Source organism: Aminobacter sp. J44 (assembly GCF_007829415.1).
Classification (GTDB): Bacteria; Pseudomonadota; Alphaproteobacteria; order Rhizobiales; family Rhizobiaceae; genus Aerobium.
In genome coordinates, this window is record NZ_VLJG01000021.1 from 1 (window position 1) to 54,309 (window position 54,309).

Genomic DNA, 54,309 nt, shown 5'->3' on the forward strand with positions numbered 1-54,309 from the left:
CCGTGGCATCCAGGCCGGAACGCGGCGGCCATCTGCGGCGAGGGAATGAAGGTGATGGGTAAGGCAGCAGCGCCCGAGGCACGATACGCCATGTGGGGACGCACGCGACCCGTGAAGAACCTGCCACACTACGCCGTGGCGAGGGCTCTTCACTGTCCGGCAACGAAAAACCCCGCCACGGCGTGACGGGGTTTTTCAGGTTCAACGCTTCGGGCAGCTCGGTGCGCGCGGGTTGCGGCGCCGGAGGCGCCGCGTGGTCCCCGCACCGGCGGAGGGCGTCTCCGCCGGTGGCCCGGCAAAAAATCAGCCGCGCAGGAACTCGAGGCTGAGCTTGTTGAAGGTCTCCGGGTCTTCCCACTGCGGCCAGTGGCCGACGCCTTCCATCTCGACATAGCGCGCGTTCGGCATCAGCTTCGAGACGACCTGGGCGGTGCGCAGGTACTCGTCGGCGTCGGCGAGCGAGCCGACCACGAGGGCCTCTGCGCTGATCGCGCGCCAGTCCTCGTCCTTGAGAAGGTTGCGCTCGCGGATGTCCGGATCCTGCAGGGCGAGGATGTTGAGCATTCCCTGCTTCATCTCCGGCATGCGGTAGATCGCCTGGCGGTGCGCGACGAGATCGTCGATGCGGCTCTTTTCCTCGGCGAGCAGCTTGTTGAAGATCGCCTTGATGTTCTCCCAGGACGGATCGTCGACCGCCTTGGTGCGCTGGGAGATGATGCGGCCGCGGTTCTCGGCGCTCGAGAAGTAGCCCGAGGCCGACAGCAGGACGAGCTTCAGCACGCGCTCGGGATGGTTGCGCGCGATCGCCGCCGAAATCCAGGCGCCGAGGGAGCAGCCCATGAAGTTCGCCTTTTCGATGCCCATGACATCACAGAAGGCGAGCACATGGCCCATATACTCCTTGATCTCGAGCGGATGGTTCGGCTTGTCGGTGAAGCCGCAGCCGATCATGTCGAGCGCGAAGATGTCGAAGTCGGCGCTGTGCGCCTTGAAGTTCGACGAGAACGCTTCCCAGTGGCCGGCGGTGCCGTGCAGCATCACCAGCGCCGGCTTGCCGCGGGTGCCCGAGCGGGCATAGCGCGTGTTGAGGCCGTTGACGCTGACGAAGCCCTGCTCGAACGTGGTGTCGCGCAGGCCAGTCCAGATCGAACGGTAGTCGTGGGTCTGTTCGCTCATTGAAGCCGGTCCCTTTTCTCAGTTGTCCTGCGGCACGCAGATGCCGCCGCCGACGACGCCCATGCCGGTGATCCAGGTCGGGACCGGCTCSYMGCCGACGACCTTGATGTCGCGGCCCCAGGCGGCGGCGGCCGCAACCCAGCTGCGCAGCTCATGCGCGCCGTTGCCGGCGGCAGCCTCGATCTCGGCGTCGGTGCACTTGTGCAGCGGCTCGAGATTGTTGGTGGTGAGCATGTTCAGGAACCACTGGTCCCATTCCTCGGAGATCTTGCCGGTGCGGCCTTCCTTGCGGCGCTCCTTGGAGACGCGCTCCTTCTCGGCGTTGAACTCGCGCGAGCGCTCGCGGCCGTTGATGATGTAGTCGCGGGTCTCTTCCGGGGTTGCCTCGTCGTCGGCCGACATCTTCGGCAGGAAGTGCGACAGGCCGCCCGAGCCCATGACGATGACGTTGATGTCAGCCGGGAAGGCGCGGATCGCATCGCCGACGGCACGGCCGAAATCGGCCACGCGGCGGTAGCTCGGGCGCGGGCCGCCCTGGCAGTTGATCATGATCGGCACGACCGGGATGTCGAGCTCCGGGTTCACCGCGGCGTAAGGCTGGGTGTGGCCGTGGTCGAGGCACATGTTGAGCGAGACGGCCGGATCAAAGCCGTTGTCCATCAGGTTGCCGAGGATGTGGCGGCCGAGCTCCTGCTGGACCGGCATCTGGCCCTTCGGGCTGTCGTAGTCGCCATAGCCCTCGAGCTTCTCGATGCCGATGCAGAACTGCGGCATCTGGTCATAGAAGAAGTTGCGGTAGTGGTCGGGCCCGAACAGGACGATGGCGTCCACCTTCTGGCCGTTGAACTTGCGCAGGCGCTCGATCGCCGCGACGAACTCCTGGCCCGGACCCACCAGATCGCGGGACAGGTCCCAGGACGGAGAGTGGGACATTGCAGCGAGGCCGACGAGATTGGCCATGACAGATCCTCCAGTGTGTTGGGGTGGATAAGATGTGAAGCGGTTTGCGCGGCTATTCCTCGAACGCCTTCTCGCGCGACTTGCGAAGACCCGGCAGGGCCATCACCAGCAGCAGCAGGACCGCGGCGCCCAGCAGCGTTGCCGAGATCGGACGGTGGATGAACACCGAGTAGTCGCCGCCTGAGACGGTGAGCGCACGGCGCAGGTTGTCTTCCATCATCGGGCCGAGGATGAAGCCGAGGATCATCGGCGCCGGCTCGCAGCCGCAGCGCATCAGCAGGTATCCGAGCAGGGTGAAGCCCGCGAGCAGGAACACCTGGAACGCGCTGCCGCCTTCCGAATAGACGCCGATCAGGCAGAACATCATGATCGCCGGGAAGAGCATGCGGTAGGAGATCGTGAGCAGGCGCACCCACAGGCCCACCAGCGGCAGGTTGAGCACGACGAGCAGAAGGTTGCCGATCCACATCGAGGCGATCAGGCCCCAGAACAGGTCAGGACGCTCGGAGATGACGGCCGTGCCCGGCGCAATGCCGTGGATCATCATCGCGCCCATCAGGAGCGCCATGATCGGGTTCGACGGCAGGCCGAGGGTGAGGAGCGGAATGAAGCTAGTCTGCGCGCCGGCATTGTTGGCGGCCTCAGGCGCGGCGACGCCCGCAGGCGCACCGTTGCCGAAGGCCTGCGGCGTCTTCGACAGCTTCTTTTCAAGCGTGTAGCTCGCAAACGACGCCAGCACCGCGCCGCCGCCCGGCAGGATGCCGAGCACCGAGCCGATCAGCGTGCCGCGCACGGCGGCAGGCGCCGCGTCTCGGGCCTCTTCCCTCGTCGGGTAGAGGTCTCGCATGCGCATCTTCGGGTTTTCGCCGCGCTCTTCCGGATGCTCGAGGTTGCGCACCACCTCGACGAGGCCGAACAGGCCGATCGAGATGGCAAGGAAGCTCACGCCCTCGTAGAGGTCGGGAATTTTGAAGGTGAAGCGCTGTGCGCCCGAATTGAGGTCGAGGCCGCAAAGGCCGAACAGGAAGCCGATCAGCATCACGGTGATCGCCTTGAAGATCGAGCCCTGTGCGAGAACGATCGACATGGTAAGGCCCAGCACCATCAGCGAGAAATAGTCGGCCGAGTGGAACTGCATGGCAACGTCGGCGAGCGACGAGCCGAAGGCGGCGATCAGCAGCGTGGCGACCGTGCCGGCAAAGAACGAGGCGAGCGCGGCGATCGACAGGGCTGCGCCGCCGCGGCCCTTGCGGGCCATTTCGTAGCCGTCGAGCGCGGTGACGATCGAGCCTGCCTCGCCCGGCATGCGCACGAGGATCGCGGCGGTCGAGCCGCCATACTGCGCGCCGTAATAGATGCCGGCGAGCATGATCAGGCCCGACAGCGGGTCGATGCCGAAGGTCAACGGCAGGAGCATCGCCACGGTCGGGACGACGCCGATGCCCGGCAGCACGCCGACCAGCGTGCCGAGCAGGCAGCCGACGAAGGCGTAGCCGATGTTCTGGATGGTTGCGGCGCCCGAGAAGCCGAGCACGAGGTTGTCGATCAGCAGATCCATGTTCAGAACCACCACAGATCAAACGGCAGGCCGAGGCCGACGATGAACACAAGCGCGAGCGCCGCCGGCAGGACGACGATCATGCCGATGACGTAGAGGAGCGAGGCGCCCGGCATTGCAAACAGCGCAATGAGGATCGCGGCGGCGCTGGCGACGATGAAGCCGGCCCAGTCGACGAGGTAGGCGAAGGCGGCGCAGGCGGCGAGAACGAGGATGATCGGGCGCAGCGCGATGGTACCCACCTTCGGGCTCTTCAGCCACAGCGCCCGCAGGCAGGTGAAGACGCCCATGGCGCCGATGATCCAGGCGAGCGCGCGCGGCATGTAGCCGGGGCCCATCTCTGCGGATGTCCCGGCATCGAGGTCGGCGCCGAACCAGAGGGCCACCGCCGCGATTGCCATGAAAATGACGCCTGCGAGCATATCTTGTGACATGCGGATACTGAGCACAGTTTCCTCCTGCACACGTTGAGGTCAGGCGGGGGGCCGGGCCCGTCACGCACGGCGTCTGACGACGAAAGTGGCACTCCCCCTCCAGGGTGGGGGACGCTCTAACGCGCCGTCTGATCATTATCAATATTAAAAAATGGCCGTACCGAAATTCGACAACAGGTTATCCAAAGCTGCCGCAGCGGCAGAAAATTGCCGAAAGACGGGCACCTTTTCCAAGGGAGAAAGCGGAATCAGGGGGTTAGGTGCCTAGGGGGTTAAGGGAGTAGGTGATTACGTGATTTTGGCCGCCGCGCCCCCCTGCGGCATTAAGACGTTAAGCGATTTAGGGGCGGGGAGGGGCAGCGGGTGCCGAAAAGGGGGCGCCGCGAGGGTCCCCCGCCGGCAAGCGGAATCCCTACTTGCCTATTCACCTACTCCCCTACTCCCCTACCCGCTTACCCCCACTTGACACTACGTCACCCGTGCATAGTCTCGGTGCTGCGGTTGAGATGAAGTTGCGATGCGCCGTGTGCGCTCCGGCTATCCGTCAGCAGACCTTCGTTCCGAAGCCGTATTCCCGTTCATCCGTCATCGGGAGATGACATGCATTGCTTCGACGAAGCAGATCGGCCGGATCTGCCCGCATCTCGTTTCCATTTCGTCTTCGCGCGCGCCGGGCGGGGGAGTGCCGCTTTTTCAGGCAACAAACGAAGTGTCGCGCACGTCGCCGGAGGGCGCGCATGAGCTCGCCCGCGCCTGCCCCGTCCAGCCATGCCCGGTTCTATGCGCTGCGGCTCAAGCCCGGCGAGGACATCGTGCTCGAACTGCGCAAATTCGTGCGCATGCACGAACTACAGGCCGTTTCGATCGTCACCTGTGTCGGCAGCCTGACCGAAGCGCAGCTACGCTACGCCAATGTCAGCGAATGGGCGAAGGTTACCGGTCATTTCGAGATCGTCTCGCTGGTCGGCACCATTGATGCGGAGGGGGAGCATCTGCACATTTCGCTCTCGGACGGGACCGGGCGCATGATCGGCGCGCATTTCGGCCCGGGCTCGGCGGTCTACACGACGGCGGAGATCGTTCTCGCCGAGCTGACCGATCTCATTTTCACGCGTGAGCCCTGCCAGCTTTCGGGCTGGGACGAGCTCACGATCCGCAGGAGGACATGAGGCCGGCCCGCGTCCGGCTCATGAAACAGGAGGGGGAAACATCATGGCAAGCAGCACGACCAGGCTTTTTGAAACGCGCGTTCTTTCGCTGATCGCGGTGGCGATCGTCATCAACATCGTCGGCAACCAGATCAACGATCTTGTCCGGCTGCCGATCTTCCTCGACTCGATCGGCACGGTGCTTGTCGGCGTGCTGGCGGGCCCGCTCGCCGGCGGCGTGACGGGGCTGCTCACCAACCTGATCCTCGGGCTGATCGTGTCGCCGGTGGCGGCCGCATTCGCCCCGGTCGCCATCGTCATCGGCGTGGTCGCCGGCCTGATGGCCCGCGCCGGCTGGTTCCGCACCTGGTGGCAGGCGGCGGTTACCGGCGTCGTGATCGCCGCGGCGCTGACGCTGGTTGCCGTGCCGATCCGCATCTACATGTTCGGCGGCGTGACCGGCTCAGGCGCCGACTTCATTGTCGGCTACCTGTCGAGCGTCGGCCAGACGCTGTTCAGCTCGGTCGCGCTCACCGTGTTTGGGACGAACGTCGCCGACAAGGTGATTACCGCGCTCATCGTCTGGGCGCTGGTGCGGCAGCTGCCTGAACGGCTCACCTCGGGCTACGGGCACCTGCAGCACAGCCGGGCGTAGATGAGGTCCTGGTCGATCCACCGGCCCGGCACGAGCGCGCTGCACCGCGCCAATCCGCTGACGAAGCTCGCCGCATTGCTTCTGCTTGCGGCGCTGCTTTTCGTGCTGCCGTGGCCGGGTGCGTGGGCCGGCAGCCTGCTTCTGCTGGCGGCGGCCTTCGGCTTGCGCATCGGGGGCGTGGTGCTGCGGCGCTACCTCGTGCTCGCGACACCGTTCCTCATCGCCGTCTTCATCTTCCACGGCCTGATCGTCGACCGGCCGGACCGCATGCCGCTCGCGGCCTTCCTGTCGTACAGCCAGGAGGGCCTGACCTATGCCGCGGTGCTGGGCGGCCGCATCTCGCTGATGCTGGCGGGGTCGCTCCTGTTCGTTGCCACGACGCATCCGGCGGCGCTGCTGCGCTCACTCGACGTCGCCGGCATGCCGCCGGGGCTTTCCTTCCTGCTGGCGAGCCCGCTGCTGCTGATCGACGAGTTCACCAAGCGTGCCGGCGCGATCCGCGACGCGCAGCAGGCGCGCGGCATGCGCGTCGACACGTTATCCGACCGGCTGCGTGCGCTCAGGCTGCTCGCCGTGCCGCTGGTCACGCTCGCACTGGCCGATGCGCAGGAACGGTCCGGCGTGCTCAACGGGCGCGCGTTCCGTGCCTTTCCGCGCCGCGCGGTGTTGTCGCCGCCGCCAGATACGGCGCTTGAGCGGCGCCTGCGCCACGTGCTGGTTGCCGTATCGGTGCTTCTCGTGGGTTGCGCGCTTTGGCTGGGATAGCCGTCTCTCACCTCACCTTCGCCTTTGGCGACAAGCCGGTGCTCGACAATGTCAGCCTCGAGATACGGGCAGGTGCGCGCCTTGCAATTCTCGGCGGTAATGGCAGCGGCAAGACGACGCTCGCGCATTTCCTCGCCGGCTGGCTGCCGGACGGGCGGCCGCATCAGGGCACGGTGACCTGCGACGGCAGGCCGTGGACCGAATGGAGCCTTGCCGAGCGCGCCTGCGCGGTGCAGCTGGTCGGGCAGGTGCCGGTCCGGCATCTTTCCGGGCGCGCCTTCACCGTGCGCGAGGAAGTCGCCTTCGGCCCCGAAAACCTCAACCTGCCAATCTCGGAAATCCAGGCCCGCACCGAAAGGGCGCTGGCGCAATGCCGGCTCGAACAGCTGGCCGAACGCGATCCGTTCACGCTCTCCGGCGGCGAGCAGCAGCGGCTGGTCATCGCCGCCGCGCTCGCGCTCGAGCCGCGCTTCCTCGTCCTCGACGAGCCGCTGACGAACCTCGATCCCGAAGCGCGCGAGCATGTGCTGGCGCTGCTTCTGTCGCTGCCGAGGGACCGGGCCGTGGTGCTGTTGGAAACGAGCCCGGATGCCGCGCTTGCATTTGCCGAAGACTTCATGCTCCTCGACGGCGGCCGGATCGCCGCTCATGGCAGCGCGCGCGACGTTCTGCTGCATGGCTGTGCCGTCCGCACGCTCGGCCTGCCCTCGATCCCCCGAGCCTGCCGGGAACTTGGCCTGTTTGGCGAACTTGCCGACAGCGAGCTGCCGCTGTCGCTCGACGAGGCAAAAGAGCTCATCAAGGGAGCGGCGGATGCTCGTCGTTGAAGAAATTTCCTTTGCCTATCCCGGCTCGCCGCCCCTGTTCGACCACCTTTCGCTCAAGGCCGGCGCAGGCGAAATCATCGCCGTGGTTGGCCGAAACGGCGCGGGCAAGAGCACCTTCCTGCGGCTCCTCAACGGCTTGCTGCGCCCGGACCGCGGCGCGATCTTCGCGGCCGGCACGCCGACGGCAAAGCTGAAGATCAACGAGATCGCCGCGCTGGTGGGTACGCTGTTCCAGACGCCGGAGCAGCAGCTTTTCGCCGGCACCGCGCAGGAAGAAGTGCGCTTCGGGCCGCTCCAGTTCGGGCTGGACAAGGACGTAGCGGAACGCCGCGTCGAAGCCGCGCTGCGTCGCTGCGGGCTTGAGGGGAGCGGCTCGGTGCATCCGCTCGACCTCGGCTATGCCGAGCGCCGCTTCGTCGCGCTTGCCTCGGTGCTGGTCAACCAGCCGCGGATCCTGCTGCTCGACGAGCCGCAGCGCGGCCTCGACCGGATCTGGCTCGGTCGGCTCGAAACGATCATCCGCGAGGAGCGGGAGGCTGGCCGGGCGATCATCCTCGTCTGTCACGATATGGACTTCGTGCTGCGCAATGCGTCGGCTGTCCTTGCCCTCGGCGCCGGCCACCCGCGCCTCATGGAGACCGGCGCCTTCTTCCGCGACAGAGATCTTGTCGCGCAAGCGAGCGTCACCATGCCCGCGCGATTGCAGCTGGAGGCGTTGCTGGCGGACCGTCCCTGACCGCGCTCTTCGCCGCCCTCCCCTACCCCGGCAGCTTCGGCAATTGCGCAAACGGATCGACGCACCGCGCTCCCAGGGGTGCGAAGTGGCGAAGGTTGCGGGTGAGGACCACAAGATCGTGCGCGCGGGCGGTGGCGGCAATTGCGATATCCTCGAAGCCCGGCTGGTGCGCGCGGGCATGGTCGATGATCGCGCCGGCCTCTGCCGCGCATTTCAGGTCGAACGGCAGGATGCGCTCGCCATAAATGTACTCGATCGCCGACCACCAGTCGGCGAGCCGCGCGGCCTTCGTCGTTGCACCCTCGCGCTCGGCCTTGGCGATCCCGGCGCGCACTTCCGCCGCCGTGATGACCGAGAGATAGAGCCACGGACTCGCCCGGTCGAGCCACTCGACCAACTCCGGCGCCCCCTCGCGCTTTGACGGCGCAAGCGCAGAAATCACATTCGTATCAACAAGATACATCTTTTCACCTGGCCGTCAGGAGGAGTTGGTTGGTGGGTGGTAGGGCGACGTGTTTTCAGGGGGTGATCGTACTGCAAGAGCCGTCCGGAGCCCCCTCTCTCGACCAATTCGGCCAATGCCTCGGGTCTCTCTAGACCTCAACGGTTCGCCTCAAATGGCGTGGCACGGCTTCCTCGCGCCGGTCCGGGCATCGCGAAAGCGGATGAGAAACGCGCGGGCTTTCGTGGCAATTTTTGGCGACCGATGGACAGCGAAGCCTGGAGCCGAAAGCATGAGCCGAGGTCAGCCTCGCCCGCCTAAAACTCGCTTTCCCGCGTGCCGCGTCCGCGATCCGGCAACTCGTCGCCCTCGCCGGGGAAGGCGGCAAGCAGCCGGCCGAGGCTCGGCAGCTGCGACAGCTTCTGATACTCCTCGAACGAAAGCACCACGGCCTCCTTGCGGCCATGGCGGGTGATGATCGCCGGATTGCCGCGCACCGCCTGGTCGACGACGGCCGAGAACGTCGCCTTGGCTTCCTTGAGCTGGATCTCGCGCATGGCGCGCCTCCTTGTGACTACTGTGGTCATATATAGCGCACGTGGTGCGCGCTCACAAGCCGATGCATCAGCGGCCTGAATCGGTCGCGCCCGACTGATTCATCCTTTGCGTTGGACGAGGCGCGCTTCGCCGCGCAACCTTGCGCGCATGACCATCCCCTCCCCTCTCCTCCTCTACCGTGAGGACGCCGCGCGCAACATGGCGCGGTTCTATCACCTGTCGATCGAGCCGACGCTGTTCGGCGAGGTCGCGCTCGTCCGCGCCTGGGGCCGGATCGGCACGCGCGGGCGCCAGATGCTCGAATTTCACGACGGCGAAGCCGAAGCCCGCCGCGCCTTCGAAAAATGGGCGCGCCGCAAGCGCCAAAGGGGCTATTCGATGCATTTTCGACAAGAGGAAGAAGAACACGGTTAATGAGTTGATATTCTTTCCATTTTTCTCCCGATCGTGGCCATTTTCTCGGCAAAACACGCGCTCTCTCGTCGAGCAAATTTTTGCGTGCCGTATCGCTGGACGTTCTGCTCGACGACAGACGCGGTTTTTGAGGGGCAGTTTTGGACCTTAAACTGTCTTGATGAGGTGAAGTCTGCGCGCCCCCGCCACCGTTTTGTCCGAGCGAAACGTTCAGGCATGGACCCTCGGGTCAAGCCCGAGGGTGACGAAGGGGGAGACGTGAGTGTCAACCTTGATGCGTCAGCACGCTCTGCTGACCAGGGTGATGTCCGCGCGGATGGAGCCTCATCGAGGATCCTCCCCTGCGAAGCGGGGGAGGTGTCGCCGAAGGCGACGGAGGGGGCGTCGTAAAGCGCGGGCGCCGACGTTCGACCCCAACCGTCCTAAGCCGCCCGGTCCTCTGAGCCGTTCTTGCGGTGCCTTTGACAGGCCTCATCCGCCCCCTTCGGCGACCACTGGCAACGGTCCGCCCTGCCGTACCTGGCGCTGATTTTTCCATCTTCGTCATCCTCGGGCCTGACCCGAGGATCCATGCCGGAACATCTCCGCGCTCACCAGCGATGGAGGCAAGCTCCTGTCACCTCGCTCCCAGTCAGGGCAGCCGCGTTGAGATCCGGCCAGTTCAGACGGCTTGTTGCACGCCCCCTCCACCACCTTCGGTGGTCCCCCTCCCCCGCGCTGCGGGGGAGGATCCGAGGGAGCGGACTGCAGGGATGGTCGAGGGCGTGGAGAAGCCTCGGCAATAGCCTGGCGCTGTCGCCTCGCAATGCCGGCTACAACACCACGCCGCGCGTCCTCATTCCCCTCCCACGCCTTCGAGCGCCGCGAGCATCGGCTTGACCGAGAACTTGCCCTGTTCGGCGCGTTCGGTGAGCGCCCGCAGATAGCCGCCTGGCGAGCGGATGTGCTCGGCGCGTTCGAGGATCGCCGCGACGGTTGCGGCGGCGGCGGGCGCGCCCATGGCCTCGCACGCCCTGCGCCACGCGTCCGGCGAAATACCCAGCATCGAGCGCACCAGCCCCGCCGTCGTGATCACGTCGCGCCAGCCGGAAATGCCGTCCTTTGCGTAGGTCGCCAGCGTCGGGCAGACGCCGAGCAGATAGGCCAGCGGCACCGGCTCGCCCTTGGTTTCAGGTGCGACGCGGGTTTCGGGCGCTGCAGCGCGGGCCGATGCGGAACCTGCCCTCAATGGCCAGCTGCTTGCGTCTCCTGCGCCAGGGCGCGGGGAAATTCCGTTGCCCGGACGGCTGCCTTCCGCTGCGCTCATCTGTCTCTCGAGCGCAGCACCGGAAACGGAAGACGCGGCCGACCGGGCGGAAACGTCGAGAATGTTTCGTGGACCCGAGGCACTTCGCGGCAATGACGACGATGCAGCATCTGCACCCAATCGCGACACGTCCCTGAAAGCACCGGTGCCGCCGCCAGCAGCCGCCGTAGTGCCAGTCGGCACCCCGGCTCCGCTGGATTCACCCGCAGGTCGAGTATCCATGTGGGTCGCTGGGTAAGCGCCCTCGGAAGGGGGATAGCCGCTGCCTCTCTCGGTCTCCGCACCATCGTTCGCGGCGGCGTCCATCCCGCGGCGGGCATCGGTTTCGGCGCCAATGTCGTGGGTCATCCCCTCGGCGCGGCCCGACGCAGACCCCGCGCCCCCGCCAGCTTCGCGATCTGCCTCGCTTCCACCACTGGTTGTACCATCCCGGCCCGCATTCCTTTCCGCCGTTCCAGCGGTTTTCCCGCCTGCTGTGCGCTTCAGCTCTGTTTCGGAGCCTTTTTCAAAAGGATGGTCTGTGTTTGAATTCTGATAGTGCCGCTCGAAACCGGCGTCACTGCCGCTCATTTCTTCATCATCGAGTGCGTCGAGCCATGCCTTTTCGACGCGGGCGCGAAGTGCAACGAGGTCGTCGCGGCGACGTTCCAGCACCGAACGCTCGGCCTGGCGCGACAGGCGACGGGCAAGCGGCTGCAGCTCGATGAGAAAGCCGTGCCAGTCGCCGGTACGCTTTTCGGCGAGCCCCGCCTCGATCAGCTTGCCGGTGTCGCGCAGATGGATGGAAATTTCGACGCGCAGTTTTTGCAGCGCCCGCTGCTCCTCGCGTACGGCGTCCGCCGCCGCATAGATCTCGCTGGCGGCGAGCGCCAGCGGCGAGAGATCAAAGCCATAGGCGTCCTCGATCTGGCCGCGATCGTCGCGGCGGCAATAGCGCTTGCCGTTGGGGCTGTCGCGGCGCAGGACCAGCCCGGCCTCGACCAGCGCGGCGATGTGCCGGCGCAAGGTGGCGTCCGCCATGCCGCGGCTGCGCAGCGAAAGCTCCGCATTCGACGGGAACACGACGATCGGCTGCGAGCCATCGAGCTCGCGCGGCGTGTGGAAGCTCAAGAGCGCGTCGAGCACCACCAGGGTGCGGTCGGACAGGCCGAAGGCCGCGCGTGCTTCGGAAAGCGCGCGCATCAGCTGCCACTTGTCGGCGCGGCCGGTGTCATTGCCGCCTTGCTTGAGGGCATTGCGCTTGCGTTCGACGTCTTCTCGCCGCCGAAAATCGGCCGCAGAAACCCGCCCGCCGCCGAATGGCGTCGTTGCAAAATGCTCCGTCATCTGAATTCACCTCATTCCGAGGCACAGAAATCCGTGGCCGGAACGCACCGACGCCTTGACAGCGAGTCGCGGAAGTGATTCTTTCAGATCGCTACATCGAAAAGGGGCTTCCGGGATGGTGACGTTCTGGGGGCCTTTTTTCTTGCCTGTTTCTCCGTTCGTAGTTTCGTCCTAACGCGGTTCACACTGCCGGGAAGGCGGCGAGCCTGCCCGGGAAATCCTTCACTCCTCCTTCGAGCCGGCCACGAAGGCCGCATGCAGCTCCGGCAGCCGGGCCGCGACATAGTCGGCAAAGCCCTGGCCTGCGGAAGCGGGAATCGTCAGGCGCGCGTTCTTGCCCGCGCGCGCAAGCTCGGCGATGGCAATGCCCGCCTCGCCCTTGATGGTCTTCGGCTTCTCCGCCTTCGGCTTTGCGCCGCGGCCCTGGGCCGAGCGCTGCAGCCGGTCGAACAGGCGCTGGAAGCGCGTGTCGCTGTCGGCGGCGGCAAAGTCTTCCGAAGCGATTTCCTGCGCGGCGAGCCCGGCCTTGTCCTTTTCGAGGAGTTCGCCGAGTTCCAGCCAGCGCGGCCGGCCCGCCTTGGGTGCCGGGCCGATCGCGCGCACGATTGCCGGCGGGATCGCTTCCGCCACCTGGATCAGGCGCGACATTTCCGACTTGTGCACCGAAAGCGCCGCCATCGCGGTTGCGCGATCAAAGCCGTGGTCAACGAGCGTCTTGGCGAAGAAGGCGCGCTCGATGAAGGAGAGGTCACGACGCTCGGCGTTTTCCTTGCCCTGCGCGAGCGCAAGCGCCGCATCGTCGAGCTGGCGCACCACGGCGCGGATTTTCAGGCCAAGCTCGCGCGCCGCCTGGGCGCGGCGGKGGCCATAGGCAAGCTGGTAGTGACCGCTGGCGGCCTTCGCCGGATCTGGATGCGGACGCACCAGCACCGGCACCTGCTGGCCGTGCTCGCGCAGGCTTTCTTTCAGCTCGAGGAATTCGGGGTCATTGACCGCGCCGTCGCTGAGGCGGTCGGCAAAGGGCGAGCGCTCGAGCATGTTGGGGTCGAGCTCGACCACCTGCTCGCCGGCCGCCAGCGCCTCGCGCAGCCGCTTTGCCTCTTCCGCCTCCTGAGACAGCGAGCCGAGCGACAGGCCCATCGCCCGCACCGCAGCCGAGGGCGTGCGCTTGACGGCATCGGCCGCTGGCAGCGGAGCCACCGCTTCCGGGGTCGCCTCCGGCACCTCGCCGGCGAAGAGTGATTTCAGCCTGTCCTTGCGCGCGTTCATAGCAAACCTCCTGCGAGGTCATGATCGCGCAGGCGCGCGACGGGTGGATAAGTCCCCCCGAACTTTTCTGAGCGCACCGCCCGGTTGACAGCTGTCAACTTCGATCCGGTCATGACTTGCGCCCCCAGCTTTGCAGCAGAAGCGCCTCGATCTCGGCGTTCACCGCATTCAGTGCCTCATAGGCGCGGTCGTAGGTGGCGCGGTTGAAATTCTCGCGACCGACCTCGTAGAGCGTCTGCTTGGACAGGCCCGCATCGGAAATCGCCGTCGACTTCAGCATCGGCGCCGTCAGGACCCGCTCGCCGAACTGCGTGCGCAGGAAGCCGGCGATCTGCGTCTGCGGCCCGTCATTCGGCTCATAGCGGGTGATCAAATAGCGCAGGAAGTCGAAGTTGAGCTCGCCGCCCGCCTCACGCACCACCGACAGAAGGTCGGACGTCATGAACAGGAACTGGCTCATCGAGGCGACGTCGAGCATCTGCGGATGCACGGTGACGATGACGGACGTCGCCGCGCACAGCGCCGAGAGCGTCAGGTAACCCAGCTGCGGCGGACAGTCGATGACGACGACGTCGTAGTTTTCCTCGACCGACTGGATGGCCTGCTGTACGCGGGCGAAGAATAGCCCGCCGCCGTCGTCCTCGGTGCGCCGCGCCAGATGCTGCGGCGTGGTGTGCTCGAACTCCTGCAGCTCGAGATTGCCGGGCACGATGTCGAGCCCGTCGAAATAGGTCTTGCGCACGATCGAGGCGAGCGGCACGCGCTCGCCGTCATAGCGGATCGCGCCATAGAGCGTGTCGTTGCCGGTGAGGTCCAGCTCCGGCTGGTAGCCGAACAGCGCCGACAGAGATGCCTGCGGGTCGAGGTCGATCGCAAGCGTGCGATAGCCCTGCAGCGCGAAATACTGCGCAAGATGCGCCGAGGTCGTGGTCTTGCCCGAGCCGCCCTTGAAGTTGGTGATGGCGATCACCTGCAGGTGCTCGCCGGGCTGGCGCCACTTGAGATAGTGCCGCGCCTTGGCCGGCCCCTGGGCGGCGAGATACTGGCGCAGCGCGTTGACGTCGGCGAGCGTGTAGAGGCGGCGCCCGCCGGCGGTCACCTCCGGCACGGGCCCCTCCCCCGAGATCGAGAGCTGGCGCAGGTACCCATCGCTGACGCCGATCAGCCTGGCCGCCTCACCGCTGGTGAAGGGCCGCAGCGTCTTCATGGCGCTCGGCGGAAACAGCCGGCCGCGCAAGGCGGCAAGCTGGGCCGACAGCAATTCCGCATCTGCGGCGATCTGCCGGTCGGCTAATTGTACCTGAGGTTGAGCGATCGTCATCAACACCGTTCTGCCTGCATGTGCGCGGGTAGCCGAGAATCGCATCGCGACTCGCCCGACGTGATTAATTCTACGCGAAGTTACCAAAACTGACAGCCTGGGGCGCGAGTAACGGAAAAGCCGTGCGATTCACCCGCAATCCGTAGGTACGTTGCGGCAAGCGTCGATTCCCGTCAAGCAATTTAGGGTTAACGGAAATTAACCGGTCTGCAACCGGCGAAGGCGGTTGGGCGGGCGGAGGCGGCGAGCAGGAGGGAGGGAATAGGTGAAGTAGGGGGCTAGGGGGCTAGGGGGCTAGGGGGTGTGAACTTGGGAGCTTGGAAGTTGGGGGCTTGGTCGGCTACGTGCCCAGGGGGGGCTGGTGTAATACTCCAAATAGAGTGTCCCCCGGGCCTGCGGTATTGGAAGCAACAGGCGGCGGTGGTGCCGGATGTGAGACCTGCCAACTGTAGGGGGCCCTAGGGATCCGCCACCTTGGCGAGGGATTTAAGGAGCTTCGGGCCGGTCCGGCCCTGTGAAAATTCCGGATGGATCTAACTTTGCGTTGGCTCTCCGCCCCCTTACCCGGCTTGGGCGTCAGAAGCTTCGGCACAGCGCGCGCGTTGGAAGGGCCTTGGGACGTTGGCGACTGCCTGGACGTCGTGTCCCAGCCGCATCACGCTGCGGAGCGGGTTCGGGCGGACACTTTCGCCACCGTCGCACAAGACGCCCCCTCCCCCATGCTTCGCATGGGCCCCTCCCCCGCGTTGCGTGGGAGGATCCTCCGCCGCGTGTGCCATCCACGGCAAGACAGACCGGCCGCGCCGCTGGCGGCAAGCAGTCCGGTTTTTCTTCCCACTGGCACTTCACGCCCCAGCGCGCGGGGCCAAACAGAGCCAGGTCCCGGGGCTGCCGCACGCCCCCTTCTCCGCATCGCAGGGAGGATCCTTTGCCGCATTTGTCATCCGCGTAGAACAGTTCGGCTTCGCCACTGGCGGCGACGCTTCGGGATTCGTTCGAGCATGTTACGCCCTCGCGTGCCGGACCAAGCGGATCGGGTCCGGGGACTGTGCCATACTGCAACGAGAGAGCGAGACGACCATGCCAACGCCTGGACCAAGGACAAGGCCACCGAGAAGGAGAAGGAGGAATCCTTTACCGCGGGAGGCTTCACCAACCGGTGCAGGACCGTCCAAAAATTCGCGCCTTGGATCCTCCCCCATCTATGGGGGAGGGGGACCATGCGAAGCATGGTGGAGGGGGCTCATAGAGCGTGGCCATTTAGATGGGCAAATCGAGAGGTGTCGCCGCCGGGTACGGAACGATTGCCTTCCAGCCGCCCTGCCCGCGCCTTCCCCGCTACGATGTCTACTAGGCGAGGGAGGCAGATACGGGGCTCGACATTTCCGTGTTCGTCATGCCCCGGCTTGACCGGGGCATCCACGCCTGAACGCCTCAGCGCGGCCAGCGTCCGGAGTCTTGGCTCCGAACGCGCGGCGCCGGCTTCGGCCCCGCACTCACCTCTGAGTTGACAGCTGTCAACTCGCCGACCATCCATCAGCTGCAGGTGGAGAGGAGATGTTCAGGCATGGATGCCACGGTCGAGCCGTGGCATGACGAAGAAGGAGAGGCGGTGCCGCGTACATTGGGCGCTCGTCACGTTTGTTCGCGTTGCCGGGGCCGGCGATGCAGGGCAGGCAGGTCGGTCCTGCATGCGTGCCGGTACGTCTCCCGCTCCTGTTGCCGCCGGCGGCGCTGACGCCGAGCCGAAGTTGACAGCTGTCAACTTCGCCGGATTGGCTTTTTTTCTCCCCGGCGACGTAGCCTGCGGCCGGCGCTTCCCGTTCCCATAGCTGCCGCAGACTTCCCTGCGACCTTCACGCCAACCCCTCCATCCCTTTTTGTGCACCTCGCCGCCCCGGCGAAAGTTGACAGCTGTCAACTTTTCCCTCGCTCTCTCGCGCCGCGCCGCTGATGTGTCCAGCCGGATAGATATGCCCGACCGCGCAAAACCGAGCAAAGATCGCAGCGGCTTGCACCGCTGCGGTCGCGTCCCCCTGCCTGATCTCGTGTCGTAAAAACCTCAGTCCCCGATCGGATTGATGTCGTTCACGAAGCGCAGCATGTCGACCATCGTGAATTTGCCGGACTCGGCAGACGGCAGCGTCGGCTTCCAGTTTCTCTCCTGCCACAGGAACGAATTGTGGTCGCCGTGGATCAGGCCGACGAACACTTCCGTGACGATGATGGACCCGACCGGGCCGAGCCGCTTGCCGCCGTGGCGCACCTTGGCCTCCTTGAGGATGTAGTACCAGAGCGGCGTCTTCGTATGCAGGCCCTGCGACTTCGCCGCCGCGCCGTCGGTCGAGCCGTTGCTGTCGGAGGCAATCTCGTCCGGCGTCAGCGGGTCCCTGATCCGCATGCGGGTTGCGACGTCCTGGCCCGAGGGCAGGCCGAGCTTGACGCCGCGCTGGAGGTTGCGCAGGGCAAGGTTGCCGCCGCCGCCCGGCAGGGTGTGCAAAACTTTGGCCAGATGCGGGTCAATGGTGCGCGACGGCGTGGCCTTCATCGGAACGCCCCCGCTGGCGCCAAGGTCGTAGAAGCGGCGCCAGTCGATGATCCAGTTGCTCGGCAGCTTCGCCACCGGGGTTGGGTCCGTCGGCGGGTTGGGCGCAAGGTCGCCGAGAATGCCGCCGGAGAGACCCGAGAAGTCGAACAGCAGCTCGAAGTCCGCGTCGGGAAATACCTTGTTGTGCGGGTACCTCGAACGCACCATGCTGTGCCCGAGCCGGTAGGCGGCCGCCGAAAATTCGATCGGCATGTAGGGCACTTTCCGGAACCGGTAGAACTTGCGCCCGTCATGCAGGATCTTCGCGACCGTGCCCGGCCCCGTCAGCCGCTCCACCCAGTCGTGCAGCACGATCCACTGGTAGTGCCAGGTAACGATCCGCCGCGCCTCCTTGAAAATCTCGCGGGGAGGGGAGGCCGACGTCGCCAGCATGTCGCAGACCGCATTGTGGAACTTCAGGAAGGCGAGATGCGTCTGCGCAACCAGCAGGTTCTCGTCGTTGCGGTGGTCGCCGATCAGCGCGAAGCCTTCCGGGCTGCGCGGCAGGTCGTTATGGAAGTCGCCGGTGATGCCGCCGAACTGCACGTTGATGTTCTTGCCGATCAGCATCTTTGGGCCCGGCTTGTGGCCGTTGTTCGGGTCGCGCGCATAAAGGTGCGGGCTGCCGTCGGGTCCGAGCCCGTAGAGGCAGTCGAGGTCGACCGCGGGCGTGCGGAAATTCTCGATGCCGAGCGGGTCCTTCTCCTTGTCGCCCAGCGAAGTGAGGTCGAGGCTGATGTCGTGATCGACGAACTGGCCGAAATAGGTGAAGCCGGCGGGGATCTTGTCGTTGTCGCCAAGCTCGTTCGCGGCGTTGTCCTCCATCGCCGCGGCCAGCACCTGCAGTTTGGCATCGGGAACGACGAGCGGATCGAGCCGGAACATGCGCCCGAACATGCCGGGATCGCGGTTCCCCGAAAGCGCATCGAGCAGTTCGCGGGTGGGATGCCGGCCAGCTTCACCGTGGCCGGGCGTGACCTTGATGGCATTCGAGGCGGCGGCGGGCCTTGCTTCGAGGCTGGCGACCGTTTTGGCGAACGTCGTGGCCGCCGCCGCGGACTTGGGCTTGAGGGACATGCATGTGACTCCTCTCCGTGCATCGAGCGCGCGCTCGACACGTTAGGCCTCCCGCCGTGTCTGGTCGTGGATATGCTCTGCCGGCCTTCTCGGCTCAGCTCTTTCAGGATGTTCGGTGCGACACAACATGCTGCCCGGGCCAGAGCATAAATCGAAGAGGCATCCCCCCGCGACCCGATCGAACGATCTAGGGCAATAGATCGAAGGATTGGCTAGGGAAATAGATCGAAGGGTTGGGGCGGAATGTTTAGCGGGCGCACCACTGCCGCTCTCCGATCAGGCCCAGCCAGCTTCGCGCCCTACAAGCCCCCTCGGGCGCTTCGCGCCACCTCCCCCGCACTGCGGGGGAGGATCCGCGTCGGCGCAGAGGGAAATGAAGCGCTCCAACGGCCACCGGTTACGTGCCGCAACGAATACCCCGGCTCGCGGATGCCCTGCCGAGACGACCCGTCTCAAACCGCCGAAGGGTGGACGGGGCATTGCAGCAGGCACGGCCTCAGGATCCTCCCCCACGGAGTGGGGGAGGGGGACCATGCGAAGCATGGTGGAGGGGGCTGACGGAGTGCGACGGGTGAGGTTTGTGCTGAAGGGTGGCCTGACTGAGTTGGAAGCGCCACGTCACGGTTACATCGTTCCGTCCAAATCCATGGCCCACAAGGACGATCTTCCCGCTCTCAAACCAGGCCCGGAACCCTACCCGCTCTACGAGCCCCCTCCGGCGCTTCGCGCCACCTCCCCCGCGCTGCGGGGGAGGATCCGAGTCGGCGCAGAAGGAAATGGCGGGCTCCACCGGCAAAAGGTGTCGACGCCGAGGGTGAGATGGTGCATTTCCACCTCGTCATGCCCGTGCTCGCCACGGGCATCCATGCCTGAACGGTGAAGCCGACGCGACCGCGCAGAACCGCCGTCTTGCCAGTATCGGTTCACCACCGCCGCCGGTCCCTTGCAGACGTTCCGGCATGGATCCCCAGCTCGCGCCCGCTTCGCGGGCTTGGCGGGGATGACGATGGAGAMACCGCAAATTCACGACGGGTCCGCGTATCCGCGACCAGGTCCAGCGTTAGGGTAGCTCCGGGTCCGACTGGATCCAAACCCCAACCGTTCCGGCCCCCGCGCTAGTCGCGGTTGCGGACCATGTGGCTGATCGCGGAGACGTTGTCGGCGTCGACGCAGCTTGGGAGGACCTGGTTGCCTTCCCAGCGCTGGTTCTCCTGAAGGGTCAGGAGGAAGCGGCCGCACTTGACGCAGAAGTGGGTAGTCGTGTCGATCTCATGCTCGAAGAAATGGTATGTCATCACGTCCTGCTTTCGCCGGCCGCCGGGTCCTCCAACCGCGCGCCGGATGCTCCTACCGAAACGCGATTTACAGGAACGCGTTCCCCCGCGCACGGCGTCGTGATGTCCCACACCAGAAAGTGGCAGGGGATGCTGAAGCTGCGGGTTAGGGGGCGGAGCTCAGGCGACAACTCCCGGCATGGCGTAGCTCTAGCCGGTTATGGGCACGGCAGGGCAGGGCAGGGGAGGGGAGGGGAGGTGCTGACCGGCAAGAAAGGTGCCAGGCAGGGAGCAGATCAGCAGCCGGCGCTGCAAGTCATCGGTTTGCTCCGCCTGCTCGGCGGCTGCATCCGAAAACACTTTCAGCGTCGCCAGCCTCCAACCCTCTCAGCGGCTTTTTCTCCCGTTTCATCCCGCGTCCGTAGCTCGATTTCTCGTCCACCATCCCAGTTGACTCCTAAAATATGAATACGTCTTCATATGTCATTCATATGGAGCTTCCCGATGGCGCACGAGCACGCCCACCATTCGCATCACGATCATTCCCACGCCCCTGAAGTCTCGGCCGCGAACGAACGCAAGGTGCTGATCTCACTCGTCCTGATCGCGACCTTCATGGTGGTCGAGGTCGCGGGCGGGCTGATTTCCGGCTCGCTGGCGCTGATTGCCGATGCCGGGCACATGCTGACCGACGCCGCGGCGCTCGCGCTCGCCTATGTCGCGTTCCGGCTTGGCCGCCGCGCCGCTGACCAGCGCCGCACCTTCGGCTATGCGCGGCTCGAGGTCGTCGCAGGCTTCGTCAACGCGCTGACGCTGTTCGCGATCATCTTCTGGATCCTCTACGAGGCGTGGCAGCGCTTTCAGGAGCCCTACGAAATCCTCGCCGGGCCGATGCTGGGTGTGGCGGTCGCGGGGCTCGCGGTCAATCTGCTCGTCATCTGGATTCTGACGCGGGGCGACGCCGAGCACGTCAACATCCGCGGCGCGCTGCTGCACGCGATCGGCGACCTGCTCGGCTCGGTCGGCGCCGTCGGCGCGGCGATCGTGATCGCCTACACCGGCTGGACGCCGATCGACCCGATCCTGTCGGTGCTGGTCGCGCTGCTGATCCTGCGCAGCGCCTGGAAGCTGATGAAGGCCTCGCTCCACATCCTGCTCGAGGGCGCGCCGGAGGGCGTGAGCGCCGAGGCGATCACGGCCGAACTCGGCGCGCTGCCTGGCGTTGCCGGCGTGCGCCACGTCCATGTCTGGTCGCTCACCTCCGGCCGGGCGCTGGCGACGCTCCACGTCGCGCCGCAGAACGAAGCAGAGGCGCGGCAGGTGCAGGCGGCGGTCGAGGACGCGCTGCGCGACCGCTTCGGCATCGACCACGCCACCGTCGCGATCGACTGGGGGAGGGGAGGGGACTGCCCGCTGGCGGATGGCGAGGCGCATGGGCATGAGCATCATGGGCATGATCATGCCCGACATGCCGGTTGCGGCCACGACCACGACGCCGGGCGTCCGCACGCGCACGACGGGCCCGCCAGGGCAGAACATGCCCACGACCACGATACCGCCGACCACGTGGCGGAGCATCCCACTGTTTCCCGGAACTCCAACGGCGGAGAGACGCGATGACCGCCGAAAACAGTCTGTCGATTCAGGAAGTCGGCATCCTCGCCGAAACCTTCCGGCTGCTGGGCGATCCCACGCGTCTGCGTATTCTCTTTTATTGTCTCGGCGGACCGAAGGCGGTTGGCGACATCGCCGAGAGCCTCGGACTATCGCAGACGCTGGTTAGCCATTACCTCAGGCTCCTGCGCGCCGCGCGGCTGGTAAAGGGCGAACGGCAATCCAAGCACGTCTTCTACCAGCTCGCCGACAGCCACGTCAGCGACATGCTGACCGACATGGCAACCCACCTGCGCGAGGAAGAGCATGAGCATGGGGAGTAGGGGAGGAGCTTAGGGGCTTAGGGGCTTAAGGGCTTAAGGATACTATTCGAGCAGGAGAGGGGAGCTATGTCATTGCTCCTGTTTTTGTTTTTTGATGCCTCCTCATGTTCCCCGAAGCCTCAGTACGAAAAGCGTGCGCTTTCGGTGATCAATTGTCTCAATATGCGCCAGCAAAGCCCGACTGGCTTCATGCACGATAATGTTGCCTTATCGGGCCTTGTGTCATGGACGCGATTTTCGCGGGCCCGCGCGAGTTATCGGCCGCACACGTCGGTTCTTCACGGGAAGCGCGAGCAGGCGCGCCGGAAAGGCTACAGGCGCAGTTGAGAGTCCCGAGTTGGCTGCGCCCCTAAAGGGGCCCCATCAAATGCTCGGCGACGACGAGGCTGACGAAGGGAGAGGGGAGAGGGGAGAGGGGAGAGGAAGGGGAAGCGGGAGGAAAAGTACAGCCGCATCAGACGCTGATCCGGCTCCGCCGGCCCGCGCCCACCATGGCTCGATCCAGTCTCCACCGCAGCCAAACAAAAACCGGCGAGGAGCCATTCCTCGCCGGTATTGGACCGTTCGCCCTTCGTGCAGACAGCGCTGATTGCCTTGCGCCGCAACGCCAGGGACGTTGCACGGACAGAGCCGGGAGCCATGCGCTGATAGCGCTCGCAACCCTCGGCTCACAGCGCCGGGATCATTGCGCTGACAGCGTGGGGAGCTTCTTGCAGAGAGCGCGGGGAGGTCGTTTCCCCGCGCCCGAGAGGAAACCCTAGTTCAGCCCCAGCACCCAGCGCGGCAGGGTGAGCGAGAGTTCCGGGATGAAGGTAACCAGCAGCACAACCGGCAGGTAGGCGCCGAGGACGAAGACCAGCGCGGGCTTCATCATGTAGCCGACGGGTGCCTTGCCGATCAGCGCCGCGAAGTAGAGGATCGGCGCCGTCGGCGGGGTGATCAGGCCCATGCCGAGATTGACGGCGATGATCGCCGCGAACTGGATCGGATCGACGCCCACCTTCAGCATCAGCGGCATCAGCAACGGCGAGGCAAGCAGGATGCCGCTCGCGTCGTCCATGAACATGCCGACGATCGCCAGGAACACGTTCGCCATGAGCAGCAGGATGATCGGGTTTTCGCTGACCGACAGGAACACCGACAGCATCTGCTGCGGCACGTTCTCCATCGTCCAGATGCGGGCAAGCATCGAGGCAAAGAAGATCATCAGCAAAAGCACGCCGGTGATCTGGCCTGCGCGCCAGATCACATTGCCGAGCTCGCGCCAGTTGAGATCCTTGTAGACGAACAGGCCGATGGGGATAGCGTAGAGCACGGCCACGGCCGCGGCTTCCGTCGGCGTGGTCACGCCACCATAGATGCAGCCGAGAATGACCACGGGCATCAGGAGCGCCAGCGTCGCGTGGCGCACGCGGCCGAAAAACTCGACGGCCACCTGCTTCAGCGGTGCGGGCTCCGGACGGATGATCGGCATGTTGCGCGTCAGCACGATGTTCCAAAACGCCATCAGGGCGATCAGCAGCAGCGCCGGAACGATCGGTGCGAGGAAGCAGGCAAGGATCGAGGTTCCCGTCACCCAGCCGAACAGGATCATCGAGGCGCTCGGCGGAATGAGCAGCGCGAGCACCGCCGACACGGCGACCAGCGTCGAGGCATAAGCGCGATCATAGCCGCGCTCGACCATGCGCGGCACCATGATGGTGCCGATCGCGGCAACGGCGGACGAGGCCATGCCGGAGATCGCGCCGAAGATCGCCGTCGTCACGATGACGACGCCGCCGAGCCCGAGCCTGGTGCGGCCGAACAGGGAGTCGGCGACGGCGACAAGGCGCTGCGCGATGCCGCCACGGCTCATCAGGCCGCCGGCAAGGATGAAGAGCGGAATGGCGACGATGACCAGGGAGCTGACCTTGGCGTAGCCGGTGCCGATCAGGAAGGCCGGAGCGCCGTAGTCGCCGAAGGTCATCAGCACGAGCACCGCGCCGGCAAAGCAGAGCGGAACGGGCACGCCGATCATCAGGAGCACGGTGAGAAGGAGCGCATCCAGCGCGACGAGCGTGCTCATTTGTCTTCTTCTCCGGAAAACAGGCTGCGGATCGTGCCGAAGGCTTCAACGGTCCAGTAAAGGGTCATCAGGGCGAGCGTGATCGGCATGATCACGTGCACCCAGGCAAGGACGATGCCGGTGTCCGGCGACGTGCTGCCGCGCCTGAGCGAAAAATTGAAGTAGTCCCACGCCCAGACCGTCATCCAGCCGGCGATGACGACCGTGAGCACCGACGCCAGCACCTTCATGAAGCGGTTGACGGGACCGCGCGGTGCAAACAGCTCGACGAGGCTCGCCGAGATGTGGCCGCGTTCCCACGCGCCATGGGCCGAGCCGATGAAATACATCCACACGGCGGAGAAGCAGGCGATCTCCTCGATGCCGAGGATGCTGATGCCCATCACGTAGCGGGTGAAGACCTGCAGGCAGATGAGCAGTGTCAGCGCGACACCGCACACGACCAGAAGGATGCGCTGCAACTGGAGCGTCGCGTTCCAGACGGAAAGAGCCGGACCGCCAAGCCAGCGCGGCGTGTTGACCTGCTCGGTTTCTTCTTGCTCGGACATGAAAAGCCCCGGCTGCTCGGACGAATGCACGCGGCAAGCGCGTCGGAGAAATGCGGCTGCCCCCGCGCCAGGCGGAGGCAGCCGGTTTGCCTCAGAAAGGCTTATTCGAGGCCGAGGCCAGCCTTCAGCTGTGCGTAGCCCTCATCGCCGAGCTCGCCGGCGATCTTCGGCCAGACGTCCTTGCGCACCACGTCGGCGAACCTCTCGAGCGTTGCGTCGTCGAAGGTGATGACGTTGGCGCCGAGCTTGCGGAACTCTTCGAGCGCCGCCTCGTCAGCCTGCTTCACCTCGACCCAGCGCTTGGCCGAAAGCTCCTGCACGACTTCGCGCAGGGTGTTCTGGTCTTCCTCGGAAAGCTTTGCAAGGCTGTCGTCGGAGATCAGGAACCAGTTCGCCTCGAAGTGGTCGTTGTACTGCACCCAGGTCTTGGTGATGTCCTTGAAGCTCTCGAGCGCCATCGCCGCGGTGCCGCCGACCTGACCGTCGACGATGCCGGTCTGCATGCCGGTGTAGAGCTCGGCCCACGGCAGCGTGCCGGTCGCAAAGCCGAGACGCTCGAGCAGCGCCTGGTGCGTCGCACCGCCCGGCCAGACGCGAACCTTCAGGTCGTGCTTGGCATCCGGGTTGCCCGCGTCGTTGACGTCCTTGGTAAAGCCCGCGCCGCCCATGCCCTCCCCATAGACGCCGAGCACGGTGACGTTCATTTCCCTGGTCGCGCCGTTGATGATCTCGAACACGGCGCCGCCCGGCTTGTGCATTTCCTCGGCGCTCTCGTAGTTGGAGAACGCGTACGGGAACCAGGTGATGGCGACGCGCTTGTCGTCGAGCGCCGGCACCGGCTGCAGCGCCATGTCGACGACGCCCTGCATCAGCTGCTCATAGACCTCGGTGTAGTCGCCGAGCTGGTCGGACGGATAAACCTTGATGGTGACGCGGCCTTCGGTGCGCGCCTCGACTTCCTTCGCCAGCTCCTGGGCGGCGAGCTCACCCGGCGAGCCGGGGTGCTTCAGCGTCGAAAGACGAAGGGTTTCCGCATGTGCGGCAGAGCACAGCAGGGTTGCCAAGGCGGCAGTGGCCAGAACCTTGCGAGTAAAAGACATGGCGATCTCCAGCAGGAAGTAAGGAACTACACTGAAGCGGCCCCCCGGTTCCTCCCGTTTGGCCACCCTGAGGAGATTGAATGCCCACATGGTCAGTCAAGTCAACCGAATAAGTGGTTCTTGACCGTTTCGACCGGCGTGCTCCACAATTACCCTTGGGGAACCCAGAAGGTCGGACGGCAACATGGAACAACAGACTTCGGCGGAACGGGCATCGGTGAGGGCGCGGCAGCTGGCAATCCTGGAGAGGCTGTCGAGAGAAGGGAAGGTCACCGTCGTCGAACTCGCCGACTGGCTCGGCACGTCGCGCGAGACGGTACGCCGCGATCTTACCGCCCTTGCCGAACACGGCCTGTTGCGAAAGGTGCATGGCGGCGCGGTGCCGCTGCAATCGGCGCAGGAAGACCCTTTCCACTCGCGGCTTGAGCTCAACCGGGACGCCAAGCGCCGCATCGGCGAGCGCGCCGCCGAGCTATTCAACAGCGGCGACAGCCTCCTGGTGGATTCCGGCTCGACGACGATCCTGTTTGCCGAGGCGCTGTCCCGCAAGAGCGGCCTGACCATCATCACCAACTCGCAGCACGTCGCCCACGCCGCCAGCAAGGGCCCGGGCGAAAACAACGTGTTTCTGCTGGGCGGACACTATTATCCGGAAGGCGCGGAAACGCTCGGGCCGATCACCAACGACCAGATTCAGGCACTCAGCGCCGACCATGCGGTCCTCACCGTTGGCGCGGTGGATAATATCGGCCGCTTCATGGACTTCATGGCCGAGGCTGCTTACACGGCACGCGCGATGATCGCCCGCGCCCGCCAGGTCACGGTGCTGATCGACAGCTCCAAGATTGAAAAGGCTGCGCTTTTTCAGGTTTGCGCGGCCGACCAGGTGTCGCGCGTCGTCACCGACGCGCCGCTTCCCGCCGCGGTGATGACCAGCTTGGCCAGCGCGGGGGTCGAGGTCATCGTCGCCGAGAAGTGAATGCGGCATTCCCCGGTGTGAAGTTGGGGATTGACACCCTGACCGTTCAGTCATTGATAGTGGGCTCAAGCGACCGTTCGGTCATCAGCACGAGCTCACACCATGGCATCACAAATTCGCACTGAAACGGCAATCATCGGCGCCGGCATCGTCGGCCTGTCCTGCGCCCTCCGCCTTGCCGAGGCAGGCCACGACGTCACGATGATCGACCCGGCCGCGCCCGGCTCCGGCGCGTCCTACGGCAACGCATCGTCGATTTCGCCGCATGCCATCGGCCCGGTGGGTTCGCCCGCGGTGCTGAAGAACCTGCCGAACCTGCTCTTCAATCGCGAGAGCCCGCTGTCGATCCGGCTGCCCTACCTGCCGCTGCTGGCGCCCTGGCTGCTGCGCTTTACCGCCCAGTGCCTGCCGCAGGCCTATGAGCGCAATCTGCGCGCGATGGCCGAGCTGCAGACCCAGTCGAAGGCGGCCTGGTACGACCTGGCCGAGCGAGCGCCGCTGCGCGACCTCTTCATCGAGCGCGGCGTTCTTTATGCTTATGCCAACCAGGCAGCGTTCAGCGCCGCGCAAAAGGACGTCGCCCTGCGCCGCAGCTATGGCATCGAACAGAACGTGCTGACCCCGACGGAAGTGAAGGAGCTGGAGCCGAACCTTCCGGCCTGCGCCGGCGCCGTGCATCACGCAGGCAGCATCCATCTGAGCGATCCGGGCCTCGCCACCCAGCGCCTTGCGATTGCCGCCACCGAGCGCGGCGCGCGGCTCTTGACCGCCCGCGTCGACGGGCTTGTCCGCGAGAAGGACGGCGTTCGCCTTCACGCGCAGGACACCGTGATTCACGCCCGCCGCGTCATCATTGCCGCCGGCGCGCATTCGGCGGCGCTGGCGCGCCAGGCCGGAGATCGCATCCCGCTCGTTGCCCATCGCGGCTACCATGTCGAGTTCGACATGGAGGAGCTGCCAATCTCGCGCCCCGTCCACCGCACCCATCTCGGCTACTACATGACGCCGCTGGAAGGGCGGCTGCGCGCAGCGGGCACCGTCGAGCTTGCCTCGAACGAGGCCCCGCCATCGCAGCACCGCTTTGACCAGATCGAGCGCGGCACCCGCGAGACCTTTCCCGGCCTGCCGCCGGTTTCGCGGCGGTGGATGGGCCTGCGCCCAGCGCTGCCGGATTCGCTGCCGGTCATCGGCCCGTCGAGCGGCGGCGCCGACGTCATCTACGCCTTCGGCCACGGCCATGTCGGCATGACGCTCGGGCCAATCACGGCCCAGCTCATCATGGGGCTCATCCAGGGCAATACGGAGCCGGAAGTCCTGCGCCACTTCAGGCCCACTCGCTTCTAACCCGCCGGAGAACAGCGCCGCCGACGCATGAGGCTGCGGCGGCGTTTCAAGCCGTCATCGGCCTCCGCCTGCCGCCAGCGTTCTCGCGAAAAGCTCAGGGTCCACGTTGCCTCCGCTGGCAACGACGATGACGCTGTCGCCGGAGAGCTCTTGCCTGCGAAAGAGGGCGGCGGCGAGTGCGACGGCACCGCCGGGCTCGATCACCAGCTTGAGGTGGTTCGCGGCAAGCGCCATGGCCGCACGGACTTCGTCTTCCGTCACGGCAAAGCCTGTGCCGCACAGGCGCTTCATCACCGGGAAGGTGAGCTCGCCGGGCTTGGGTGTCACGATCGCGTCGCAGATGGTCGGCGCGTGGCCTTCGATGGCGAGGCGTTCGCCAGCTGCCAGCGAGCGTGCCGCGTCGTCATAATTTTGCGGCTCGCAAGTGTGGACGACGAAGCCCGGCGCCTTCTGCTCGAGCGCCAGCGCAATGCCCGCGGTGAGCCCGCCGCCGCCGCACGGCACCAGTACGTCGCACGCAAAAATGCCTTCTTCGCGCGCCTGCTCGGCGATCTCGAGGCCGACTGTGCCCTGGCCCGAAATCACCTGCTCGTCGTCGAACGGGCGGATCAGCGTCAGCCCGCGCTCGCGCGACAGCTTTTCGCCGATCGCATCGCGATCCTCGGTGTAGCGGTCATAGGTCACGATCTCGGCGCCATAGGCCCTGGTGTTTTCGAGCTTCGGCAGCGGCGCATCGCTCGGCATGACGATGAGCGCCGGGATGCCGTGCATCTTCGCCGCGAGCGCCACGCCCTGCGCGTGATTGCCGGAGGAAAAGGCGATCACGCCGCGCCGGCGCTGTTCCTCGGGAAGCGCGGAGATCGCCGACCAGCCGCCGCGGAACTTGAACGAACCGGTAAGCTGCAGGCACTCGGCCTTGACGTAGACGCGCCGGCCCGCGAGCGCGTCGAGCAGTGGCGCGCGCAACAGCGGCGTCCGCCGCGCCTTCCCGGCGAGCCTTCCCGCCGCTGCCTCAATCATCGAAAAATCAACCATTGTGGTTCCCCGGGTGCGACAGACCTGTTCATCTTTCGGGGGGACCTTACACGGTTTGGCGCGGGGCTGCTCCATCAACCCGGAGCCGGCCGGACGTTGCGCACAGCCCGAAAAGCGACAGGCGATGGCCGCTCGGCTGCATGTGCCTGCCTAGCATATATTAGTATCCACTTGTGGACTATGACGTGAGGGCAGGTGGCGGCTAGAAGCGCGGGGCTCAGGCAACGGGAGAGTGGGAATGGCATTAGCCTTTCCTGCTCGACCTGTCCTGCAGGAATGTCTGCCCCTGGAATCCTGTGCGGACTCTGCGCGCCCTACCGCCCGCTGCGGATGCCCATTGCGCGGTTCATCCGCGCCTCGATCTTCACCGTGATGAACTGCAGCACGATCACCAGCACCACGTAGACCAGCGCCGCGAGCACATAGGCGTCTAGGTTGCGGAAGGTGGAGGAGGCGATCATCTGCGCGTTGCGCATCAACTCCGTCACGCCGATCACCGAGGCGAGCGACGTGCCCTTCAGGATGATGATGAACTCGCTGCAGAGCGGCGGGAAGGCGATGCGAAAGGCCTGCGGCAGGATGATCCGGCGCATTGCTTTCGGATAGGTCATGCCGATCGAGCGCGCGGCCTCCATCTGGTCGGCTGGCAGCGACAGGATCGAGGCGCGGATGATTTCCGCGACATAGGCGCCGGCATTGACGGCAAGTGCGAGCGTCGCGGCAATGAAGCGGTTGTCGAGCGGCGAGAACAGCGCGATCAGCGCCGGGCTCTCGCTCGCCATCGCCCAGGCCGGAATGCCGAAATAGACGATGTAGAGCAGCACCAGCGGCGGCACCGCGCGGAACACCGCGACATAGGCGAGCGTCAGATATTTCAGCACCGGGTTCGACGACAGCCGGCCGATCGCGACGAGCACGCCGATCACCAGCGCCCCGGCCATGGCGGCGGCGGTCAGCCCGAGCCCGACGAGCGCGCCCTGCAGGTAGAGCGGCAGATACTGGATCGCGAACTCGATCATTTGCCGAGGCTCGCTTCCAGAAACGCCGCAATGCGCGGGGAGGGGGGAGCGGTGAAAAACTGTTCGGTCGGAAGGTCGGCGTGGATGCGCCCGCCCTCCATGAAGACGATGCGGTCGGCCGCCTCGCGCGCAAAACGCAGCTCATGGGTGACCACCACCATCGTCCGGTCCTCGTCGGCAAGCTTTCGCATGACGGCAAGCACCTCCCCGACGAGCTCGGGATCGAGCGCCGAGGTGGCCTCATCGAACAGGAGCAGGATCGGCTCCATGCACAATGCGCGCGCGATGCCGACGCGCTGCTGCTGGCCGCCGGAAAGCTCGGCCGGATAGCAGCTGGCCTTGTCCGCAAGGCCGACGGATTCAAGAACGCGCAGCGCCAGCTCTTCAGCGGCGCCGCGCGTTCGGGCGAGAACCTGCACCTGGCCCTCGGTCAGGTTCTCTATTACGGTTTTGTGGGGAAAGAGGGCAAAGCGCTGGAACACCATGCCGATGCGCTGGCGCATCCGGGAAAGCTCGCGGTCGGACTGCATCTTCCGCCCGGAGGGTGCCTCGCGATAGCCGATCAGTTCCCCATCGACCCGGACCTCGCCCCGGTCGTACGGGACGAGGAAATTGATGCAGCGAAGAAGGGTCGTCTTGCCCGAGCCGCTCGGCCCGACGACGGCGACGGTCTCGCCACGGCGGACGGTGAGGCTGATGCCGGACAGCACCTCATTGGCGCCGAAGGACTTGTGAAGCCCGGCGATCTGAAGAACGGGTATGCCATCCGTCTCGGCCAATGAGGGACCCTTCCTGCCGGTCCCGTCTTACTGCGGGATCGCGCTGGCGTTGCCGAACCACTTGACGGCAATCGCATTCAGCGTGCCGTCGGCCTTCATGGCGGCGATCGCCTCGTTGATCTGCTTGAGGCCCTCGGTGTCTGCCTGGCGCAGCGCGACGCCGTTGAGCTTCACGTCCTCGGTCAGCGGCTTCTCGACCACTTCGAGCTTGCCGGCGAACTGGTTGGCGGCAATGTACTGGCCGTTGACGCTTTCGACCACGACCACGTCGATGCGGCCGAGCATCAGATCGTTGTAGGCATCGACGACGGTGTTGTAGGTGGCAACGTTGGCGCCCTCGACGCCCTCGACCACGGTCGCGGCGGAGGTGGCTCCCTGAACGCCGACGCGGAGCGTCTTCAGGTCGTCAAGCGTGACGTCCTTCTTCTCGGCGCCGGCCTTCACGACCGCGATGATCGTCTGCTGCATGATCGGATCGGAGAAGGCGACGACCTTCTTGCGCTCGTCGGTGATCACCATGTTGGTGACGGCGTCGATCTTCTTTGCCTGCAGCGCCGGGATGATGCCGTCCCAGGCCATGCCCTCGTACTTGACCGGGATGTCGAGGTGCTTGCCGAGCTCCTCGACGAAGTCGACGTCGAAGCCGACCAGCTTGCCGCTCTCGTCCTGGAACGAGATCGGGCGGAAATGCGGGTCGGCGCCGGCGGTGAAAGACGTGAACTTTTCCTGCGCGTGCGCCGGCGCGGCCATTGCGGCGGCGATCAGGCAGGCGCCGGCAAGTCCGGCCAGTTTACGAAGTACCGAGTTCATGTCTTTCGTTCCCATTGATAGTGTTGTGCACCGGCGCGGCCAGCGTGACCATGATGGCCCGCGAGCCTGCCAGAACCTCGATTTCGTCGGCCGGCCCCACCACCGTTACCGAGTCGAACTGTTCGATGACCAGCGGCCCGGTCGCCTTCCAGCCGGACGGAAGATCCTCACGGCTGTAGACCGGGCATTCGGTCTCATTGTGTTCATCCAGCCATATTTTTCGCGTCGCGACCGGACGCGGCTCACTGTTCGACGCAGCTTCCTTAAGGGAAGCGAATTCAGCGCGTTGGCGGCTGATCTTGAGGCGCAGATTGACGAGTTCGACGGGCGCCGTGTCGGAGGCATGGCCGTAGCGCTTGCGGTGCTCGGCAATGAAGCGCAGGCGGGCGTCCTCGAGACCTGCAAGGTCGGCGCGGCCAAGCGGCACGGTGATCGTGTGCGACTGGCCGACATAGCGAAGATCGACCTGCCAGCGCGAGGCAAGTTCATCTTCGGCAAAGCCATCGGCGACGATGCGCCCGATGAGCTGGCCGGAGAGCTCGCCGGTAATGCCCGCGAATTCGTCGGCGGGGATCGTGCCGATCTGCTTCAGCCAGGTGCGCTGGGCGTCATAGGCGATGTCGACGCTGGCGATGCCATGCGCGGAGAAGACGCCGCAATAATAGGGGACCAGCACCTGCGGGATCGACAGCGCGCGGGCGACATCCAGCGCATGCAGCGCGCCGGCGCCGCCGAAGGCGACGAGCAGCATCTTTCTCGGGTCATCGCCGCGCTCGGTCGAGATCGCGCGCACGGCGCGAACTATATTGGCGGCGGTGACGCGCAGCACGCCGTGGGCGGCGCGCTGCCAGTTGGTGCCGAGCGGCCCGGCGAGTTCCTTCTCGATCGCGGCAATCGCGGCGGCGCGGTCGAGCGGAAATTGCCCGCCCAGCATGCTGCGCTCGCCGATGCGGCCAAGCGCGATGTGCGCGTCGGACACGGTCGGCTGCGTGCCGCCATTGCCATAGGCGACGGGACCGGGCTCCGAGCCTGCGCTGCGCGGGCCGACCTTGAGCAGACCGGTGGCATCGATATGCGCGATCGAGCCGCCGCCAGCACCGATCGTCTCAATCTCGGCAGAGGCAATCGCTACCGGATAGCCGCCGATGACGCGCTCGTCGGTGACGGTGATCTCGCAGTCGTGCAGCACGGCGAGATCCGAGCTGGTGCCGCCGACGTCGAGCGTCAGTACCGACTTGAAGCCGTGCTCAAGCGCGAGCTCGCGCGTGCCGACGACGCCGCCAGCCGGGCCGGACATGGCGCACTTGATCGGGAAACGGCCGGCTTCCTCGAAGGTCAGGCAGCCTCCGGCCGAACCCATGATGTAGGTTTTTGCGATGCCGCCGTCATTGACCTGCTTCAGGCCATCGAGGAAGCGGGACATCACCGGAATGGAAGCGGCGTTGAGCGCCGTCGCCGCGGTGCGCTCGTATTCGCGGAAGACGGGCAGAACTTCCGAGGAGATCGACACCGGCACGCCAAGGCTTTCGAGGCGCTCGCGCGCGGCCTTTTCATGGGCGGCGTCGACATAGGAATAGAGGAAGCTGACCGCGACCGCCTCGACGTTCTCGGCGCGCAACGTTTCCACCACGCGGTCGACCGCCTCGATGTCGAGCGGCTTCAGCACCTCGCCGGTGTGGTCGAGACGCTCGGGAATGTCGAAGCGCAGATTGCGCGGCGAGACGACCGGCGCGCGGCGCTTGTGCAGGTCATAGGAGGAGGGGCGCGTCATGCGCGCGATTTCCAGCACGTCGCGGAAACCTTCGGTGGTCAGCACCGCGGTGCGCGCGAGCTGGCCCTCGAGCAGGGCGTTGGTGACGACGGTGGTGCCGACGACCAGCGACTGGATGTCGGAGAGCGTTGCGCCCATTTCGCCGGCGAGCGAGCGGAGAGCCGCGAAGATGTCCTCGCCCTGGCGGCCCTTGCGGTGCAGCACCTTGGAGATGCGGGTTTCGCCCGAAACGGGATTGGCGAGCACGATGTCGATGAAGGTGCCGCCGACGTCGGCTGCTGCGAGAAGGTGTGCCATGCTCACGCCCTCCCGGCGGCCGCGCGCCGCATGCCATAGCCGAACAGTTCGTCCTCGGCCGTGAGGGCAGGGGAGCGTTCCGCCGCCTTGCCATAGCCGCCGCCGCCCGCCGTTTCGATGGTGACGAGCGAGTTGGCGTCGACCGAGGCTGCGGTAAAGCGCTTCACGTCCTGAACGCGGCCATCGGCGTGCTCAATGGTTGCGTGGGTCGGGCGGCCCGGCTCGCCGCCATAAAGGCCGCTCGGGCCGTTCGACGGCATGCTGATCTGGAACGAGCAGCGCACGGGCGCGAGCATGCGGAAGGCGCGGCGCAGGCCGAAGCCGCCGCGGAATTTGCCATCGCCGGCCGAGCCCTCGACCAGCTCATAACGTTCGATGCGTACGGGAAGGCTGGTTTCCAGCACCTCGACCGGCGTGTCGTGCAGGTTCGCGACCGGCGGGATCATGCCGCTTTCGCCATCGGCCACGGCACTGGCGCCCGAGCCGCCGCCAAGCGCCTCACCATAGGCGAACAGCCGGTCCGTGCGCGGGTGAAAGCCGCCGAAGGAAAAGACGCCGCCGCCGCCGGTGCCAGCCAGCACCAGCTCCGGCACGATGTCGGCCAGCGCCGTCATCATCGCGTCAAAGGTGTGGTAGGAGACCTGCGTTGCCGCCGAGATCGCGCAAGGATAGCGCGGATTGACGATGGTGCCTTCCGGCGCCACCACGTCGATCAGCCGGTAGAGGCCGGCATTGGCCGCAATTCCTTCCGCAATCGAGATGCGGACTGCCATGTAGACGCTGGCGAGCGTGTTGGAAAAGCACGAATTGAACGGGCTCGGCGTGTGGCCGCCGGTGCCGGTGAAGTCGACGACGAGGCGGTCGTCCTTCTTCGAGACGGCAACGCGGATCGGAATGCCCTCGCCGCCAAAATCGGCATGAGCGAGACCTTCCCAGACGCGCTCGGGCAGGGCTTCGAGCCGCTTGCGGAACGCCTTTTCGGAGAGGCCGATGATCTGCGCGATCGCGAAGTGGAGGTCGGTGGCGCTGTGCTTTTGCGCCATTTCGTCGATGCGGTTCTGCGCGACGGTGACGGAGGCGATCTGCGCGCCGAGGTCGGCGCGGCGCTCTTCCGGCAGGCGGGAATTGGCGCAGATGATGCGTTCGATGCCTGCATTGAGCACGCCGCGGTCGACCAGCTTCACCGGCGGAATGCGCAGGCCTTCCTGAAAGATCTCGGTGGCATCCGCCGGCATCGAGCGCGGCGCCATGCCGCCGACGTCGGTGTGATGCGCCATCGAGGCGGCAAAGCCGACCAGTTCGCCGCCGACGAACAGCGGCCCCGCGACGATGAAGTCCGGCAGGTGGTTGGCGCCATGATACGGATCGTTCGCCAGGAACACGTCGCCCGGCTGCATCTGTGCAACGTCGAACTCGCGCAGGATGTGCAGCATCGCCTCAGCCATGACGCCGAGATGGATCGGAATGTGCTCGGCCTGCACCGCCATCTCGCCGTCGCGGCTGTAGAGGCAGCAGGAGCAGTCGCGCCGCTCCTTGATGTTGGGCGACTGGCTCGACCGGATCAGCCCCTCGGCCATTTCCTCGCAAACCGACTGCAGGCCGCTGCGGATCAATTCGATCTCGATAGCGTCCAGCGGGCTGGATGCTTCCTGCGCACGTGCTACAAGGTCGAGATCAGCGGTTCGCATGGTTAGTGCTGGCTTCCGGGGGCTGTAACCAGCATTAGGCCCGCTGCGACGCCACTTCAATGCAGGAATGGTTCACATATATGGACGCACAAGTCAAAAGCGCGGTCCGCATCCTCGAAATTCTTGAGCTGCTCGGGCGCGCAACGCGCCCGTTATCGCTGAAAAACATCATGGATGAGCTGGGATATCCGAAAAGCAGCACGCATCTGCTCATGCAGACGCTGGTGGAGCGCGGCTATGCCGTTCGCGATGATGAACACCGCTTTTCGCTGAACCCCGACCATCGCAACGGGCCGGGTTGGGTCACTGGCCCGCATGCGCGCCTGCTGCAGGTCGCCGCCCCGATCATCGAGAGCCTGCGCAACGCCACCGGCGAGACGATCATGCTTGGCGTTCTCAATCGTGACCTTCGCATGCAGACGATCAAGATCGCCGTCGGCCCGCAGGCAATCCGCTACGATTCGCCGCTTTCGGGCGGCAGCGTCCCGTCCTACTGCTCGGCGATGGGCCGGATGCTTTTGTCGGCGCGCCCGCAGCGCGACGTCGACCGCTATCTGTCGAGCGAGCGCATCATTTCCTACACGCCCTATACGGTGATCGACCGCGCGGCGATCCGCCAGCTGATCGCGCAGGCGGCGAAGGACGGCTACTCGATCTCCGACCAGGAGCTCGACATCGGCGGCTCGGGAATCTCCGCCCCTGTCTTCAATGCCGCCGGCGAAGTCTTCGCCGCGCTCAACGTCGCCGCCGTTTCCAGCCGCTTCGTCTTCAACCGCGACAGCTACATCGAGGAAGTCGTCGCCCACGCGAAGGAACTGAGCGACCGCCTCGCCCAGCCGCTGGCCGGGTGAGCCGCAGACAAGGCAAGGGCAGGGCGGTCCCTCTCCTGTCCTTCACCGCATCGTCCGCCGCCTCCACCACGCGCCACCCTCCCGTAGTTGACTAGTATGGCAGTGTGCTTCATGGTTTGATCCGAGGAGCGCGAGATGCACGACGTGATGCGAAGGGGATGGACGCTTGACCAGGGGGCGCCGCTGGCGCCGCAGCTCTACCGCATCCTGCGCCAGCGCATCATTTCTGCTGACCTCACCCCTGGCTCGCGCATCTCCGAAGCCGAAATCGCCGCAACCTATGCGCTGAGCCGCCAGCCGGTGCGCGAGGCCTTCATCAAGCTCGCCGAGGACGGCCTGCTGGAAGTGCGCCCGCAGCGTGGCACTTACGTCCGCAAGATCTCGACCGCCGCCGTCAAGGACGTGCGCTTCGTGCGCGAGGCGATCGAGGCTGACATCGTCGCCCTTCTGGCCGACAATCCCGACCCCGCGCTGGTGCGCGAGCTGGAAAGCCAGCTGCGCGAGCAAAAGGAAGTCGCCGAGAGCGAGGCGAGCCGCTTCATCGTGCTTGACGAACGTTTCCACCGCACGCTCGCCGAAGCTGCCGGCAAGGCCTACGCCTGGAAGGTGATCGAACAGGTGAAGGGCCAGATGGACCGGGTGCGGTATCTGAGCGCCCTGCAGTTCCCGATGCGCGACCTCGTCGCCCAGCACTCCGACATCGTCCGCTCCATCGCCCGCGGCGATCCGGGCGCAGCGTCAGCCGCCATGCGCGTGCATTTGCGAAAGATCCTCACCGATCTTCCGGCAGTCGCCGCGGCGCGGCCGGACTTCTTCGATACCGGCACCTGAAACTGCCGAAACCTGAAATGTCACAACCCCAGGGAGGAAAGGTAATGCGACACTTCAGCAGACTGACGAAAGTGATGATCGCCGGCGTCGCCGGCCTGATGCTCGCGGGCCAGGCGATGGCACAGGAGCTGACGCTCAAGCTCGGCCACCTCGCCAACGAGCAGAACTCCTGGCACAAGGCCTCGCTCAAGTTCGGCGAGGAGCTGAAGACCCTCACCAATGGCCGCATCGCTGTCGAGGTCTATCCCAACGACTCGCTCGGCCGCGAGATGGACCTCATCAACGGCATGCAGCTCGGCACCGTCGAAATGACGATCACCGGCGAGAGCCTGCAGAACTGGGCGCCGATGGCAGCGCTGCTGGCGCTGCCCTACGCCTACAAGTCGCTCGAGGACATGGACGCGATCGCCGGAGGAGAGCTCGGCAAGAAGATCGAGGCCGAGATCATTGAAAAGGCGCAGGTTCGCCCGATCGCCTACTTCGCCCGTGGCCCGCGCAACCTGACGTCCAATCGCGCGATCACGTCGCCGGCTGAGCTCAACCGCCTGCGCATGCGCGTACCGAACGTGCCGCTGTTTGTCGACGTGTGGACCGCGCTCGGCGCGCAGCCGACGCCGATGGCGTTCTCGGAAGTGTTCACCGCCCTGCAGAACGGCACCATCGAGGGCCAGGAGAACCCGCTGGCGCTGATCCAGTCGGCCTCGTTCAACGAGGTGCAGAGCCACGTGAACCTCACCGAGCACGTCCGCTCATGGATCTACCTCACCATCGCCGAGCAGGTCTGGCAGAAGCTGTCCGAGGAGGACAAGGGCCACGTGATGGAGGCGGCCAAGCGCGCGCAGGAATTCGAGCGCCAGCAGTTCCTGCAGGATGAGGACGCAATCCGCGCCGACCTCGAAAAGAAGGGCATGACCTTCGTCGAGGTCGACCAGATGGCCTTCGCCGATGCCGCGCGCCAGCCGGTGATCGACAGCGTCTCCGAGGAGCTGCGCCCGATCGTCGAGGAAATCTTCAACCGCTGACGGCGGCACAAAACCGCTCCAGCTGAAACCTGCGGCGGCGCAGCCCGTGCTGCGCCGCGCCAGCGATGAAGGGCACCACCTGCCATGCGCGCACTGGCCTTGTTTACCAGGCTCATCTCTTCGCTCAGCCGGCTCGGCGTCGGGCTCGCGTTTTCGCTGCTGATCGTCGTCGTGACGATCCAGATCGTGACGCGCAGCTTCGGCTTCCACTCGCCGGTCTGGACCGAGGAGGCCTCCCGCTACCTGCTGCTCTACATGACCGCCTTCGGCGTCGGCCTGTCGCTGCTGACGGGCGAGTTCGTCAATGTGGACCTGTTGCAGGAATCCTTGTCGGAGCGCACATCGTGGTGGATGCGGCTCTTTGCCAACATCCTCACGGCAGTGATGGGTGCCGTGATGGTCTTACCCGCCTGGCGCTTCACCGCGATTGGCGCCATGCAACGCTCGCCCAGCCTGCGCTGGTCGATGGACTACATCCACGCCAGCGTTCTCGTCCTGGCGATCCTGCTGTTCCTGTTCGCCATGACCCGCGTCATCGGCATGCTTGCCGGTCTTGATGACGGCCGCCCTCGGCCGACGGAGGAAAACTAACCGATGGATCTCTTCCTTCTCGTCGTCACCTTCGCTGCCACCCTCGCGCTCGGCGCGCCGGTCGCGGTGTGCCTGGGGCTGTCGTCGCTTGCCTACATCCTCGCCGCGGGCCTGCCGGTCGTCATCATCCCGCAGCGCATGTATGCGGGCATGGACGTCTTCGTGCTCCTGTGCATTCCCGGCTTCATTCTCGCCGGTAACCTGATGAATTTCGGCGGTGTCACCGAGCGCATCATCCGCTTCGCCAATGCGCTGGTCGGCTGGATGCGCGGCGGGCTCGCCATGGCGAACGTCGCCGACTCGATGATGTTCGGCGGCATTTCCGGCACCGCCGTCGCCGACGTCGCCGCCACCGGCTCGGTGATGATCCCCGGCATGAAGAAGTCGGGCTATCCGGCCGACTTCTCCGCCGCCATCACCGCCGCCTCATCGACCGTCGGGCCTATGATCCCGCCGAGCGTGCCGATGATCATCGTCGGCGCGCTCTCCGGCATGTCGGTCGGCCAGCTGTTTCTCGCCGGTGCCGTGCCCGGCGTGCTGATGGGCATCGGCATGGGCATCACCTGCTATGTGCTCGCCGTGCGCCGCAACTATCCGCGTCAGCCCTGGCAGGGGGTAAGCGAGCTGATCGCCTCGTTCTTCTCCGCCTTCTGGGCGCTCGCCATGATTGGCCTCATCATCGGCGGCCTGATGTCGGGCATCGCCACACCCACCGAGACCGCGATCGTCGCCTGCATCTACGCCTTCATCGTCGGCGCCTTCGTCTACCGCGAACTGCCGATCCGCGCCGTGCCGAAAATCATCGTCAACAGCGCGGTCTCGTCCGCCGGCATCCTCGCCCTCGTCGGCTTTGCCAACGTGTTCGGCTCGATCCTTGCCTCCGAGCGCATCCCGCAGATGCTGGTGAACGCGGTGCTGTCGGTCACCGACAACAAGTACCTCGTCATCCTGCTCGTCAACTGCCTGCTGCTCATCGTCGGCATGTTCATGGAGACGATTGCGGCGCTCATAATCCTGTTCGTGCCGCTGCTGACGCTGGCGACCAGCGTCGGCATCGACCCGCTTCATTTCGCGACCTTCGCGGTGCTGAACCTGATGATCGGCCTGTGCACGCCGCCGATCGGCGTGTGCCTGTTCGTGGCGGCCAATATCGCGCGCATTCCGCTGATGCCGGTGATCCGGGCGGTACTCCCGTTCCTGATTTCCAACATCATCGTGCTGTTGCTGGTATCCTACTATCCGCCCTTCGCCACATGGCTGCCGACGACGCTGATGGGAAACTAAGGAGGAGCCGATGAAGACCCGTGTCTGCAGGCTCTATGGCCAACGCGAGCTGCGCGTCGAGGAAATGGACGTGGCCGCGCCGGGGCCCGGCGAGGTGCTGGTCGCGATCGGGGCAGGGGGGATCTGCGGCTCGGACCTTCACTATTTCCAGGACGGCGGCTTCGGGCCGATCCGGGTGCGCGAGCCGATCATTTTGGGCCACGAGATCGCCGGCACGGTGCAGGCGGTGGGGGAGGGCGTCGATCGCGTCTTCCCGGGCGACCGCGTAGCGGTAAACCCGTCGCGGCCCTGCAACGACTGCCGCTTCTGCCGCGAGGGGCTGCGCCAGCATTGCCTCAACATGCGCTTCTTCGGCTCCGCGCTGCGCTTCCCGCACGAGCAGGGCGGGTTTCGCGATCTCCTGGTCGCGCAAGACTTTCAGTGCGAAAGGATCGGGCCGCGGACGAGCCTGGCGGAAGCCGCGGTCGCCGAGCCGTTTGCCGTTTGCCTGCATGCCCGCAGCCGCGCCGGCGACCTGTCGGGCAAGAGCGTGCTGGTGACCGGCGCCGGGCCAGCCGCCGCGCATGCGGGGGCTGCCGAGATCGTCGTCACCGACCTGCAGGACGCAGCGCTCGCAATCGCCTCGCGCATGGGCGCGACCACGACCGTCAATGTCGCGGCCAACCCCGACCTCCTCGATCGGTACAAGGCCGAAAAGGGCCAGTTCGACCTGGCTTTCGAATGTTCGGCGGCGGCACCCGCGGTGCACACGGCAATCGAATGCGTGCGCCCGCAAGGCACGATCGTTCAGCTTGGCGTGGCCGGAGACCTGCCGGTACCCGTCAACATGCTGGTCGGCAAGGAGATCAACCTGATCGGCTCGCACCGCTTCGACGCGGAGTTTGGCGAGGCAGTTCGGCTGATCGACAGCGGCGCGATCGACGTGAAGCCGATCATCACGGCGAGCTATCCGCTCGAAGATGCGCTCGCCGCCTTCGAGATCGCCGGCGACCGCTCCCGCGCCGTCAAGGTGCAGCTCACATTTGCGGAAACTGCCGCGTAAAGAATCGGCCGGGGCAGGCAGCCCGCCCCGGCCAAAGCTCACTTATTCAACGCATTTGAAGCTCGAGGCCGCGTTGACGTCGCCCGACTGGTATTGCGGCCAGGTCGGGTAGAGGCAGAGCGGGCGGGTGACCTCGCCGCTCTTCGACTGGTTGACGAGCTCGCCCGGCGCCTCGCCATTCTCGACCCACTTTTCCAGCGCGCTGAACAGGTCGGACTGGTTCGGCATGCCTTCCGGCCCGACGCCCGCATGGTTGATCGACGGGAAGATGTAGAAGCGGGCGAAGCTGTCGACCTTGTCCTTGCCGAGCTTCTCGTTAACGCGCTTCCAATAGGCGGCAACCTCGGCCGGCGGCACTTCCGAGGCACCGCCCGCATAGAGGATCATCTTCGCGCCCTTATCCGCGAGCGCCGACAGGTCAGGGTTGGTCGCATCAAGGATCTTCGACACCTCGAGGATGCGATCGCGCAGCGCCGGATCGTTGGGGTCGAAATCGAGCGAGTTGGCGTTGACGTCCTGCCGGATCATGAAGCGGTGGTAGCCGTCGCCGAGGCTGTAGACGTAACTGTCATTGCCGCCATTGTTGGGCGCCGGCACCGACGGCTGCGGCCGCGAGCCAGCGAAGCTGCCGTGCCACGAGACGTTGCCCCACGGATAGCCGGCATGCCCCGTCAGGCCGTTGGAGAGCTCATAGTCGAGCTTCACTGGCCGGGCGACATTATTAACAGCTTCGAGCTGCGCCTCGGTGAGGCAGCCTTCTTTTTTGTCGTCCGTGCACAAGAGCGTCGACAGGTCCGGCTGGCAGCCCTCGAAATTGGCGATCCAGTTGTCCTCCAGCCCGTCGAGCGGATCGCACTGGCGGTAGACTTCCTTCGTCACCACCTCGGCAAGTTCGGGCGAGACCCAGCCGGCGCCGCCATTCTTGTAGAAACCAGTCGACGACTGCAGGTGCGCCATCTTGAGGCCGGTGAGCGCCGCGACCGGATCGCCGACCAGGATGCCGTCATAGTCCTGCGGATGGTCCTGCGCGGCGACCATCGCCTCCTTGCCGCCCTGCGAGAAGCCGACGAAATATTTCAGCTTGGGCGCCGAGCCATAGTGCGTTTCGATGATCTTCATCGCCGCGACATAGGTCTCGTTGACCGAATAGCGGGCGTAGCGCTCGAAGGCCTCCTTGTTGAGCGCGAACGAGGCGCGGCGCGGGTCGAGATCAGGCCCGTAGGGCAGGTCGCTCGCATCGTGGCCGGAATCGCCCGAGAAGGTCGCATAGCCCTTGTGTGGAAATTCCTTTGCCGCCTGCTCGGTCTGCCAGCGCCCGCCCACCTGCGGCGGGATCACGCCGTTGAAGCCGCCGCCGCCGAACTGCACCGACTTGCCGTTCCACTCGACGGGAAGCACCACACGCATCTTGATCGGCCAGCCATCGGTTGTCTTCGGCGGCACTTCGGCCATCACCTCGCAATGGGCGGGCGCCGCCTCACTTGCCTCATTGAGCGAGGCCGACACGACCTTCACGCCGTCGAGCGTGGCCGACGGCAGTGCCTCGCACGCAACCTCCGCCGCGGCCGGAAACGCGGTCCCAGCCATGAGGACCCCGAGCAGCGTCACATAACGCGCTTTCATCAATCACTCTCCCTTTCCCTCCGTCGCCCCGCCTCCACGGGGATCGACTCAACCGGCACTGCCGGAAAGAGAAGGATAGGACTGATAAATAACATGTTCAACAGACGGACAAGTGATCCACACCTGCGCTGAGTCGGCCGTTTGCGAGCCCGGATTGATCTGCTCTCATGATGTGCCGCTCGCGGCGCCCCTCTGCACCATCCCCAGCTTTGCTGCCCCGATAACGCTGCGTCATGCTTCGCCGCCGAACTGCCATGCTTGACAAAATGCACTGTAAGATATCACATGGAATATATAACACGCCGAGACACAAGAGCGTGGACGAGAACGAGGGGCACGAATGGAGAATCCGGGACAGAACCCGCAGCCTCCGCCGAAGCCGCTGCCGCGACTGGGCGAAGAGCATTTGACCTGACGAACCGCACCAGCCTGCCGGGCGTGCGCGCCAGCACCAGTGACTTCGCCGGTTGCGCGCCGCGCGACGCGCTGGCTTCCGGCGGCGGGTCCTGAGATTTCCGTGCAGGCGAGCGGCCAGGCGCATCCGGCCTGATGCCCACGCAGTGCCGTCCAACTCCGTCCAGCGCTGACCAAAAGATTCCGCGGCCCGTATCGGGACGCGGCGATACCTGAAGCTTTGAATAACAAGGGGAATAACATGAAGATGATTTTGACCGGCGCGCTCGCTGCGCTGATGAGCACGTCGGCAATGGCCGGCCCGCTGATGAGCGAAGGCAAGATCGGCTTCGCAGCTGACTTTGCCGCCGCGCCCAACCAGTTCATCCGCACCGACGGCACGATGGACGGCCTCAACGTCGACATGTGCGGCGAGATCGGCAAGCGCCTCAACCTCGAGGTCGAGTGGACCAACCTCGCCTTCCCCGGCCTCGTTCCGGGCCTGCAGGCCGGGCGTTTCGACAGCCTCTGCACCGCGATCTTCATCAACCCCGAGCGCCTGCAGATCATGAACATGATCTCCTACGTGCAGTGGGGCGAGGGCCTGATGGTGCCGAATGGCAACCCGGCCGGCATCTCCTGCGAGGCGAAGATCGGCGTGCCCGAATCCTATGAGGCCTGCTTCGACGGCCTTGCCGGCAAGGCCGTGTCGGTCGCCGCTGGCGGCACCACCAACAAGAACCTCGTCGCCCAGAGCGAGCGCATGGTCGCCGCTGGCCTTGCCGCCATCGACATCCGCGCCTTCGACTCCAACTCCGAGGCAATTCAGGCCGCCGTCGCCGGCCAGGTCGACGCCGCTTACCTGAACGCCCCGCAGGCCGCCTACTACATCAAGACCAGCAATGCGCCGTTCGAGATGGCCTTCACCGGCAACGCGGCCAACAAGCTCGCCATCACCACGATGAAGGACAATGTCGAGCTCGCCGGGATGATCGTGAAGGCGCTCGAGGAGATGAAGGCTGACGGCACCTACCTGCAGATCATCGAGAAGTGGGGCGTTGCCCCGGTCGACTCCTTCGTCCTCAACCCGAACTGAGCCTAAGCGGCATCGATGCATTTCTCGCTAGAGACATTCCTCCACTATCTGGTGCAGCCACGGTTTGCGACCGTGGCTGGCGTCACCCTGCTGGTTGCGATCGCCGCGCAGGCGATCGGCACGGTGATCGGCCTGGGTCTGGCCCTGTGCGCGCTGTCGCGCTTTCGCGTGCTTCGCGCCTTCTCGGCCGCGTGGGTCTGGCTCTGGCGAGGAACGCCGCCGCTGGTGCAGCTTTTCCTGCTGTATTTCGGCCTGCCGCAGCTCGGCATTCGCCTCGGCGTGCTGGAGGCAGGCCTTATCGGCCTTGGCTGCTATTCCGGCGCCTACATGTCGGAGATCATCCGCGGCGCACTGCAGAGCGTGCCGTCGGACCAGATGCAGGCCGCCCGCGCCATGGGCATGAGCTGGCTCGGCGCCATGCTGCACGTGATGCTGCCGCAGTCGATCCGGCTGATACTGCCTGCCTTCGGCAACGAATTTTCGTCGATGATGCGCACGACCTCGATCCTGTCGGTGATCTCGTTCGGCGAGCTTTTGCGCGTCACCCGCCTTGCCATCAACGAAACCTACGCTGTCATCGAGCTCTACGCCGTGGCCGCCGTCTGGTACCTGCTGATGTATTCCGCATGGATCGTCGTGCAGCGCCAGCTCGAGCGCTACGCCGCCACCGGCAGCGTCAAACGCAATCTCACCGCCGACCCGGCGGGGAAGACGACCTGAACCAGCGACCATCGCGGAGACTTTCATGAAAACCGTAATTCTTTTCGGCGTCGGAGCCATGGGCGGCCGCTTGCTGCGCGTGCTCGAGAACGACTATCCGGGCATCGAGATCGTCGCCGCGGTCGACAACGATGCGGCCAAGACGGGCAAGACCCTCGCCGAGGTGACCGGCTTTGCGCGTTTCGGCGGCGTCAAGATCGCGGCCGACCTCGACAGCGCGCTGGCGGGTCTTGCTGCCAAGCCGGACGTTCTGGTCCACATGACCGAGTCCAAGCCGCACCTCATCAAGGAGCAGCTGCTCGCCGCGCTCAACGCCGGCCTCAACGTCGTCTCGGCCGCCGAGTCGATGTTCTATCCGGGCCTGCGCTATGCGGAGTTCACCGCCGAGCTCGACGCAGCCGCGAAGGCGAACGGCGTTTCGATCACCGGCACCGGCATCAACCCCGGCTTCTCCTATGACGTTCTGCCGCTGATCCTCGCGCGCGGCACCAGCGCCGTTACCCATGTCGAGATCTACCGCTGCATCGACGTCACCGGCACCGGCCCCGGCGACATCGAGCATGTCGGCTATGGCCTGACGCCCGAGGAGTTCAACAAGCGCATCGAAGACGGACGCGTCGAAGGCCATATGGGCGCGCCGGAGTCGCTGACCCGTCTTGCCGACTACCTCAACCTCGAGATCGACGAGATCACCGAGGCCTGGGACCTCGAGACCGCCGACTTCGACGTCGACAGCGGCGATCCGACCCCGGCATCCTGCCCCCCGGCCGCGTCATCGGCATCACCCAGCGCGCCCGCGCGCTGTGCAAGGGCCAGGAAGTCATGCGCACGTCGCTGGCGATGTACTACCAGCCGGAAAAATTCAATCTCGTTGAGGAAGACCGCATCGAGATCGAAGGCGCGATGCCGGTGAAGATGTCGATCAAGCCGGCCATGCAGTCGCTGTTCGGCGCGGCCAACATCGTCGCCAACACGATCGTCCCGGTCGCCGACGCAGCGCCGGGCCTTCTGTCGCCGCTCGACCTGCCGACCGGCGGCACCGAGCGCGCAGCTTCCCGCTATGTCGTCGACAAGTCGCGCACGGCAAAGCCGGGCTACCTGCCTGTGACACGAAAGGGCTGATTTCGTGGCCTTCGACGCGGACGTATTCCTCAGCATCCTGCAGTCGCCTCTGCTGCTGAAGGCTGCATGGGTTACGGTGTGGGTGGCGGTTGTCGCCCAGGCCGTGGGCACGATCCTTGGCTTCGTGCTGGCGGGAATGCTCGCCGCGCCGAAGGTTTTGCGCTGGCCGGCGCTGGTTTACATCTGGGTGTTCAAGGGCACGCCCCTTCTCGCCCAGATCCTCTTCTTCTACTCGGCCCTGCCGCAGATGGGCATCACGCTCAGCCTGGTGGCAACGGGCCTGCTGGCGATGGGCCTCAATGAGGGCGCGCGCATGGCCGACATCGTGCGCGGCGGCCTGATGGCCGTCTCGCGCGACCAGCGCGAGGCCGGGCTTGCGCTCGGCCTCTACCCGTCGCAGATCTTCCGCAAGGTGGTGCTGCCGCAGGCGATGCGGGCGATCATCCCGCCGCTCGGCAACAATTTCAGCTATATGATCAAGGCGACGTCGCTCTTGTCGGCGATCTCGTTCGCCGAACTGCTGCGCGTCTCGCAGCAGCTGGCCCAGTCGACCACGCGCGCGCTGGAAGTCTATCTCGTCGCCGCGATCTGGTACCTCGTCATCCTTACGATCTGGAACGTCATCCAGGGCCGCATCGAAAAGGCAGTGGCGCTGAAGACGTCGAGCGCCGTCACCGCCCCGCCCCCCATTGTCGAGCGCGAGGTCGTGCGCGCCGTGCCCGCTCCGGATGCGCCGTCCGTCCGCGAGCCGGTGATCGTCGCGAAGAACCTGAACCGCAGCTTCGGTCCGGTGAAGGGCCTCGACAATGTCTCGCTCGCCATCGGCAAGGGCGAGGTGGTCGTCATCCTCGGTCCGTCCGGCTCGGGCAAGAGCACGCTTCTGCGCGCGCTCAACTGGATCGAGCCGGCCGACACCGGCGACGTTCTGATCAACGGCGAGAGCCTGCCGTGGAAGGATGCCTCAGCACGCATTCGCCGCTCCGAGCGCGAACTGGACAAGCGCCGCCGCCGCCTCGGCATGGTGTTCCAGAGCTTTGCGCTGTTCCCGACCATGACGGCGCGCGGCAATGTCTCCTTCGGTCCCCGCAAGCTGCTTGGCGTGGCGAAGGCTGAAGCAAACCGCACCGCCGACGAACTGCTCGCCAAGGTTGGCCTCGCCGACAAGGCGAATTCCTATCCGATCGAGCTTTCGGGCGGCCAGCGCCAGCGCGTCGCGATTGCCCGCGCGCTCGCCATGAACCCCGACGCGCTTCTGTTCGACGAGCCGACTTCGGCGCTCGATCCGGAATCGATCGGCGGCGTGCTTGCCGTGATGGCCGACCTTGCAGGCCGCGGCATGACCATGGTGATCGTCACGCACGAGATCGGCTTTGCCAGCCGCATTGCCGACCGCATCGTCTACATGGAGCGTGGCCGCCTGCTGATGGATCTGCCGCGCGAAGAAGCCTTCAGCGACAGGGCGCCGGATTACTTCCGCGCCTTCATCGCCCGGTCTTAAGATTGGCGACGCCGAGGAGCCTGACATGAACTCCCAGAACGCACACCTCACCGCCATCGAGATCGAGGGCCTGTCGAAGTCCTACGGCAGTTTCGAGGTGCTCAAAAACATCAGCCTGTCCGTGAAGAAGGGCGAGAAGATCGTCATCTGCGGCCCGTCGGGCTCCGGCAAGTCGACGCTGATCCGCTGCATCAACCAGCTTGAAAGCCACGACCGCGGCCGCGTCGTCGTGCTCGGCACCGAGCTCGGCCACAAGCGCTCGCAGACCTACCAGATGCGCCGCAAGGTCGGCATGGTGTTCCAGCACTTCAACCTGTTCCCGCACCTGTCGGTGCTGGAAAACTGCACGATGGCGCCGATGCTGACGCACAAGGTGCCGAAGGCGGAGGCGGAAGAGACGGCGCGGAAATACCTCGACAAGGTCCGCATCCTCGAACAGGCGAGCAAGTATCCCGGCCAGCTTTCGGGCGGCCAGCAGCAGCGCGTCGCCATCGCCCGCGCGCTGTGCATGCGCCCGGAAGTGCTTCTATTCGACGAGCCGACCTCGGCGCTCGATCCCGAGATGGTCGGCGAGGTGCTGGACGTGATGGTGAACCTTGCCTCCGAAGGCATCACCATGCTGGTCGTCACCCACGAGATGGGATTTGCCCGCCGCGTTGCCGACCGCATCGTCTTCATGGACAAGGGTCAGAACGTCGAGGAAGCGGCGCCGGACAGCTTCTTCAGCAATCCGGCCAGCGATCGCGCGAAGAAATTCCTCGCCGAGATCCTCGACCACGCGGCGTGAGGATGGGCTACTTCTCCGTAAAGGCCCGCGACATGCTGTCGGTGATCGGCTTGACGAGGTAGCTGAAGAAGGTGCGCTCGGCGGTCTGGATCATGATCTCCGCCGGCATGCCGGGCATCGGCGAGAAGCCGGGGATTTTTGACAGTTCCTCGCCCGGCAGGCTGATGCGCGCGACATAGACTTCGCCGGGGCCGTTGGCGCGCTCGTCCTGCAGCGCATCGGCCGAGACATAGAACACCTCGCCTTCAAGCACCGGCGTCGTGCGCTGGTTGAGGGCGGTGAGCCGCACCGTCGCCTTCTGGCCGGTCGACACGCTGTCGATGTCGTTGCGTGGAATGTGCGCCTCGATGATCAGCGGCACGCCCGCCGGCAGGATTTCCATGATGCCCTTGCCGCTTTCGATGACGCCGCCCGGCGTGTGGTAGTGTAGGCGGATCACCGTGCCGGACACCGGGGCGTGGATGGTCGAGCGGCGCAGCACGCTTTCGGCCTCGCGCGACTGCTCACGCACCACCTCAAGCTCGCCCTGGATGTTCTGCAGCTGGTCGAGCGCGTCTTCCTTGTAGCGGTCCTGCGTGCCGATGATCTCCTGCTGCGCCTTCGCAAGCTGCGCGCCGGTCTCGGCGATCTCCGCCTCGAGCCGGCCGATCTCGCCTTGCGCCTCGGCGATCGCGCGCTGGATCGCGTTGACCTCGGTGGCGCGCAACAGGCCCTTGTCGAGCAGGACCTTCTTGCCCTTGTGCTCGTCGCGCAGGAGGGTGAGCTGTTCGATCATCGCCTCGCGCAGCCGCACATAACCCTGCATGCGGAACTCGAGCGACTTCACGTTCTGCTCCAGCAGCGACAGCTCGCTGCGGCGCTTCACGCGCGCGGCCTCGAAGTGCAGCTTCTGGCTCTCGTACATCGACGCGATGTCGGGATCGCCGGTCTGGATGTAGGGCCTGACGCCGAGGGGGATCTCGATCTCCTCGGCCTCGCGATACTGCGAGGTGAGCCGTGCCGAGATGATCTCCAGGCGGATGCGGCGCAGGAACAGCTCGCGCTCCTTGGCAAGCGCCGCCGTCTCGTCGAGCTTCACCAGCGGCTGGCCTTCCGTCACCTGGTCGCCTTCGTTGACCATCAGTTCCTTGATGATGCCGCCCTCGAAATGCTGGACGATCTTGTTCTGGCCGGTGGCGACGAACGAGCCTTGCGAGATCACGGCGGCGACGAGCGGCGCGGTCGCCGCCCAGACGCCGAAGCCGCCGAAGCTGAGGCCCAAGAGCGCCAGGCCAAAGATCGTGTGCGTGCGGATCGAGCGCGGCACCTCCCCGTACCACTGCAGGTCCTGGATCTTCGCAATGTCGGTCGACATGGGCAGTCTCCTACTGCAGCTGGTGGCCGAACGAGCCGCTCTCGATGCTGATGCCGCGCGAGGCAAGCGCGTTGAGCACGTCCTGCCTGCGCCCGAACAGCGCGACCGTGCCGTTGACGAGAAGCAGGATCTTGTCGACGCAGGCGAGCAGCGACGGGCGCTGGGTGATGGTGGCAACGGTGATGTTGTTGGCCTTGGCGTGCGCGAGCGCCCGCATCAGCGCCGCGTCACCCGCGCTGTCGAGGTTGGAGTTCGGCTCGTCGAGGATGACCATGCGCGGATTGCCGAAGAAGGCACGGGCGAGCGCGATGCGCTGCTTCTGGCCGCCGGAGAGCGGCGAGCCGTCGGCGGTAACCATCGTCTCGTAGCCGTGCGGCAGGTTCGCGATCATCTCGTGCACGTCCGCCAGCATCGCCGCCTCGTAGATCTGCTCGTCGGTCGCGTCCTCGCGCATGCGGGCGATGTTGGCCTTGATGGTGCCGGGGAAGAGCTGCACGTCCTGCGGCAGATAGCCGATGTTCTCGCCGAACTGGCGCTGGTCCCAGTTGCGCAGGTCCATGAGGTCGAGGCGCACGCTGCCCGAGGTCGGCAGGATGGAGCCCACCAGCATCTTGCCGAGCGTCGTCTTGCCGGCGCCGGAATTGCCGATGATCGCCAGCGAGTCGCCCGGCTGCAGCGAGAAGGAGATGCCGTTGAGCACGACGCGCTTGGTGCCCTGCGGCACGTAGAGCAGGCGCTCGACGTCGAGCCGGCCTTCCGGACGCGGAAGCTGCAGCCGCTCGAAATTGAGCGGCGAAGTCTTCAGGAGCGCCGTGATGCGGCCATAGGCGGCGCGCGACTGGATGAACTGGTTCCAGCCTTCGATCGCGCCCTCGATCGGCGCCAGCGCGCGGCCGGCGATGATCGAGGCGGCGATCACCATGCCGCCGGTCATCTGCCCTTCGATGGCGAGATACGCGCCCCAGCCGAGCATCGCCACCTGGCAGAGCAGGCGCGCGCCCTTGGACATCGCGGTGAAGATGATGTTGCGATCCTGCGCGATAACCTGCGCCTTGAGCGAGCCGGCGGTGTCCTTGCCCCAGATCTGCACGGCTTCGGGGATCATCGCCAGCGCGTTGATGATCTGCGAGTTGCGCGACATGGAGTCGAGGTGAAGGTTCGCCTTCGACTGGAACACGTTCGCATCGCCGAAGGGCGCCGCCGTCGCGCGCTGGTTGATCAGCGTGATGACCAGCAGCGCAAGGCCGGTCACCACGACCAGCCAGCCGAGATGCGGGTGGATCAGGAACACGGCGAGGACGAAGATCGGCGCGATCGGCGCGTCGAGGAACGACAGCAGCGTGCGCGAGACCAGGAAGGAGCGGACCTGCTGCAGGTCGCCGAGCGTCTGGTATTCGCGGCCGTTGCTGTGCAGCGAAGCCCGGGCGGCGGCGCTGAGGATCGGCGCGCCGAGCTGCGCCGCGACCTCGACCGCCGTGCGCATCAGGATGAAGCGGCGCACCGCGTCGAATACCGACTGCAGGATCACCGCGCCGACGATGACGATGGTGAGCATGATCAGCGTGTCGAGCGAGCGGCTGGTCAGCACGCGGTCGGATATCTGGAACAGATAGATCGGGATCGCCAGCACCAGCGCATTCGACGCCACGGTGAAGATCATGACGATCAGCAGGTTCTTGCGCACCGCGTCGAGCCCGGCGCGCAGGCTCGCGTTGAAGTCGATCGGGCCGAGGCGCTTGTGGAAGGTGCCCTTGCCGCCGCCCGATCCGCCGCCACCGCTGTTGGCCGGCGCATTGTCGCCGGGCCGCTGGGTGCTGGCCATGATTGGCCCGACCTCGGCATCGATGGTCTTCATACCTTGCGGCGCGCGCGACGGCGAAGGCTGCGGCGCCTCGCTTTTCATCTCGATGTCGGCTTTTGCAGCCTCCTGCCCGTTCCCGGCCGCTTCCACCGGACCAACGGGTTCCGCTGCCGCGGAAGGTGCAGCCGCCGCGGCTATCTCCGGCTGTGCCGCCGATGGAGTTTCGCTGGCATTCGCCGCCGCGGCGGGCGTCTGGGAGGACGCCGCCTCGTCAGCAGTACCGCCCGCCTGAACGCTGTCCGCCGTCGCCGTTTCCGCCTTCGAGGGTTTTCTGCCTTCGATTTCCGCGATCACCTCTTCGATGATGTCTTCTTCGTCCGGCTCTTCCGGCTCCTGCCTGCGCGTCAGCGAGGCCGCCTTGAAGCACTCGTCGACCGCGTGGTCGATGCTGCGGAACGATTTACGGATAGCCGCCTGCCGCGCCTTCAGGAGACTGGCGAGCTGGCGCACGTCATGGTGCAGGTGGCGGCGGCGCGGCGCCGGCTCGTGAGCAGGCGGATTGTCCTCCGCACAAGGCTCAATGTGATGAACCGGATCTGCCGGGTCGGTGCGATCCTCGGACATGGCTGTTTCCTCCGGGCTCGCTAGCCGAGCATGGCCTGCAATCCGTCGCCGCCAGGCGCCTCATTGTCGGGCTGGTAGTAGGCCGGGATGTCATCGGGTCCGTCGTCGATGGAATCGTCGAGGAAGGCCACCGCCTCGTTGACCAGCGCGTCGGGATCCTGCGCCCAGAATTCCGGCTTGTCGGAGATCAGCTCGGCCTGCACCAGCATCGCCTGCGAATACTGCTCGCCGCCGACATGGATGTTGCCGAGCGAGTCGAGGTCGACGATCGCGGCGTGGTTGAGAAGCGCGTTGCCGCCGGTGGTGATGGTCCACTCGGCATCGGCGCGCGGGGTGAATTCGTTCATCGCCAGCGCGATCTGGTCGCTGTCGCCGACGATACTGGTCTGCCTGATGTAGTTGAGGTTGATGAGGTCGCCCTCGATGTAGAGGACGCGCAGCGCCTCGTTGCCGGCCAGCGCCGGATCGCTGAGCACGCCGGAGGGAAGCACCTCCTTGCCCGCGGCAAGGTTGTCGGCCAGCTCCTGATAATGGGCCGGCATGTCGCCATAGTCGCCCGAGACGCTGTAGATCAGCGCCTCGTTCCACAACAGGTTGCCGCTCGTCGACACCGAGCCTTCGCCGGTGGTCTGGAAGCCGTTGACCGCGCCGATCAGGTCGTTGTCGTAGAGGACGTTGAGCTGCTGGATGATGTTGGCGTCGTACCACGAGCCGCCGATGACGATGATGTCGTAGGCATAGGCCAGCTCCATGATCGAGATGGTGTTCACGGCGAGGTTGTCGCCGGCAATGATCTCGGTGGTCACGCCCGAGGACGAGACGATGCCGACGTCGTTGTCGCTCTGGAAGATGTACTGGTCGAGCCAGTTGACGATCAGAAGATCGCCGGTGATCTCGGTGACGATCCAGTAGGACGGAAAGTCCGGCGAGCCGGACAAGTGCGCGCCGTCGTTGTTGTCGAGCGGATTGGTGTGCTTGAAGGTCGCGATGTTGAAGAACTGGTTGGTGGCGTCGTCCACCGACCAGTTGGTGATCGTCGGGCTCAGCGTATCCTCGTCGCAGATCGCGTTGATCTGGATGACCGCGTCGAGCTGAAAATAGTCGCCGGCGACCACGGTCACCGTGCCGCCGGTCCAGATGTTGGTCAGCACCGCATCGTTGACGACGGTGTTGCCGCCAGCCGAAATCGAGACCGACGCCTCGATCTGCATGTGCCCGTCATAGGTGATCTTCACATTCTTGATCGGCTTATGCTCGGGCGAGCCTTCCTCCGCCTCTTCCGGGTCGAAGCTGTGGTAGTCGTCGATGTTCGGCGCTTCCGTCACCAGCTTGCCGTTGACGTAGATGCCGTCGAGCGTCTTACCGCTGAAGACGTGGATCTCGGCGGGCCCGTCCGTGTCGGGCGTATAGTTCTCGAGCTCCTCGGCAACGCTGGTGATGAAGTCCTTGATCGCCTCCGCGCCACTCGGCATCTCATGGCTGCCGATCGGGGAAATGCTGAGCGCCTCAAGCGCCAGGTTGATGAGGTCGCCATTGTCGATCGGCTGCGGCGAGAATTTCAGCCCGTGGCCGCCAACGCAGAAGTAGTCGTTGTCCGAAAGATAGATGTTCTGGACGATGTAGCTGGCGACGGAGCCGGGGGGATCGATTTCAGGAAGGGTGATGTTGATGTTCATGCCGCTCCCGGGTTCCGGGGACGGCCCTTGCGGATGCCCGAAGGGGTATTGCCCGGGGGCCTGCATCTTGAAGTACTTGTACTTCAGCGGCAGCCACGGGGACACCTCTTCGAGCGACCAGCCAGGCGGGGCGTAGCGCATGCCGGGGTCGTAGCCCAGAAGGGTGTGCGGCGCGGCGAAATCTGAAGCTGGCGCCTCGGGAAGCTCAGGATTGGAAGGAACAGCGGGCAGGGGGTTGAACTCATGATAGGCATCGCGCAGGCGCGCCTGTTCCACCGTTATGTTGAACATGCCGATGAAGTGGGCGATCTCTTCCGAGATCCGGTCCATGCCGGTCATGATACGCAACCTCCCCGATCACTCGTTTGGTTACTCGACTTTCGCTGGAAGGGCTGCGCGGGACCCGCGCAGCCCGGTACTGGAAGCGGCTTCGCCAGAGGCTAAACCGCGAAAAGTCCTGATCAGACGGTATCGTCGCCTGCGACGGTGCTCGTCAGGTCGCCGCCGACCACGGTCATGTCGACCGCGTTCTGCTGCAGGTTCGCGCCCATCACGATGTCCTGGTTGAAGGCGCTGGTATTGATGATGCCGTCTGCCGAGGCGGTGCTGGTTCCGGTTACGAAGCCGTCATCGCCATTGTTGGAGCCCCACGTTCCGCCGTCGCCGCCATAGCCGCCGGCACCGGTGTAGGCATAGCCGCCATTGCCGCCATTGCCGCCCGCGCCGCCATAGGCATCACCGGCGAAGCCGTCGCCGCCCGTGCCGTCGGCCCACGCGCCGCTCAGGGCT

46 protein-coding genes and 2 pseudogenes are annotated in these 54,309 nt (G+C 65.6%); 23 read left to right on the forward strand and 25 right to left on the reverse strand.

Going from position 1 to position 54,309, the window contains the following annotated elements; translation table 11 throughout:
• Positions 1 to 186: hypothetical protein (locus L610_RS20345; RefSeq protein ID WP_210246007.1), on the forward strand; the 186-nt coding region annotated here is incomplete at its 5' end.
• Positions 187 to 303: 117 nt separating this feature from the next.
• Here L610_RS20345 and L610_RS09800 read toward each other — a convergent pair.
• Genes L610_RS09800 through L610_RS09815 form a run of 4 tightly spaced genes read right to left on the reverse strand, consistent with a single transcriptional unit; the run spans position 304 to position 4,143 of the window.
• Positions 304 to 1,176: an alpha/beta fold hydrolase gene (locus L610_RS09800; RefSeq protein ID WP_144704595.1), complete on the reverse strand. Its 873-nt coding sequence runs from the start codon at positions 1,174 to 1,176 to the stop codon at positions 304 to 306.
• Between the two features lie 18 nt (positions 1,177 to 1,194).
• Positions 1,195 to 2,136, reverse strand: coding sequence for a hypothetical protein (locus L610_RS09805; RefSeq protein WP_144704598.1), 942 nt, complete (start codon positions 2,134 to 2,136; stop codon positions 1,195 to 1,197).
• A 52-nt stretch (positions 2,137 to 2,188) separates the two neighbouring features.
• Positions 2,189 to 3,694, reverse strand: a complete 1,506-nt coding sequence (locus L610_RS09810; protein ID WP_144704601.1) for a tripartite tricarboxylate transporter permease — start codon at positions 3,692 to 3,694, stop codon at positions 2,189 to 2,191.
• Between the two features lie 2 nt (positions 3,695 to 3,696).
• Entirely contained in the window at positions 3,697 to 4,143 is a 447-nt protein-coding gene (locus L610_RS09815) for a tripartite tricarboxylate transporter TctB family protein (RefSeq protein WP_144704604.1), read from the reverse strand.
• Between the two features lie 722 nt (positions 4,144 to 4,865).
• On the opposite strand from L610_RS09815, the gene L610_RS09820 reads away from it, so the two are divergent.
• The 5 genes from L610_RS09820 to L610_RS09840 are packed head-to-tail and all read left to right on the forward strand — an operon-like array spanning position 4,866 to position 8,259.
• Positions 4,866 to 5,297 (forward strand): PPC domain-containing DNA-binding protein, encoded by a 432-nt coding sequence (locus tag L610_RS09820; RefSeq protein WP_144704607.1) that lies wholly within the window; start codon positions 4,866 to 4,868, stop codon positions 5,295 to 5,297.
• Positions 5,298 to 5,340: 43 nt separating this feature from the next.
• A complete protein-coding gene (locus tag L610_RS09825; RefSeq protein ID WP_144704610.1) occupies positions 5,341 to 5,931 on the forward strand; it encodes an ECF transporter S component in 591 nt (196 codons plus the stop codon).
• Complete coding sequence (locus L610_RS09830; RefSeq protein WP_144704614.1) at positions 5,932 to 6,696, forward strand: energy-coupling factor transporter transmembrane protein EcfT; 765 nt, start codon at positions 5,932 to 5,934, stop codon at positions 6,694 to 6,696.
• The gene (locus tag L610_RS09835) at positions 6,684 to 7,523 is read left to right on the forward strand and encodes an energy-coupling factor ABC transporter ATP-binding protein (RefSeq protein ID WP_186441414.1); all 840 of its coding nucleotides are present in this window, start codon (positions 6,684 to 6,686) and stop codon (positions 7,521 to 7,523) included. The genes L610_RS09830 and L610_RS09835 overlap by 13 nt, the downstream gene beginning before the upstream one ends.
• Positions 7,510 to 8,259, forward strand: a complete 750-nt coding sequence (locus L610_RS09840) for an energy-coupling factor ABC transporter ATP-binding protein (RefSeq protein ID WP_186441416.1) — start codon at positions 7,510 to 7,512, stop codon at positions 8,257 to 8,259. Before L610_RS09835 ends, L610_RS09840 begins: the two co-directional genes overlap by 14 nt.
• Positions 8,260 to 8,281: 22 nt before the next feature.
• Here the strand turns inward: L610_RS09840 and L610_RS09845 are convergent, their stop codons facing one another.
• Together L610_RS09845 and L610_RS09850 are read right to left on the reverse strand one after the other, a co-directional pair.
• Complete coding sequence (locus tag L610_RS09845; protein ID WP_024848359.1) at positions 8,282 to 8,722, reverse strand: type II toxin-antitoxin system VapC family toxin; 441 nt, start codon at positions 8,720 to 8,722, stop codon at positions 8,282 to 8,284.
• 296 nt (positions 8,723 to 9,018) lie between these two features.
• A complete protein-coding gene (locus tag L610_RS09850) occupies positions 9,019 to 9,258 on the reverse strand; it encodes a type II toxin-antitoxin system Phd/YefM family antitoxin (protein ID WP_024848360.1) in 240 nt (79 codons plus the stop codon).
• Between the two features lie 148 nt (positions 9,259 to 9,406).
• On the opposite strand from L610_RS09850, the gene L610_RS09855 reads away from it, so the two are divergent.
• A complete protein-coding gene (locus L610_RS09855; RefSeq protein ID WP_024848361.1) occupies positions 9,407 to 9,673 on the forward strand; it encodes a WGR domain-containing protein in 267 nt (88 codons plus the stop codon).
• An 835-nt stretch (positions 9,674 to 10,508) separates the two neighbouring features.
• Here L610_RS09855 and repC read toward each other — a convergent pair.
• The 5 genes from repC to L610_RS09880 all read right to left on the reverse strand — a co-directional run bounded on the left by repC (position 10,509) and on the right by L610_RS09880 (position 19,854).
• Complete coding sequence (gene repC, locus L610_RS09860; RefSeq protein ID WP_144704623.1) at positions 10,509 to 12,305, reverse strand: plasmid replication protein RepC; 1,797 nt, start codon at positions 12,303 to 12,305, stop codon at positions 10,509 to 10,511.
• A gap of 222 nt (positions 12,306 to 12,527) precedes the next feature.
• Positions 12,528 to 13,574 (reverse strand): plasmid partitioning protein RepB, encoded by a 1,047-nt coding sequence (gene repB / locus L610_RS09865; RefSeq protein WP_144704626.1) that lies wholly within the window; start codon positions 13,572 to 13,574, stop codon positions 12,528 to 12,530.
• A 109-nt stretch (positions 13,575 to 13,683) separates the two neighbouring features.
• On the reverse strand, positions 13,684 to 14,895 hold the full coding sequence (gene repA, locus L610_RS09870; RefSeq protein ID WP_144704629.1) for a plasmid partitioning protein RepA: 1,212 nt from the start codon (positions 14,893 to 14,895) through the stop codon (positions 13,684 to 13,686).
• 2,062 nt (positions 14,896 to 16,957) lie between these two features.
• Entirely contained in the window at positions 16,958 to 18,559 is a 1,602-nt protein-coding gene (locus tag L610_RS09875) for a heme peroxidase family protein (protein WP_144704632.1), read from the reverse strand.
• 1,115 nt (positions 18,560 to 19,674) lie between these two features.
• Positions 19,675 to 19,854: a hypothetical protein gene (locus tag L610_RS09880; protein WP_144704635.1), complete on the reverse strand. Its 180-nt coding sequence runs from the start codon at positions 19,852 to 19,854 to the stop codon at positions 19,675 to 19,677.
• Between the two features lie 483 nt (positions 19,855 to 20,337).
• Between L610_RS09880 and L610_RS09885 the strand changes: the two genes are divergently transcribed.
• Positions 20,338 to 21,453 carry a cation diffusion facilitator family transporter gene (locus L610_RS09885; RefSeq protein ID WP_144704638.1) on the forward strand — a complete coding sequence of 372 codons (1,116 nt, stop codon included), beginning with the start codon at positions 20,338 to 20,340 and terminating at the stop codon, positions 21,451 to 21,453.
• Positions 21,450 to 21,770: a helix-turn-helix transcriptional regulator gene (locus tag L610_RS09890; RefSeq protein WP_144704641.1), complete on the forward strand. Its 321-nt coding sequence runs from the start codon at positions 21,450 to 21,452 to the stop codon at positions 21,768 to 21,770. Before L610_RS09885 ends, L610_RS09890 begins: the two co-directional genes overlap by 4 nt.
• Before the next feature lie 757 nt (positions 21,771 to 22,527).
• On the opposite strand, the gene L610_RS09895 is transcribed toward L610_RS09890, so the two are convergent.
• The 3 genes from L610_RS09895 to dctP all read right to left on the reverse strand — a co-directional run bounded on the left by L610_RS09895 (position 22,528) and on the right by dctP (position 25,483).
• The gene (locus L610_RS09895; RefSeq protein ID WP_024848370.1) at positions 22,528 to 23,835 is read right to left on the reverse strand and encodes a TRAP transporter large permease; all 1,308 of its coding nucleotides are present in this window, start codon (positions 23,833 to 23,835) and stop codon (positions 22,528 to 22,530) included.
• The gene (locus tag L610_RS09900) at positions 23,832 to 24,383 is read right to left on the reverse strand and encodes a TRAP transporter small permease (protein ID WP_024848371.1); all 552 of its coding nucleotides are present in this window, start codon (positions 24,381 to 24,383) and stop codon (positions 23,832 to 23,834) included. Before L610_RS09900 ends, L610_RS09895 begins: the two co-directional genes overlap by 4 nt.
• A gap of 101 nt (positions 24,384 to 24,484) precedes the next feature.
• A complete protein-coding gene (gene dctP / locus L610_RS09905; protein WP_024848372.1) occupies positions 24,485 to 25,483 on the reverse strand; it encodes a TRAP transporter substrate-binding protein DctP in 999 nt (332 codons plus the stop codon).
• A gap of 184 nt (positions 25,484 to 25,667) precedes the next feature.
• Between dctP and L610_RS09910 the strand changes: the two genes are divergently transcribed.
• Together L610_RS09910 and L610_RS09915 are read left to right on the forward strand one after the other, a co-directional pair.
• Positions 25,668 to 26,462, forward strand: coding sequence for a DeoR/GlpR family DNA-binding transcription regulator (locus L610_RS09910; protein WP_144704644.1), 795 nt, complete (start codon positions 25,668 to 25,670; stop codon positions 26,460 to 26,462).
• A gap of 102 nt (positions 26,463 to 26,564) precedes the next feature.
• Positions 26,565 to 27,806: an FAD-binding oxidoreductase gene (locus L610_RS09915; protein ID WP_024848374.1), complete on the forward strand. Its 1,242-nt coding sequence runs from the start codon at positions 26,565 to 26,567 to the stop codon at positions 27,804 to 27,806.
• A gap of 54 nt (positions 27,807 to 27,860) precedes the next feature.
• Here the strand turns inward: L610_RS09915 and L610_RS09920 are convergent, their stop codons facing one another.
• The 6 genes from L610_RS09920 to L610_RS09945 all read right to left on the reverse strand — a co-directional run bounded on the left by L610_RS09920 (position 27,861) and on the right by L610_RS09945 (position 35,205).
• Positions 27,861 to 28,841 carry a threonine/serine dehydratase gene (locus L610_RS09920; protein ID WP_024848375.1) on the reverse strand — a complete coding sequence of 327 codons (981 nt, stop codon included), beginning with the start codon at positions 28,839 to 28,841 and terminating at the stop codon, positions 27,861 to 27,863.
• 314 nt (positions 28,842 to 29,155) lie between these two features.
• Positions 29,156 to 29,860 carry an amino acid ABC transporter permease gene (locus tag L610_RS09925; RefSeq protein WP_024848376.1) on the reverse strand — a complete coding sequence of 235 codons (705 nt, stop codon included), beginning with the start codon at positions 29,858 to 29,860 and terminating at the stop codon, positions 29,156 to 29,158.
• On the reverse strand, positions 29,857 to 30,639 hold the full coding sequence (locus L610_RS09930; RefSeq protein ID WP_024848377.1) for an amino acid ABC transporter ATP-binding protein: 783 nt from the start codon (positions 30,637 to 30,639) through the stop codon (positions 29,857 to 29,859). Before L610_RS09930 ends, L610_RS09925 begins: the two co-directional genes overlap by 4 nt.
• Positions 30,640 to 30,666: 27 nt before the next feature.
• Positions 30,667 to 31,449, reverse strand: a complete 783-nt coding sequence (locus L610_RS09935; RefSeq protein ID WP_186441417.1) for a transporter substrate-binding domain-containing protein — start codon at positions 31,447 to 31,449, stop codon at positions 30,667 to 30,669.
• Complete coding sequence (locus L610_RS09940; protein WP_024848379.1) at positions 31,430 to 33,517, reverse strand: hydantoinase/oxoprolinase family protein; 2,088 nt, start codon at positions 33,515 to 33,517, stop codon at positions 31,430 to 31,432. The genes L610_RS09935 and L610_RS09940 overlap by 20 nt, the downstream gene beginning before the upstream one ends.
• Before the next feature lie 2 nt (positions 33,518 to 33,519).
• Positions 33,520 to 35,205 carry a hydantoinase B/oxoprolinase family protein gene (locus tag L610_RS09945; RefSeq protein ID WP_024848380.1) on the reverse strand — a complete coding sequence of 562 codons (1,686 nt, stop codon included), beginning with the start codon at positions 35,203 to 35,205 and terminating at the stop codon, positions 33,520 to 33,522.
• 80 nt (positions 35,206 to 35,285) lie between these two features.
• On the opposite strand from L610_RS09945, the gene L610_RS09950 reads away from it, so the two are divergent.
• From L610_RS09950 to L610_RS09975, 6 genes are all read left to right on the forward strand, one after another.
• On the forward strand, positions 35,286 to 36,056 hold the full coding sequence (locus tag L610_RS09950) for an IclR family transcriptional regulator (RefSeq protein WP_024848381.1): 771 nt from the start codon (positions 35,286 to 35,288) through the stop codon (positions 36,054 to 36,056).
• 135 nt (positions 36,057 to 36,191) lie between these two features.
• Positions 36,192 to 36,887, forward strand: a complete 696-nt coding sequence (locus L610_RS09955; RefSeq protein ID WP_246658976.1) for a GntR family transcriptional regulator — start codon at positions 36,192 to 36,194, stop codon at positions 36,885 to 36,887.
• 44 nt (positions 36,888 to 36,931) lie between these two features.
• Positions 36,932 to 37,909, forward strand: a complete 978-nt coding sequence (locus L610_RS09960; RefSeq protein ID WP_024848383.1) for a TRAP transporter substrate-binding protein — start codon at positions 36,932 to 36,934, stop codon at positions 37,907 to 37,909.
• A gap of 84 nt (positions 37,910 to 37,993) precedes the next feature.
• Positions 37,994 to 38,500, forward strand: coding sequence for a TRAP transporter small permease (locus L610_RS09965; protein ID WP_144704650.1), 507 nt, complete (start codon positions 37,994 to 37,996; stop codon positions 38,498 to 38,500).
• Positions 38,501 to 38,503: 3 nt separating this feature from the next.
• A complete protein-coding gene (locus tag L610_RS09970; RefSeq protein WP_024848385.1) occupies positions 38,504 to 39,784 on the forward strand; it encodes a TRAP transporter large permease in 1,281 nt (426 codons plus the stop codon).
• Positions 39,785 to 39,794: 10 nt separating this feature from the next.
• Entirely contained in the window at positions 39,795 to 40,826 is a 1,032-nt protein-coding gene (locus L610_RS09975; RefSeq protein ID WP_144704653.1) for an L-idonate 5-dehydrogenase, read from the forward strand.
• 42 nt (positions 40,827 to 40,868) lie between these two features.
• Here L610_RS09975 and L610_RS09980 read toward each other — a convergent pair whose 3' ends face one another.
• Complete coding sequence (locus tag L610_RS09980) at positions 40,869 to 42,449, reverse strand: tannase/feruloyl esterase family alpha/beta hydrolase (protein ID WP_144704657.1); 1,581 nt, start codon at positions 42,447 to 42,449, stop codon at positions 40,869 to 40,871.
• Between the two features lie 655 nt (positions 42,450 to 43,104).
• Between L610_RS09980 and L610_RS09985 the strand changes: the two genes are divergently transcribed.
• From L610_RS09985 to L610_RS10010, 6 genes and pseudogenes are all read left to right on the forward strand, one after another.
• Positions 43,105 to 43,938, forward strand: coding sequence for an ABC transporter substrate-binding protein (locus L610_RS09985; RefSeq protein WP_144704660.1), 834 nt, complete (start codon positions 43,105 to 43,107; stop codon positions 43,936 to 43,938).
• Positions 43,939 to 43,953: 15 nt separating this feature from the next.
• Positions 43,954 to 44,658, forward strand: a complete 705-nt coding sequence (locus L610_RS09990) for an amino acid ABC transporter permease (RefSeq protein ID WP_144704663.1) — start codon at positions 43,954 to 43,956, stop codon at positions 44,656 to 44,658.
• 25 nt (positions 44,659 to 44,683) lie between these two features.
• Positions 44,684 to 45,346 (forward strand): annotated as a pseudogene (locus tag L610_RS20730) (hypothetical protein); the annotation flags it as partial.
• Positions 45,347 to 45,438: 92 nt separating this feature from the next.
• A complete protein-coding gene (locus L610_RS20735) occupies positions 45,439 to 45,780 on the forward strand; it encodes a hypothetical protein (protein ID WP_256366546.1) in 342 nt (113 codons plus the stop codon).
• A 4-nt stretch (positions 45,781 to 45,784) separates the two neighbouring features.
• A complete protein-coding gene (locus tag L610_RS10005) occupies positions 45,785 to 47,278 on the forward strand; it encodes an amino acid ABC transporter permease/ATP-binding protein (protein WP_144704673.1) in 1,494 nt (497 codons plus the stop codon).
• 25 nt (positions 47,279 to 47,303) lie between these two features.
• Complete coding sequence (locus L610_RS10010; RefSeq protein ID WP_144704676.1) at positions 47,304 to 48,065, forward strand: amino acid ABC transporter ATP-binding protein; 762 nt, start codon at positions 47,304 to 47,306, stop codon at positions 48,063 to 48,065.
• A 7-nt stretch (positions 48,066 to 48,072) separates the two neighbouring features.
• Here L610_RS10010 and L610_RS10015 read toward each other — a convergent pair whose 3' ends face one another.
• The 4 genes and pseudogenes from L610_RS10015 to L610_RS10030 all read right to left on the reverse strand — a co-directional run.
• Complete coding sequence (locus L610_RS10015; protein ID WP_024848393.1) at positions 48,073 to 49,419, reverse strand: HlyD family type I secretion periplasmic adaptor subunit; 1,347 nt, start codon at positions 49,417 to 49,419, stop codon at positions 48,073 to 48,075.
• Between the two features lie 10 nt (positions 49,420 to 49,429).
• A complete protein-coding gene (locus tag L610_RS10020; RefSeq protein ID WP_246658977.1) occupies positions 49,430 to 51,844 on the reverse strand; it encodes a type I secretion system permease/ATPase in 2,415 nt (804 codons plus the stop codon).
• 20 nt (positions 51,845 to 51,864) lie between these two features.
• On the reverse strand, positions 51,865 to 53,859 hold the full coding sequence (locus tag L610_RS10025) for a hypothetical protein (protein WP_144704679.1): 1,995 nt from the start codon (positions 53,857 to 53,859) through the stop codon (positions 51,865 to 51,867).
• A gap of 122 nt (positions 53,860 to 53,981) precedes the next feature.
• Positions 53,982 to 54,309, reverse strand: a pseudogene (locus L610_RS10030) (hypothetical protein); the annotation flags it as partial.

Excerpts from the sequence above, each read along its gene's own strand:
- L610_RS09800 (WP_144704595.1), bottom strand. The coding sequence starts at position 1,176 with ATGAGCGAACAGACCCACGACTACCGTTCGATCTGGACTGGCCTGCGC.
- L610_RS09810 (WP_144704601.1), bottom strand. The coding sequence starts at position 3,694 with ATGGATCTGCTGATCGACAACCTCGTGCTCGGCTTCTCGGGCGCCGCA.
- L610_RS09820 (WP_144704607.1), top strand. The coding sequence starts at position 4,866 with ATGAGCTCGCCCGCGCCTGCCCCGTCCAGCCATGCCCGGTTCTATGCG.
- L610_RS09825 (WP_144704610.1), top strand. The coding sequence starts at position 5,341 with ATGGCAAGCAGCACGACCAGGCTTTTTGAAACGCGCGTTCTTTCGCTG.
- L610_RS09830 (WP_144704614.1), top strand. The coding sequence starts at position 5,932 with ATGAGGTCCTGGTCGATCCACCGGCCCGGCACGAGCGCGCTGCACCGC.
- L610_RS09840 (WP_186441416.1), top strand. The coding sequence starts at position 7,510 with ATGCTCGTCGTTGAAGAAATTTCCTTTGCCTATCCCGGCTCGCCGCCC.
- L610_RS09845 (WP_024848359.1), bottom strand. The coding sequence starts at position 8,722 with ATGTATCTTGTTGATACGAATGTGATTTCTGCGCTTGCGCCGTCAAAG.
- L610_RS09850 (WP_024848360.1), bottom strand. The coding sequence starts at position 9,258 with ATGCGCGAGATCCAGCTCAAGGAAGCCAAGGCGACGTTCTCGGCCGTC.
- L610_RS09855 (WP_024848361.1), top strand. The coding sequence starts at position 9,407 with ATGACCATCCCCTCCCCTCTCCTCCTCTACCGTGAGGACGCCGCGCGC.
- repC (WP_144704623.1), bottom strand. The coding sequence starts at position 12,305 with ATGACGGAGCATTTTGCAACGACGCCATTCGGCGGCGGGCGGGTTTCT.
- repA (WP_144704629.1), bottom strand. The coding sequence starts at position 14,895 with ATGACGATCGCTCAACCTCAGGTACAATTAGCCGACCGGCAGATCGCC.
- L610_RS09875 (WP_144704632.1), bottom strand. The coding sequence starts at position 18,559 with ATGTCCCTCAAGCCCAAGTCCGCGGCGGCGGCCACGACGTTCGCCAAA.
- L610_RS09880 (WP_144704635.1), bottom strand. The coding sequence starts at position 19,854 with ATGACATACCATTTCTTCGAGCATGAGATCGACACGACTACCCACTTC.
- L610_RS09885 (WP_144704638.1), top strand. The coding sequence starts at position 20,338 with ATGGCGCACGAGCACGCCCACCATTCGCATCACGATCATTCCCACGCC.
- L610_RS09890 (WP_144704641.1), top strand. The coding sequence starts at position 21,450 with ATGACCGCCGAAAACAGTCTGTCGATTCAGGAAGTCGGCATCCTCGCC.
- L610_RS09895 (WP_024848370.1), bottom strand. The coding sequence starts at position 23,835 with ATGAGCACGCTCGTCGCGCTGGATGCGCTCCTTCTCACCGTGCTCCTG.
- L610_RS09900 (WP_024848371.1), bottom strand. The coding sequence starts at position 24,383 with ATGTCCGAGCAAGAAGAAACCGAGCAGGTCAACACGCCGCGCTGGCTT.
- dctP (WP_024848372.1), bottom strand. The coding sequence starts at position 25,483 with ATGTCTTTTACTCGCAAGGTTCTGGCCACTGCCGCCTTGGCAACCCTG.
- L610_RS09910 (WP_144704644.1), top strand. The coding sequence starts at position 25,668 with ATGGAACAACAGACTTCGGCGGAACGGGCATCGGTGAGGGCGCGGCAG.
- L610_RS09915 (WP_024848374.1), top strand. The coding sequence starts at position 26,565 with ATGGCATCACAAATTCGCACTGAAACGGCAATCATCGGCGCCGGCATC.
- L610_RS09920 (WP_024848375.1), bottom strand. The coding sequence starts at position 28,841 with ATGGTTGATTTTTCGATGATTGAGGCAGCGGCGGGAAGGCTCGCCGGG.
- L610_RS09925 (WP_024848376.1), bottom strand. The coding sequence starts at position 29,860 with ATGATCGAGTTCGCGATCCAGTATCTGCCGCTCTACCTGCAGGGCGCG.
- L610_RS09935 (WP_186441417.1), bottom strand. The coding sequence starts at position 31,449 with ATGAACTCGGTACTTCGTAAACTGGCCGGACTTGCCGGCGCCTGCCTG.
- L610_RS09940 (WP_024848379.1), bottom strand. The coding sequence starts at position 33,517 with ATGGCACACCTTCTCGCAGCAGCCGACGTCGGCGGCACCTTCATCGAC.
- L610_RS09945 (WP_024848380.1), bottom strand. The coding sequence starts at position 35,205 with ATGCGAACCGCTGATCTCGACCTTGTAGCACGTGCGCAGGAAGCATCC.
- L610_RS09950 (WP_024848381.1), top strand. The coding sequence starts at position 35,286 with ATGGACGCACAAGTCAAAAGCGCGGTCCGCATCCTCGAAATTCTTGAG.
- L610_RS09955 (WP_246658976.1), top strand. The coding sequence starts at position 36,192 with ATGCACGACGTGATGCGAAGGGGATGGACGCTTGACCAGGGGGCGCCG.
- L610_RS09960 (WP_024848383.1), top strand. The coding sequence starts at position 36,932 with ATGCGACACTTCAGCAGACTGACGAAAGTGATGATCGCCGGCGTCGCC.
- L610_RS09965 (WP_144704650.1), top strand. The coding sequence starts at position 37,994 with ATGCGCGCACTGGCCTTGTTTACCAGGCTCATCTCTTCGCTCAGCCGG.
- L610_RS09970 (WP_024848385.1), top strand. The coding sequence starts at position 38,504 with ATGGATCTCTTCCTTCTCGTCGTCACCTTCGCTGCCACCCTCGCGCTC.
- L610_RS09975 (WP_144704653.1), top strand. The coding sequence starts at position 39,795 with ATGAAGACCCGTGTCTGCAGGCTCTATGGCCAACGCGAGCTGCGCGTC.
- L610_RS09980 (WP_144704657.1), bottom strand. The coding sequence starts at position 42,449 with ATGAAAGCGCGTTATGTGACGCTGCTCGGGGTCCTCATGGCTGGGACC.
- L610_RS09985 (WP_144704660.1), top strand. The coding sequence starts at position 43,105 with ATGAAGATGATTTTGACCGGCGCGCTCGCTGCGCTGATGAGCACGTCG.
- L610_RS09990 (WP_144704663.1), top strand. The coding sequence starts at position 43,954 with ATGCATTTCTCGCTAGAGACATTCCTCCACTATCTGGTGCAGCCACGG.
- L610_RS10010 (WP_144704676.1), top strand. The coding sequence starts at position 47,304 with ATGAACTCCCAGAACGCACACCTCACCGCCATCGAGATCGAGGGCCTG.
- L610_RS10015 (WP_024848393.1), bottom strand. The coding sequence starts at position 49,419 with ATGTCGACCGACATTGCGAAGATCCAGGACCTGCAGTGGTACGGGGAG.
- L610_RS10020 (WP_246658977.1), bottom strand. The coding sequence starts at position 51,844 with ATGTCCGAGGATCGCACCGACCCGGCAGATCCGGTTCATCACATTGAG.
- L610_RS10025 (WP_144704679.1), bottom strand. The coding sequence starts at position 53,859 with ATGACCGGCATGGACCGGATCTCGGAAGAGATCGCCCACTTCATCGGC.